The organism is Pacificoceanicola niger, assembly GCF_048553275.1.
Classification (GTDB): domain Bacteria; phylum Pseudomonadota; class Alphaproteobacteria; order Rhodobacterales; family Rhodobacteraceae; genus Pacificoceanicola.
The window spans coordinates 1-55637 of the sequence record NZ_JBLZMW010000016.1 but is presented as its reverse complement, the minus strand read 5'-3'; the positions used below and the strand labels follow the sequence as shown (position 1 = coordinate 55637).

55 protein-coding genes and 1 other RNA gene (1 of these 56 running past the window's edge) are annotated in these 55637 nt (G+C 65.3%); 32 read left to right on the top strand and 24 right to left on the bottom strand.

Annotation, left to right across the window (positions count from 1 at the left end; translation table 11 throughout):
- Both ACN2XU_RS18260 and ACN2XU_RS18255 read right to left on the bottom strand, forming a co-directional pair.
- Positions 1-207, bottom strand: partial view of a DUF6497 family protein gene (locus ACN2XU_RS18260; protein WP_419411901.1) — the beginning only. 321 nt of this gene lie to the left of the window's left edge; the window shows 207 of its 528 coding nt (coding positions 1-207); the start codon lies at positions 205-207; its stop codon lies beyond the left edge, outside the window.
- Positions 208-614: 407 nt separating this feature from the next.
- Entirely contained in the window at positions 615-2147 is a 1533-nt protein-coding gene (locus ACN2XU_RS18255; RefSeq protein ID WP_419411900.1) for an acyl-CoA carboxylase subunit beta, read from the bottom strand.
- Positions 2148-2410: 263 nt separating this feature from the next.
- On the opposite strand from ACN2XU_RS18255, the gene ACN2XU_RS18250 reads away from it, so the two are divergent.
- Together ACN2XU_RS18250 and ACN2XU_RS18245 are read left to right on the top strand one after the other, a co-directional pair.
- The gene (locus ACN2XU_RS18250; RefSeq protein WP_419411899.1) at positions 2411-3637 is read left to right on the top strand and encodes a multidrug effflux MFS transporter; all 1227 of its coding nucleotides are present in this window, start codon (positions 2411-2413) and stop codon (positions 3635-3637) included.
- 50 nt (positions 3638-3687) lie between these two features.
- The gene (locus ACN2XU_RS18245; RefSeq protein ID WP_419411898.1) at positions 3688-5088 is read left to right on the top strand and encodes a helix-turn-helix domain-containing protein; all 1401 of its coding nucleotides are present in this window, start codon (positions 3688-3690) and stop codon (positions 5086-5088) included.
- Positions 5089-5282: 194 nt separating this feature from the next.
- Here ACN2XU_RS18245 and ACN2XU_RS18240 read toward each other — a convergent pair whose 3' ends face one another.
- The 4 genes from ACN2XU_RS18240 to gatC are packed head-to-tail and all read right to left on the bottom strand — an operon-like array spanning position 5283 to position 8442.
- Positions 5283-5957 carry an N-acetylmuramoyl-L-alanine amidase gene (locus ACN2XU_RS18240; RefSeq protein ID WP_419411897.1) on the bottom strand — a complete coding sequence of 225 codons (675 nt, stop codon included), beginning with the start codon at positions 5955-5957 and terminating at the stop codon, positions 5283-5285.
- Positions 5958-5963: 6 nt separating this feature from the next.
- Positions 5964-6638: a hypothetical protein gene (locus ACN2XU_RS18235; protein ID WP_419411896.1), complete on the bottom strand. Its 675-nt coding sequence runs from the start codon at positions 6636-6638 to the stop codon at positions 5964-5966.
- Between the two features lie 29 nt (positions 6639-6667).
- Entirely contained in the window at positions 6668-8155 is a 1488-nt protein-coding gene (gatA, locus tag ACN2XU_RS18230) for an Asp-tRNA(Asn)/Glu-tRNA(Gln) amidotransferase subunit GatA (protein WP_419411895.1), read from the bottom strand.
- A complete protein-coding gene (gene gatC, locus ACN2XU_RS18225) occupies positions 8155-8442 on the bottom strand; it encodes an Asp-tRNA(Asn)/Glu-tRNA(Gln) amidotransferase subunit GatC (RefSeq protein WP_419411894.1) in 288 nt (95 codons plus the stop codon). The genes gatA and gatC overlap by 1 nt, the downstream gene beginning before the upstream one ends.
- Positions 8443-8688: 246 nt before the next feature.
- Between gatC and ACN2XU_RS18220 the strand changes: the two genes are divergently transcribed.
- Entirely contained in the window at positions 8689-9381 is a 693-nt protein-coding gene (locus ACN2XU_RS18220) for a metal-dependent hydrolase (RefSeq protein ID WP_419411893.1), read from the top strand.
- 173 nt (positions 9382-9554) lie between these two features.
- Here ACN2XU_RS18220 and ACN2XU_RS18215 read toward each other — a convergent pair whose 3' ends face one another.
- The gene (locus ACN2XU_RS18215) at positions 9555-10847 is read right to left on the bottom strand and encodes an O-acetylhomoserine aminocarboxypropyltransferase/cysteine synthase family protein (protein ID WP_419411892.1); all 1293 of its coding nucleotides are present in this window, start codon (positions 10845-10847) and stop codon (positions 9555-9557) included.
- 237 nt (positions 10848-11084) lie between these two features.
- Between ACN2XU_RS18215 and ACN2XU_RS18210 the strand changes: the two genes are divergently transcribed.
- On the top strand, positions 11085-11933 hold the full coding sequence (locus ACN2XU_RS18210; protein WP_419411891.1) for a hypothetical protein: 849 nt from the start codon (positions 11085-11087) through the stop codon (positions 11931-11933).
- A 109-nt stretch (positions 11934-12042) separates the two neighbouring features.
- On the opposite strand, the gene ACN2XU_RS18205 is transcribed toward ACN2XU_RS18210, so the two are convergent.
- Positions 12043-13068 carry a GT-B fold glycosyltransferase domain-containing protein gene (locus ACN2XU_RS18205; RefSeq protein ID WP_419411890.1) on the bottom strand — a complete coding sequence of 342 codons (1026 nt, stop codon included), beginning with the start codon at positions 13066-13068 and terminating at the stop codon, positions 12043-12045.
- 77 nt (positions 13069-13145) lie between these two features.
- On the opposite strand from ACN2XU_RS18205, the gene ACN2XU_RS18200 reads away from it, so the two are divergent.
- Complete coding sequence (locus ACN2XU_RS18200) at positions 13146-13697, top strand: hypothetical protein (RefSeq protein WP_419411889.1); 552 nt, start codon at positions 13146-13148, stop codon at positions 13695-13697.
- Positions 13698-13784: 87 nt separating this feature from the next.
- Here ACN2XU_RS18200 and ACN2XU_RS18195 read toward each other — a convergent pair whose 3' ends face one another.
- Complete coding sequence (locus ACN2XU_RS18195; protein WP_419411888.1) at positions 13785-14531, bottom strand: hypothetical protein; 747 nt, start codon at positions 14529-14531, stop codon at positions 13785-13787.
- Between the two features lie 56 nt (positions 14532-14587).
- Between ACN2XU_RS18195 and ACN2XU_RS18190 the strand changes: the two genes are divergently transcribed.
- From ACN2XU_RS18190 to ACN2XU_RS18155, 8 genes are all read left to right on the top strand, one after another.
- Complete coding sequence (locus ACN2XU_RS18190) at positions 14588-14779, top strand: DUF6494 family protein (protein ID WP_419411887.1); 192 nt, start codon at positions 14588-14590, stop codon at positions 14777-14779.
- Between the two features lie 3 nt (positions 14780-14782).
- On the top strand, positions 14783-15838 hold the full coding sequence (locus ACN2XU_RS18185; protein ID WP_419411886.1) for an Mrp/NBP35 family ATP-binding protein: 1056 nt from the start codon (positions 14783-14785) through the stop codon (positions 15836-15838).
- A 26-nt stretch (positions 15839-15864) separates the two neighbouring features.
- Positions 15865-16563: a biotin/lipoate--protein ligase family protein gene (locus tag ACN2XU_RS18180; RefSeq protein WP_419411885.1), complete on the top strand. Its 699-nt coding sequence runs from the start codon at positions 15865-15867 to the stop codon at positions 16561-16563.
- Entirely contained in the window at positions 16560-17078 is a 519-nt protein-coding gene (locus ACN2XU_RS18175; RefSeq protein ID WP_419411884.1) for a DUF6505 family protein, read from the top strand. The genes ACN2XU_RS18180 and ACN2XU_RS18175 overlap by 4 nt, the downstream gene beginning before the upstream one ends.
- A gap of 143 nt (positions 17079-17221) precedes the next feature.
- Entirely contained in the window at positions 17222-18127 is a 906-nt protein-coding gene (yghX, locus tag ACN2XU_RS18170; protein ID WP_419411883.1) for a YghX family hydrolase, read from the top strand.
- A 105-nt stretch (positions 18128-18232) separates the two neighbouring features.
- Complete coding sequence (locus ACN2XU_RS18165) at positions 18233-19048, top strand: ABC transporter substrate-binding protein (protein WP_419411882.1); 816 nt, start codon at positions 18233-18235, stop codon at positions 19046-19048.
- A 105-nt stretch (positions 19049-19153) separates the two neighbouring features.
- Complete coding sequence (locus tag ACN2XU_RS18160; RefSeq protein WP_419411881.1) at positions 19154-19975, top strand: amino acid ABC transporter permease; 822 nt, start codon at positions 19154-19156, stop codon at positions 19973-19975.
- The gene (locus tag ACN2XU_RS18155) at positions 19975-20703 is read left to right on the top strand and encodes an amino acid ABC transporter ATP-binding protein (protein WP_419411880.1); all 729 of its coding nucleotides are present in this window, start codon (positions 19975-19977) and stop codon (positions 20701-20703) included. The genes ACN2XU_RS18160 and ACN2XU_RS18155 overlap by 1 nt, the downstream gene beginning before the upstream one ends.
- Before the next feature lie 16 nt (positions 20704-20719).
- Here ACN2XU_RS18155 and ACN2XU_RS18150 read toward each other — a convergent pair whose 3' ends face one another.
- The 4 genes from ACN2XU_RS18150 to ACN2XU_RS18135 form a co-directional block, all read right to left on the bottom strand.
- A complete protein-coding gene (locus ACN2XU_RS18150; RefSeq protein WP_419411879.1) occupies positions 20720-22381 on the bottom strand; it encodes a Y-family DNA polymerase in 1662 nt (553 codons plus the stop codon).
- 132 nt (positions 22382-22513) lie between these two features.
- The gene (locus tag ACN2XU_RS18145) at positions 22514-22891 is read right to left on the bottom strand and encodes a hypothetical protein (RefSeq protein WP_419411878.1); all 378 of its coding nucleotides are present in this window, start codon (positions 22889-22891) and stop codon (positions 22514-22516) included.
- Between the two features lie 22 nt (positions 22892-22913).
- A complete protein-coding gene (locus tag ACN2XU_RS18140) occupies positions 22914-23687 on the bottom strand; it encodes a DUF6478 family protein (protein WP_419411877.1) in 774 nt (257 codons plus the stop codon).
- Between the two features lie 64 nt (positions 23688-23751).
- Entirely contained in the window at positions 23752-24438 is a 687-nt protein-coding gene (locus ACN2XU_RS18135) for a dihydroxy-acid dehydratase (RefSeq protein WP_419411876.1), read from the bottom strand.
- Positions 24439-24708: 270 nt separating this feature from the next.
- On the opposite strand from ACN2XU_RS18135, the gene ACN2XU_RS18130 reads away from it, so the two are divergent.
- Genes ACN2XU_RS18130 through ACN2XU_RS18120 form a run of 3 tightly spaced genes read left to right on the top strand, consistent with a single transcriptional unit; the run spans position 24709 to position 30060 of the window.
- Complete coding sequence (locus tag ACN2XU_RS18130; RefSeq protein WP_419411875.1) at positions 24709-26919, top strand: SH3 domain-containing protein; 2211 nt, start codon at positions 24709-24711, stop codon at positions 26917-26919.
- 37 nt (positions 26920-26956) lie between these two features.
- Entirely contained in the window at positions 26957-29332 is a 2376-nt protein-coding gene (locus ACN2XU_RS18125) for a DUF4384 domain-containing protein (RefSeq protein ID WP_419411874.1), read from the top strand.
- A gap of 11 nt (positions 29333-29343) precedes the next feature.
- Complete coding sequence (locus ACN2XU_RS18120; RefSeq protein WP_419411873.1) at positions 29344-30060, top strand: OmpA family protein; 717 nt, start codon at positions 29344-29346, stop codon at positions 30058-30060.
- A gap of 236 nt (positions 30061-30296) precedes the next feature.
- Here the strand turns inward: ACN2XU_RS18120 and ACN2XU_RS18115 are convergent, their stop codons facing one another.
- The 4 genes from ACN2XU_RS18115 to nudC all read right to left on the bottom strand — a co-directional run bounded on the left by ACN2XU_RS18115 (position 30297) and on the right by nudC (position 34134).
- The gene (locus ACN2XU_RS18115; protein ID WP_419411872.1) at positions 30297-31694 is read right to left on the bottom strand and encodes an FAD-binding oxidoreductase; all 1398 of its coding nucleotides are present in this window, start codon (positions 31692-31694) and stop codon (positions 30297-30299) included.
- On the bottom strand, positions 31691-32485 hold the full coding sequence (locus ACN2XU_RS18110) for a DUF4198 domain-containing protein (protein ID WP_419411871.1): 795 nt from the start codon (positions 32483-32485) through the stop codon (positions 31691-31693). Before ACN2XU_RS18110 ends, ACN2XU_RS18115 begins: the two co-directional genes overlap by 4 nt.
- 149 nt (positions 32486-32634) lie before the next feature.
- Entirely contained in the window at positions 32635-33102 is a 468-nt protein-coding gene (locus ACN2XU_RS18105) for an SRPBCC family protein (RefSeq protein WP_419411870.1), read from the bottom strand.
- Positions 33103-33165: 63 nt separating this feature from the next.
- Entirely contained in the window at positions 33166-34134 is a 969-nt protein-coding gene (gene nudC / locus ACN2XU_RS18100) for an NAD(+) diphosphatase (protein WP_419411869.1), read from the bottom strand.
- Positions 34135-34326: 192 nt separating this feature from the next.
- On the opposite strand from nudC, the gene ACN2XU_RS18095 reads away from it, so the two are divergent.
- Complete coding sequence (locus tag ACN2XU_RS18095) at positions 34327-36336, top strand: bifunctional 2',3'-cyclic-nucleotide 2'-phosphodiesterase/3'-nucleotidase (protein ID WP_419411868.1); 2010 nt, start codon at positions 34327-34329, stop codon at positions 36334-36336.
- On the opposite strand, the gene ACN2XU_RS18090 is transcribed toward ACN2XU_RS18095, so the two are convergent.
- On the bottom strand, positions 36305-37411 hold the full coding sequence (locus tag ACN2XU_RS18090) for a THUMP domain-containing class I SAM-dependent RNA methyltransferase (protein ID WP_419411867.1): 1107 nt from the start codon (positions 37409-37411) through the stop codon (positions 36305-36307). The two genes, ACN2XU_RS18095 and ACN2XU_RS18090, sit on opposite strands and share 32 nt — an antisense overlap.
- Before the next feature lie 93 nt (positions 37412-37504).
- On the opposite strand from ACN2XU_RS18090, the gene ffs reads away from it, so the two are divergent.
- Positions 37505-37603, top strand: an RNA gene (gene ffs, locus ACN2XU_RS18085) — signal recognition particle sRNA small type.
- A 435-nt stretch (positions 37604-38038) separates the two neighbouring features.
- On the opposite strand, the gene ACN2XU_RS18080 is transcribed toward ffs, so the two are convergent.
- The 4 genes from ACN2XU_RS18080 to ACN2XU_RS18065 all read right to left on the bottom strand — a co-directional run bounded on the left by ACN2XU_RS18080 (position 38039) and on the right by ACN2XU_RS18065 (position 41527).
- Positions 38039-38500: a hypothetical protein gene (locus ACN2XU_RS18080; RefSeq protein ID WP_419411866.1), complete on the bottom strand. Its 462-nt coding sequence runs from the start codon at positions 38498-38500 to the stop codon at positions 38039-38041.
- 16 nt (positions 38501-38516) lie between these two features.
- On the bottom strand, positions 38517-39026 hold the full coding sequence (locus ACN2XU_RS18075) for a protein-tyrosine phosphatase family protein (RefSeq protein ID WP_419411985.1): 510 nt from the start codon (positions 39024-39026) through the stop codon (positions 38517-38519).
- A gap of 4 nt (positions 39027-39030) precedes the next feature.
- Complete coding sequence (gene ypfJ / locus ACN2XU_RS18070; protein ID WP_419411865.1) at positions 39031-39867, bottom strand: KPN_02809 family neutral zinc metallopeptidase; 837 nt, start codon at positions 39865-39867, stop codon at positions 39031-39033.
- A gap of 133 nt (positions 39868-40000) precedes the next feature.
- A complete protein-coding gene (locus tag ACN2XU_RS18065) occupies positions 40001-41527 on the bottom strand; it encodes an ankyrin repeat domain-containing protein (RefSeq protein ID WP_419411864.1) in 1527 nt (508 codons plus the stop codon).
- A gap of 328 nt (positions 41528-41855) precedes the next feature.
- Here ACN2XU_RS18065 and ACN2XU_RS18060 point away from each other — a divergent pair, with 328 nt between their 5' ends.
- The 12 genes from ACN2XU_RS18060 (at position 41856) to ACN2XU_RS18005 (ending at position 51009) form a co-directional block, all read left to right on the top strand.
- Entirely contained in the window at positions 41856-43625 is a 1770-nt protein-coding gene (locus ACN2XU_RS18060; RefSeq protein ID WP_419411863.1) for a DNA polymerase III subunit gamma/tau, read from the top strand.
- Complete coding sequence (locus ACN2XU_RS18055) at positions 43612-44076, top strand: hypothetical protein (protein ID WP_419411862.1); 465 nt, start codon at positions 43612-43614, stop codon at positions 44074-44076. The genes ACN2XU_RS18060 and ACN2XU_RS18055 overlap by 14 nt, the downstream gene beginning before the upstream one ends.
- Positions 44077-44148: 72 nt before the next feature.
- Positions 44149-44508 carry a hypothetical protein gene (locus tag ACN2XU_RS18050; protein WP_419411861.1) on the top strand — a complete coding sequence of 120 codons (360 nt, stop codon included), beginning with the start codon at positions 44149-44151 and terminating at the stop codon, positions 44506-44508.
- A 164-nt stretch (positions 44509-44672) separates the two neighbouring features.
- Positions 44673-45017 (top strand): YbaB/EbfC family nucleoid-associated protein, encoded by a 345-nt coding sequence (locus tag ACN2XU_RS18045; RefSeq protein WP_419411860.1) that lies wholly within the window; start codon positions 44673-44675, stop codon positions 45015-45017.
- Between the two features lie 312 nt (positions 45018-45329).
- Positions 45330-45926: a recombination mediator RecR gene (gene recR, locus ACN2XU_RS18040; protein ID WP_419411859.1), complete on the top strand. Its 597-nt coding sequence runs from the start codon at positions 45330-45332 to the stop codon at positions 45924-45926.
- Positions 45927-46196: 270 nt separating this feature from the next.
- Positions 46197-46808, top strand: coding sequence for a cob(I)yrinic acid a,c-diamide adenosyltransferase (gene cobO / locus ACN2XU_RS18035; protein ID WP_419411858.1), 612 nt, complete (start codon positions 46197-46199; stop codon positions 46806-46808).
- Between the two features lie 99 nt (positions 46809-46907).
- Complete coding sequence (locus tag ACN2XU_RS18030) at positions 46908-47249, top strand: Lin0512 family protein (RefSeq protein ID WP_419411857.1); 342 nt, start codon at positions 46908-46910, stop codon at positions 47247-47249.
- Positions 47249-47587: a Lin0512 family protein gene (locus ACN2XU_RS18025; RefSeq protein WP_419411856.1), complete on the top strand. Its 339-nt coding sequence runs from the start codon at positions 47249-47251 to the stop codon at positions 47585-47587. The genes ACN2XU_RS18030 and ACN2XU_RS18025 overlap by 1 nt, the downstream gene beginning before the upstream one ends.
- 3 nt (positions 47588-47590) lie before the next feature.
- Entirely contained in the window at positions 47591-48202 is a 612-nt protein-coding gene (locus ACN2XU_RS18020) for an HAD family hydrolase (RefSeq protein WP_419411855.1), read from the top strand.
- Positions 48199-49647, top strand: a complete 1449-nt coding sequence (locus ACN2XU_RS18015) for a cobyric acid synthase (protein WP_419411854.1) — start codon at positions 48199-48201, stop codon at positions 49645-49647. The genes ACN2XU_RS18020 and ACN2XU_RS18015 overlap by 4 nt, the downstream gene beginning before the upstream one ends.
- A 55-nt stretch (positions 49648-49702) precedes the next feature.
- Positions 49703-50239, top strand: a complete 537-nt coding sequence (gene cobU, locus ACN2XU_RS18010; protein WP_419411853.1) for a bifunctional adenosylcobinamide kinase/adenosylcobinamide-phosphate guanylyltransferase — start codon at positions 49703-49705, stop codon at positions 50237-50239.
- Positions 50240-50316: 77 nt separating this feature from the next.
- Positions 50317-51009 carry a hypothetical protein gene (locus tag ACN2XU_RS18005; RefSeq protein ID WP_419411852.1) on the top strand — a complete coding sequence of 231 codons (693 nt, stop codon included), beginning with the start codon at positions 50317-50319 and terminating at the stop codon, positions 51007-51009.
- A gap of 54 nt (positions 51010-51063) precedes the next feature.
- Here ACN2XU_RS18005 and ACN2XU_RS18000 read toward each other — a convergent pair whose 3' ends face one another.
- Entirely contained in the window at positions 51064-52689 is a 1626-nt protein-coding gene (locus ACN2XU_RS18000; protein WP_419411851.1) for an AMP-binding protein, read from the bottom strand.
- Positions 52690-52772: 83 nt separating this feature from the next.
- Between ACN2XU_RS18000 and ACN2XU_RS17995 the strand changes: the two genes are divergently transcribed.
- On the top strand, positions 52773-53420 hold the full coding sequence (locus ACN2XU_RS17995) for a Type II secretory pathway, pullulanase PulA (RefSeq protein WP_419411850.1): 648 nt from the start codon (positions 52773-52775) through the stop codon (positions 53418-53420).
- Positions 53421-53546: 126 nt separating this feature from the next.
- Here ACN2XU_RS17995 and ACN2XU_RS17990 read toward each other — a convergent pair whose 3' ends face one another.
- Complete coding sequence (locus ACN2XU_RS17990; RefSeq protein ID WP_419411849.1) at positions 53547-54185, bottom strand: ribonuclease T2 family protein; 639 nt, start codon at positions 54183-54185, stop codon at positions 53547-53549.
- 166 nt (positions 54186-54351) lie between these two features.
- Between ACN2XU_RS17990 and ACN2XU_RS17985 the strand changes: the two genes are divergently transcribed.
- Positions 54352-55110, top strand: a complete 759-nt coding sequence (locus ACN2XU_RS17985) for a DUF1013 domain-containing protein (protein WP_419411848.1) — start codon at positions 54352-54354, stop codon at positions 55108-55110.
- Positions 55111-55637: the final 527 nt, after the last annotated feature.

The following is a 55637-nucleotide window of genomic DNA, read 5'->3' as shown; positions in this document are numbered from 1 at the left end:
CACGAGCGCCTCTTGCGCCGTCCCGGTATCGGCGCAGGCCGCTACGGCGCCGCACAGGCCAAGACCCGCGAACAAACTCGCGGCGACAACGGACAGGGTTTTCTGAAACGATGACGCGCAGCCCCGACCCCACCTTGTGAGTCCTCCCGTCGGGGCCGCGCCTGTCCCGGGCGCACCCGGGTAGGTATTCGATATCGGCGCATTCATCGTGCGCCCTCCGCCGCCCATGTCAGCCACCTTGCGCGATGCGCCGGGCTGTCCAGAAGCGACTGTATGCGGGCCTCGGTATCTCCCGGCGCGCGCGATGGGGTCAGGAACTGGCCACCTGCGGTCAAAGAGATTCCATGTTCCGCCGCGACAAGTTGTATCACCGGAGAAAATCCACGCAAGCGCTTAAATTGACGCCAAAGATCTTGCCGGACCTGCCGCGCGAGCCGCCCCCGTCCCACCTGTGGAAAAAGGCTGGTGGCGGACACATCGAAGCGCGCAGGCCAATGCCGGGCAAGCACATAGCCTTCCGCGCCACGCCACTCATGCCACCCGCCACGCAGCAAACGGGTCGGCGGCGCGTCGGGGCGCGGCAAGGTAAGGGGCTGATTGGCCATCGTCAACACTCAGAGCGGAATGTTGTCGTGCTTCTTCCACGGGTTCTTCAGCTGCTTGTTGCGCAGCATCGCGAAGGCCCGGGACACACGCTTGCGGGTGGATTTCGGCTGGATCACCTCGTCGATGAAACCGCGCTCCGCCGCCACGAAGGGATTGGCAAAGCGGTCTTCATACTCCGCCGTATGGGCCGCGATCTTCTCGACATTGCCAAGATCGGCGCGGTGGATGATCTCCGTCGCCCCCTTGGCCCCCATCACCGCGATCTCCGCCGTCGGCCAGGCATAGTTCAGATCCCCCCGCAGGTGCTTGGAGGCCATCACGTCATAGGCACCGCCGTAGGCCTTGCGCGTGATCACCGTCACCTTCGGCACCGTCGCCTCACCATAGGCAAAGAGCAATTTGGCACCGTGCTTGATGACGCCGCCGTATTCCTGGCTGGTCCCGGGCAGGAAACCCGGCACATCCACGAATGTCAGGATCGGGATCTCGAAGGCATCGCAGAAGCGCACGAAGCGCGCCGCCTTGCGCGACGAATCGATGTCCAGGCATCCGGCCAAAACCATCGGCTGGTTCGCCACCACGCCCACCGTACGTCCTTCGAGACGGATGAACCCGGTGATGATGTTCTTGGCGAAATTTTCCTGGATCTCGTAGAAATCCGCCTCATCCGCGACCTTCAGGATCAGCTCCTTCATGTCGTACGGCGTGTTGGCATTCTCCGGAATGATCGTGTCGAGGCTGGTGTCGATCCGATCCACATCGTCAAAGAATGGCCGCACGGGCGGCTTTTCGCGGTTGTTCAGCGGCAGGAAATCGACAAGGCGCCGTACTTCGGCCAACGCCTCCACATCGTTTTCGAACGCGCCATCCGCAACGGAGGATTTCCGGGTATGAGTCGAGGCCCCGCCAAGCTCTTCTGCCGTCACTTGCTCATTGGTGACCGTCTTGACCACATCGGGGCCGGTGACGAACATATAGGAGCTGTCTTTCACCATAAAGATGAAGTCGGTCATCGCCGGAGAATAGACCGCTCCGCCCGCGCAGGGACCCATGATCACGGAGATCTGCGGCACGACGCCGGACGCCATGATATTGCGCTGGAAAATCTCGGCATAGCCTGCCAGTGCGTCTACGCCTTCCTGAATGCGCGCGCCGCCACTGTCGTTCAGCCCGATGACCGGCGCGCCGTTCTGCACCGCCATGTCCATGATCTTGCAGATCTTCTGCGCATGGGTGGCCGAAACGGAGCCGCCAAGCACGGTGAAGTCCTGTGAAAAGACATAGACCATGCGGCCATTGATCGTACCCCAGCCGGTCACCACCCCGTCACCATAGGGACGGTTGTCCTCCATGCCGAAGTCGTTGCAGCGGTGGGCGACGAACATGTCGTATTCTTCAAAGCTGCCTTCATCTAGCAGCAGCTCGATCCGTTCGCGCGCCGTCAGCTTGCCCTTGGCGTGCTGCGCCTCGATCCGCTTTTGCCCGCCACCGAGCCGTGCGCCCTCGCGCCGCTCATGCAGTTCCGCAAGAATGTCTTTCATCGTCCATCCCTTCCCGTGTCCGGCTTGCCTTCCCCACCAAACGCCTGCTTCGCGGCTGCAGCAAATATGCGACATCGGAACGAGTCAGCATTGGACGGGCACTTTTGCCTTAAAATACGGGTGCGGCCCTGTCACTCAAGCCTTTCTTGGCAAATTTGCAAATTCTGCATATGCACTGGGATGCAAATTGCAAAAATGCAAATTACATGCCAATGTCATGCAATATATGGACAAGCCCGCCAGAGGGGCGTACCGCTTTCCGGATGACCGATCCGAGACCCGTGCGCTTTCTCGACCGCACCACCCCACCGCATATCGTCACGCTCGTGCTGCTATCCGGCATGTCGGCGCTGGTGATGAACATCTTCATCCCGAGCCTGAACGCAATGGCGGACTGGTTCAACACGGAATACGGCGTGATGCAGCTTGCGGTTGCCGGTTACCTGGCAATGAACGCAGTGCTGCAGATCTTCATCGGACCGCTCTCCGACAAATTTGGCCGCAGGCCTGTGATCCTCGCCGGGCTTGCCATTTTCTGCGTCGCGACCGTTGGCTGCATCTTTGCCCAGGACATCGTCACCTTTCTTGTCTTCCGCATGATCCAGTCGGCCATCGTTGTCGCCATGGTGCTCAGCCGCGCGGTGGTGCGCGACCTTTTCCCGCCGAATCAGGCCGCCTCGATGATCGGCTATGTGACCATGGGCATGGCCATCGTGCCGATGATCGCCCCCGCCATCGGCGGCGCACTGTCCGAGTTCTTCGACTGGCACGCCACCTTCTGGCTGATGCTGCTGCTCGGGCTGCTGACCCTCTGGCTGACATGGCGCGACCTCGGAGAGACCGCCACCCGCAGCACGCTCTCCCTTGCCCGGCAATTCGCCGAATACCCCGAACTGCTGCGTTCGCCGCGCTTCTGGGGCTATGCCCTCGCCTGCGCATTCTCCTCCGGCGCGTTCTTCTCCTACGTCGGCGGGGCCTCCTTTGTCGGCACCGAAGTCTTCTCGCTCAGCCAATCGCAGCTCGGCTTCTACTTCGGCGCACCGGCCATCGGCTATGCCTTGGGCAACTTCATCTCCGGGCGGTACTCCATGCGGATCGGCCTGAACCCTATGATGCTTTACGGTGGTGCCATCGTCACCGCCGGGATGCTGGCCTCGGTCCTGACCTTCCTTCTGGGCGGCGGCAGCGCACCAACCTTCTTCGGCTTCATGACGCTCGTCGGCCTCGGCAACGGGCTGACGATCCCCAATGCCACCGCCGGTATGCTCTCGGTGCGGCCTCACCTCGCGGGGACAGCGTCGGGCCTCGGCGGGGCAATCATGATCGGCGGCGGCGCGGCGCTCTCGGCTTTGGCCGGGGCGATGCTGCAACCGGGGTCGGGCGCCATGCCGCTGCTGCTGCTCATGGCCCTCTCCGGCGCGCTTTCCGTCATCGCTTCGCTTTTGGTCATTGCTCGCGCCCGGCGCCTCGGAGGACTGGACGCCGCCTGAGCCTTCTGCAAAGTTGCAACCACGCGGTGGCAAACTTGCAAAGGTGACGTATGGCTCCACAAAAACTCTATGCCGGTGCCAAGCTGCGCGACGTGCGCAGCCGCCTTGGCGTGACGCAAAAGGACTTTGCCGCCAAACTCGGCGTCTCCCTGCCCTACCTGAACCAGATGGAGAACAACAACCGGCCGGTGTCCACGACCGTGGTGCTCGCTCTGGCGCAGGAATTCGGCTTCGACGTGACGGAGCTGGGACAGGGCGACAGTGAACGGCTGGTCTCGGACATGCGCGAAGCCTTGGCCGACCCGATCTTTGCCGAAGCCGCGCCACAGCTGGCCGACCTGCGACTGACCGCCTCCAATGCGCCCGCGCTCGCCCGCGCCTTCCTCTCCCTGCACCGTGCTTACAGGCAAACCCATGAACGCCTTGCCTCCCTCGACGAAGCCCTGGGCCGCGAAGGTGCACAGCTGCAGCCAAGCCCCTGGGAGGAAGTCCGCGACTTCTTCCACTACTGCGACAATTACATCGACCCAGTGGATCGCGCCGCCGAACACTTCGCCCAGCTAAAGAGCGGCGAGCATGACATCGCACAGGCCGCGGCACAGCGCCTGTCGCTTGCCGGGATTACCGTGCGCAAGGCCCGCACGTCGCCCCTGCGCGCCTTCGATGCCGAGCGTCAGGAGCTGACCCTCTCCTCGCTTGCCCCGCCCGAAACCCAAACCTTCCAGCTGCTGGTGCAAGTGGCATTGTTGCGCCAAAATCAGCTGCTCGACGCAACCCTCGACCTTGCCCGGTTCCAGTCGGAGGAGGCCCGCGCCATCGCCAAACTCGGCCTGGCCAACTACTTCGCGGGGGCTGCGATGATGCCGTACCAAGCCTTCCATGCCGCCGCACAGGAAACCCGCCACGACTTGGAATTGCTCGCCGCGCGCTTCGGCGCTTCGGTCGAACAGGTCGCGCACCGTCTCTCGACCCTGCAACGACCGGGCGCAAAGGGCGTGCCCTTCTTCTTCGTCCGCGTCGATCAGGCGGGTACAATCACCAAGCGCCACTCCGCCACACGACTGCAATTCGCCCGCTTCGGCGGTGCTTGCCCACTGTGGAACGTGCATCGCGCCTTCGAAACGCCCGGCCGCTTTCTGCGCCAGCTGGCCGAAACCCCGGACGGCGTGCGCTACATCTCGCTGGCCATCGACGTCTCGAAGACCGGCGGTCATTTTGGCGCGCCCCGCCGCCGCTACGCCATCGCGCTGGGGTGCGAGGTGCGCCACGGCGCGGGGCTGGTCTATGCGGACGACCTCGACTTCACCCGCGCCTCCGCCTTCGAACCCATCGGCATCTCCTGCCGCATCTGCGAGCGCGAGAACTGCCACCAACGCTCGGTGCCGCCGCTGGAAAAACGGCTGTCCATCGACCCGGCCCGGCGCGACACCCTGCCCTACCGGCTGGATTGACTGGCTTCGAAAGCCGGGAGATTTCCCAAGGGCTGGTCTCCTCTCGGCTCTGCCGCCGTTCGTCGGACACGACCGGAGCACCAGGACAGAAAGAAAGACAGGGGCGGCGCGTCAGGCTTCGTATCTTTGAGAGCCCTCCGGGGATGAGGGATGAGGCTTCAAAGCCTAAGGGCAACGCCCCTGATCCGCCCCTCTCAGATCGGCGCGGGCCACCGCATGGCGAGATCCGCCATCAGCCCGCGATCCACGTCATCAAGCGGGCCAGTCGCCCAAGGTCGGAAGCGCATACGGACCGCCTCCAGCAGCGCCTGCTCTTGCCCGGCCTCCCAGCCATAGCCGAACCTGCGCGCATCCGCCTCGAAATCGCCCGGGCGCGCGACTTCGGGCCAGAGCGCGAGTCCCTGCCGCGCGAGCCGTTTCCAATCGAACCGGCGCCCCGGGTCGATCTTGCGTCCGATGGCCATGTCGGAATGTCCCAGCACCGCCTCCGGCCCGAGCGACCAGCGCGCGAATATCCCGCGCAGCAGGCGTTCCACCCGCGCCATCTGCGGCTCGGAGAAAGGCTGCGTGCCAGTGTTGGCGATCTCAATGCCGATGGACCCTGAATTGACATCGGTGATGGCGCCCCAGCGCCCCGCCCCGGCATGCCATGCCCGTTGCCCCTCGCAGACCAGCTGCCAGAGGCGCCCGTCGCCGGCCACCACGTAGTGCGCGGAGACCTCGGCCTCCGGGTTGCACAGCCAGTCGCGCGCCGCCTCGGCGCTCTGCATCGCGGTGTAGTGCAAGACGACAAGCGCGGGGCGCTCGACACCCCGGCGCGCGCCGCAGTTCAGCGAAGGCCAGACCTCTGCCCCGGCCTCACCGATCACGTCAGATCAACCGTTCCGGGCTGCGCGGAAGGGCGCCGGATCCCAGGTACAGGCAAAGCCGTCCCCGTCCGGGTCCATGCCCTTGCGGTCCTTCTCCGGACCACCTAGCGCGAGGAAATCCTCCTGCGCCAGATCATCGGAGGTATAGGCACCACAGGCCCGCTCATACTTGGCCTCGGCCCGGAAACTCGACCGACTGTAAAGAGGCGTGCCGCGCGGGTTGTTCGTCCGCAGGGCGAATTCGACGATGTTCGGGCGGTTGCTGCCCGGCCGCGTCGGCAGGTCCGTCGGCGCGATGAGCTGAAACTGCGCACGGTTCTGAGCGATCATTGCCGCGTCATCCTCGATATCGCGCTCGGCGGAGACCGCACCGAAGTCGTTTTCGTCCGAGATCCCGACCGCATTGGTGACAGCCTGCGGCGCAGGCTCGCCTGCTGTTGCCATCGGGTCTGCGGCAGCGCCATCCAGAGAGGTCGCCTGCACGTCAACCGGGCCTGGCACGGTTGACGGGCGCGTGCCGCCGGAGAGCGACGCTTCCCGCTGTTGCTGGTATTCGGTGTAATCGCCGAATCCCACACCGCGCCCGCTGTCCACGACGCCCGCGCCGCTGTCGGGCACCAAGGGTGCACAACCTGCCACAGCCGCCAGCGCCGCAAGTCCGAGAAAAACGTTCCGCATCATCGCTCTGCCTCTTCGAAGGTTAACGCGCTTTACCACCATTTCCCCGGCTTGGCCACAAACCCGGCGGCCTGCTCCAGCGCATAGGCGGTATTCAGCAAATCGCCTTCTTCCCACGGGCGGCCAATCAGTTGCAGTCCGAGCGGCAGTCCCTGCGCGTTCACACCCGCAGGCACCGAAATCCCCGGCAGACCAGCGAGGTTCACGGTCACCGTGAACACGTCGTTGAGGTACATCTGCACCGGATCGGCCTCTGTCATCTCACCCAGACCAAAGGCGGCGGAGGGGGTCGCGGGCGTCAGGATCGCATCGACCCCGGCGTCAAAGACCTGCTCGAAGTCGCGTTTGATCAGCGTCCGGACCTTGCGCGCGCGGTTGTAATAGGCGTCATAGAAGCCAGCGGAAAGCACGTAGGTGCCGACCATCACGCGGCGCTGCACCTCGTGGCCGAAGCCCTCTGCGCGGGTTTTCTCGTACATCTCGGTGATGCCGTCGCCCTGTGCCAGCGTGGCGCGGTGGCCATAGCGCACACCGTCATAGCGGGCGAGGTTGGATGACGCTTCGGCGGGCGCGATCACATAATAGGCGGGCAAGGCGTACTTGGTATGCGGCAACGAGATATCGACAATCTTCGCGCCCGCATCCTGCAACATCCTGCGGCCTTCGGCCCACAGCGCCTCGATCTCGTCCGGCATGCCATCCATATGATATTCCTTGGGAATACCGATGGTCTTGCCGCGAATATCGCCGGTCAGCATGGCCTCGAAATCCGGCACGGCGAGGTCCGCAGACGTCGAATCCTTCGGGTCGTGGCCGCACATGCTTTGCAGCATGATCGCCGCGTCGCGCACATCCTTGGTCATCGGACCGGCCTGATCGAGCGAGGAGGCAAAGGCGATGATACCCCACCGCGAACACCGGCCATAGGTCGGCTTGATGCCGGTGATGCCGGTGAAGGCGGCAGGCTGGCGGATGGAGCCGCCGGTGTCCGTGCCCGTCGCACCAAGGCAGAGGTCCGCCGCGACAGCCGAAGCCGAGCCACCGGACGAGCCGCCAGGGGTCAGGGCCGCATCGTCGTTGCCGCGCCGCCACGGGTTCACCGCGTTGCCATAGGCGGAGGTCTCGTTCGACGAGCCCATGGCGAATTCGTCCATGTTCAGCTTGCCGAGCATCACCGCACCGGCGTCAAACAGCTGCGTGGTGACGGTCGATTCATATTCGGGACGGAACCCCCCAAGGATGTTGGAGGCCGCCTGCGACGGAACACCCTTGGTACAGAACAGGTCCTTGATCCCCAGCGGAATACCACACATTGCCGGGGCATCGCCCGCCGTAATGCGCGCATCGGCCGCCTCGGCCTGCGCCAGTGCGATTTCCGGCGTATGGTGCACAAAGGCGTTGAGCGCCCCGGCCCCCTCGATGGCCGACAAACAGGCCTCGGTCAGGGCAACGCTGGTGACTTCGCCCTTGCGCAGCGCATCGCGCGCCTCGGCGATCTTCATGCTTGTAAGCTCAGTCATTATTCGACCACCTTCGGAACCGCGAAAAAGCCCTCGCGCGCGTCGGGCGCATTCTTCAGAACCTTGTCCTGCTGATTACCATCCGTCACGCCGTCCTCACGGCGTTTGAGCCGCATCGGCGTGACCGAGGTCATCGGCTCCACACCGTCCACGTCGACCTCGTTCAGCTGTTCGATGAACCCGAGGATCGTGTTGAATTCCTCGGCCAGCGCCGGCAGCGCATCGTCTTCGACCTTGATCCGCGCCAGCTTGGCCACGCGGGCGGCGGTCTCCTTGTCAATCGACATGGGGCGTCCCTCTTCGCTTGGGTTTGCCCTGCGCTTTACCGCCCCGCGCCGCCGCTCGCAAGCATATGCCGCGCATGCGGCCGCCCCGCACCACGGCTTGCGCTCTTTTTCCTGCCCGGGCAGGCCGAACTCCCGCCAGGACGCCCCGTGAGCACGCCCGGCGCTCAACGGCAACGATCCGCCATTTCCCTAGCCCCCGCCCCTGCGCTAGGCTCTGCGCAAAATCCAACTCGGGAGAGACGACTCATGAACATCCTCTGGCTCGGCCACGGCTCGTTCCGCATCGAAATCGGCGATCAGATCCTGCTGATCGACCCGTGGATCAACGGCAACCCCATGATGGAAGGGCAGGACAGCGAAGCCGCGCTGGCCGGGGCGACGCAAATCCTCGTCACGCACGGCCATTTTGACCACACCCAAGACATCGTCGAAGTGTCCGAACGCACCGGAGCCCCCGTCACCGCCATTTACGAACTGGCGCATTACCTGTTTTCAAAGGGAGCAAAGGAAGGCCACGCCTTCAACAAGGGCGGCACGCTGACCTTCGGCGATGTTTCTGTCAACATGGTCCCGGCCTCGCACTCCTCCTCGATCAAGGTCGGAGACAGGGCGGTCTACATGGGCGCGGAAATCGGCTTCATCATCCGCGGCGAAGGCAAAACGCTTTACTTTTCCGGCGATACCACCGTCATGGCGGACATGGGCTGGATCGGGGACTACTACAAACCCGACATCGGTATCCTGTCGGCGGGCGGCTATTACACCATGGACATGACGCTCGCCGCCTATGCCGCGAAAACCTACTTCGATTTCAAAACCGTGATCCCGTGCCACTACCGCACGTTCCCGGCGCTCGAACAGTCGGCGGAAAAGCTGGCCTCAGGTCTGCCCGGCGTCGACGTGATCGAACCACAGGTTCTGCAGCCGATCACGCTTTGAAGACAAATTCCCTCGGGGAGAAATCTTGACGGAGGCCATGCCCCCGGTCTTCGGCCGTCCCCGGTGTATTCAGCAAAGAGACGATGCACGGGACAGCGCGTCGGGCGTCTTCTCTTGTCAAATACGCCGTGGGTCCGGCTGAACGAGCCGAGGGGGCAGCGCCCCCTCCCTGCTCAGACCGACGAGGCGTTCAGCGCCTGATCGAGATCCGCGATCAGATCATCCGCATCCTCGATCCCGATGGAAATCCGTACCACGTTCGGCGCCGCGCCCGCCGCGATCTGCTGCTCTTCTGTCAGCTGACGGTGGGTGGTGGAGGCCGAGTGGATCACCAGGCTGCGGGTGTCCCCGAGGTTTGCAACGTGGCTGAAAATCTCCAACGAATCGACAAACTTGATGCAGGCCTCATAGCCGCCCTTCAACGCCACGGTAAACAGGCCCCCGGCGCCGTTGGGGCAAATCCGCGACACGCGGTCGTTGTAAGGCGAGGACGGCAGGCCCGCATAGGTCACCTGCTCCACAGCCGGATGGTTTTCCAGCCAGCTCGCCACGCGCATTGCGTTCTCCACATGGCGCTGCATGCGCAAGCTCAACGTCTCGATGCCCATCAGCGTGTAATGCGCCGCCTGCGGATTCAACGTCATGCCAAGGTCGCGCAGGCCAATGGCGATGCCGTGGAAAGTGAAAGCCAGCGGGCCGAAGGTCTCGTGGAATTTCAGACCATGATACGCCGGCTCCGGCGCGCTCAGGGACGGGAACTTGTCCGAAGCGGACCAGTCGAACTTGCCCGAATCGACCACCACGCCGCCGGTCACCGTGCCGTTGCCTGTCAGGTACTTTGTCATCGAATGCACCACCAGCGTGGCGCCGTGTTCGATCGGGCGGCAGAGGTATGGCGTGGCGGAGGTGTTGTCGACGATCAGCGGCAGCCCCGCCGCGTCGGCCACTTTCGCCGCCGCGTCGAGATCGGTGATATAGCCGCCGGGGTTGGCGATACTCTCGCAGAAGACCGCGCGGGTATCATCGTCAATCGCCGCGGCCACCGCGTCCACATCGTCGAAATCGACGAATTTGGCGGACCAGCCGAAGCGTTTGATCGTCTGGCTGAACTGGGTGATCGAGCCGCCGTAAAGCCGGGTCGACACCACCACGTTGCGGCCCGGCTCCATCAGCGGGAACAGCGCCATGATCTGTGCGGCATGGCCGGACGAGCAGCAGACCGCGCCTGCGCCCCCCTCCAGCGTGGCAACCCGCTCCTGCAACGCGGCCACGGTCGGATTGGTCAGCCGCGAGTAGATATAGCCGACCTCCTGCAGGTTGAAGAGCGCTGCGGCGTGTTCAGCATCGCGAAACACATAGGCCGTCGTCTGGTAAATCGGCACCTGCCGGGCACCGGTGGCCGGGTCCGGGCGTGCGCCCGCATGGATCTGCAAAGTGTCGAAGCCGTAGCTGGGGCCGTCTGTCATGGAATCCTCCCTTAACGATTTGTCCCTAGGGGTATGCCATTGCGCACCGCCGGGCAATCGGCAGCTGACCCCCTGCCTCAAGAAAGCCGCGCGCGGCGCCGTCCAGGCGCTGGCAGAGCCCTCCATCGCCGCATTTCGCCCGTCCCACGCCCCGAAGTTATGCCAATACCGTCATGCAGTTGCCGGATTCGCCCGGCACACCTTGGTCACCTGCCAGCAATAGCCAGATCGAGCGCCATGTACCCGTACCACAGGTCCCCCCGTCCCGGCTTTCCCACCGTCGAAGCCCTGCGCACCCGCGTCATCACAGGCCTGCAGGAAGCCCTGCGCGAGGCCGAGATCACCGCAGCGCAGGACGACCCGAACCAGCTTCTGATCCAAAGCGAAAGCACGGGAGCCAAGGTCGTGCACCTTGGCAATCTCGCCACCGAACTCGTGGGCCAGCTGCCCCCCGCCGAAGCCGAAGCCCGCGTGCGCAGCTTCATCGACATGGTCCAAAGCCTCACCCGCGGCGGTAGGGCCCTCACGCCTGATCGGCTCTACCCGGCTCTGCGCCACCGCGATTTCCCCCTGCAAAGCGGTGCCGAGCCGCTCACCCGCCCTGCGCCCGGCGATTGCCTCGCGGTGCTGATGTCCGACGAAGGGACGCATACGGCCATGGTCACGCAGGCCTGCCTGGCCAAAAGCAATCTCATGCCGGAGGCCGCCTGGGAAGCCGCCGAGGAAAACTTCGCCCGCGCCCTGACCGACCTTGCGCTCTATGCCGAAGACGGCGGCCTGCTGTCGCTGGAAATCGAACATTTCGAGTGGCTGGGCAGCAGCCTCCTTCTGGCTCCCGCCGTCATCAGCCACATGCTGGCCGCGCAAGACATCGGCGCGGTCTACCTAGCCGCCCCGTCGCGGCAATCGGTCGATATGATCCCGGTTGAGGCCCCTGGCGCGCTTGGCCAGATGCGCGACTGGATGGCGGAGCGACTCGCCGAACCGCATCCGCAGTCGGACATGCTCTATCGCCTCGCGCCCGGAGACGTCGCGCCGCGCCCGACCCACGTCTTCGAACAGGGCAGCCTGCACGCGCTCACCTGAGCCGGGCAGCCCCGTTCCTGCGCATGACAGCAAAAGTCAGCGCGCCGACGCGTAGGGCGGGGTTATTACCCCGCACCCCAGGCAGTCCACATTCCGAAACGTTACGCTCCTAACGCAGCCAGAAGCCCTCGCGCTTGATGCGGTTGCGAATCGCCTTCTCCCGCACCGGCAGATCATCCTGATCGAAAAGCGCCCGCACCTTGTGGCCCCGACCCTGATAGATCATCCGCTTGAACGGATCGTATTGCTTGAGCACCTTTTTCACCCGGTTCGGCGCAGCAACAGCCTCCAGCCGCTCAACCACCGCCTGCCTCTCCCGCGCGTAAAGCAGCGGCAAAGTCCGGTAGTGACAGCTCACCGTCCCATCGAGCAGTCCTTCCGGCACCGTCCACCGCCCGCCGCCGAGCGCGTGGATCACCAGGGGCAGCGCCACCTGATCCAGCCACGGATCGAGCGATTGCAGCACCAAGGCCTCCGGCGGGTCATCCCGGATTTCCAGCGCATAGTCCAAATACCGCCGTCCGAACACGCGCGGGCACCGATAGAAAAAGAACCCGGCGTTGAAATACAGATACCGTTGCCAGTACTCATCCGGCTGATCCAGATCGAGCGAATTGTCGAAATCCAGCCCGAAGCGGTCATAGAGCGATTTCCAGATCGCCGTGTAGCCTGGGCCGTAAATCTCCACCTCCGGCCAGGTGCCCTCTCGCTTCATCGACGCGGTCGGGCGGTCGAAATCGAACGGCACCCCGGACAGATCGTCAAGGATCAGCGTATCCGTATCGAAGAACACGAACGGCTCTCCCTCCGGCAGCGCAAACAGCGCCTCGATCTTGTTTCCATAGGGATAGGCGCCGCCGAAATGACGGCTCTCGAACGGCAGCATCCGTGCGCCCAGCTGGTCCAGAAGCGCACGCACCTCAGGGTCCTTGATCCGTGGATCGCGCTCCCAGAGAGGCCCCGGCTGTGGCTCGGCGACAAACAGGCGGAACCGCTCCGGCGTGCCGCTCCGCACCAGCGACGCCGCAAAAAGCACCGCCTCGTAAGACAGCCGCCCGGCCTGACCGACAATCAGCACGTTCACCCTTTGAGATTGAGAGGCGGCCCGGTTCTGTGGCATCGTAAAGAGGCTCATTTTCTTTTCGGGCACTATAGGCGCGAACTGCCCCCGTCAAAAGCGCCTTGTGCCACGCTATTTCAAGGACCCGTTGCATGATTGATCTGTTTCTCCTGCTCACCGCCATCGCCAACGGCAGCAACGACGCCGGACAGGCGCAGGCCGGGGCCGCCCCCCGCCCCACCGCGAGCGCCAGCAGCAGCACCCACCAGCCCGCGCCAGCGACGGCCCCGGCCCTGACAGCCGCGCCCGACGCGACACCGCAATACCGCGCCGAAAGCCAGGTGCCCACAGGCCGGTTCACCACCGCTACGGAGGTCCGCCCGATCCTCGACGCCACGCGCGCCAATTGGGTTGCCGTACGCGAATACGACGGCAAGGACCTGGTCTACCTCACCCACCTTCTGTCCTGGCGCTGCGGGCTGGTGGCGATCCACGTCAGCCTAAACGGCGGTCCGCTGGAGGCCTGGCCAATGGAGGCCTGCCACGAGGATACCAACGCCCCCAACGCGCTGACCGGCGATGCCACGGCGATCTATCGCGGCTATCCGCTCGGATCGGTCGAAACCATCACGGTCGGGATCACTTATGACGACCTCACCGCTGACACAGCGACCTTCGATCGCAAGGGGGCGATGATCCGCTGACGCCTGCCCTTTGCGTGCACGGTTTCACCGCATTGACGCGCGGCAGGGTCTGGGGTTCGCCGCGGACGCGCGACGCCGCTCCGAGGGTCAACGCGCCTCTATCGGCGCGCCGAGGTCCGCTGGCTGCAGGTCCTGCACATAGGCCAGGATAGCCTCGACCTCGTCCAACGTCATGAAAACCGGCGCAATCGGCGAGGGCCTGTCTTCGGCGAAGGGCTCGGACAGCCCGTCGATCTGGGTAAAGGACGGGTGCGGGTTGAGCGCGTAAAAGGCCGCGAAGCGCTGCGACCAATCCGGCATGGCGCGCAGGATCATGAAGCTCGGGGTCGATCCGATGGAGCCGAACCGCTCCTCTGGCCGCACAACGTGGCACCGCTTGCAATGCCGCTCGGAGGCGGTCAGGCCGGCCACCGCATCGCCTTCGAAAGCCACGTCCAGCGCTGCTGCCGTCTTCTGCTCCGGCAGTGAAAACAAGGTGCCGCCCTCCGGGGCATAGCCAGTCACCGTATTCTTGCCGACCTCGGACGTCAGCCAATCGACAAAGCGTTCGGAGGCCGGATGCCCGTCTGACAATACCGCCACATGCCAGACCTGCCCCGCCCCTTCAAAGACCGGACGCCCGGCATCGCCAAATGCCACATCCGCCGCCGCACCTGGCGCGACGGGACGGACCCTGATTTGTGTCTTGAGAGAAAAGCGCGGAAGGATATGTTGCAACAAACCCGACTGCTCCAACGCCTCGGGCGCGGCAAGACGCACCACGCGTGCCTCTTGCGCCTGCGCCACAAAAGGCACAAGCAGGAGGACAACGAACAGGATCGCGTGGAACGCCATGCCCCATGCTAGGGCGCTGCACCCCCCGGGATCAAGAAAAACAGGAAGGACGCGCGATGAGCGACGATTTCAACATGTCCATGCGGAAGTTTCTCAAGCAGGTCGGCGTGACCTCGCAACAGGCCATCGAAGCGGCCATGCGCGAGGCGGATACCAGCGGAAAAACATTTGCCGTTAAAGCGGTTATCACGATCGAAACGCTGGATCTCACACATGAGGTCACCGGCGAAATCAAAGGGCAGGAGTGAACCTTGAGCCTTTCTCGTGATGCCGTCCTGACCGTTCTGAAGACCGTTCAGGACCCCGCCGGTGGCGACATCGTCAGCTCCGGCCTGATGCGCGCGCTCAACGTCGGTGACGACGGTGCGGTGCGCTTTGTGATGGAAATTCCTCAACCGAGCCCGGCCTATGACGCGGTCAAGGGCGAGGCCGAACGCCAGCTCAAGGAAGCGGGCGCGTCGGCGGTGACCATCGTCATGACCGCCCATCAGGACAAGGCCCCGCCCCAGCTCAAGCCCGCCGCGCCCAAACCTCAGGGGCCGCAAGGCATCCCCGGCGTTGACCGCATTCTGGCCATCGCCTCCGGCAAGGGCGGCGTCGGCAAGAGCACCGTCTCCGCCAACCTCGCCTGCGCGCTGGCGCAGCAGGGCCGCCGCGTCGGCCTGCTGGATGCGGATGTCTACGGCCCGTCGCAGCCCCGGATGCTCGGCGTCTCCGGTCGCCCGGCCTCGCCCGACGGCAAGACCATTCTGCCCTTGCGAAATCATGGGGTTACCATGATGTCCATCGGCCTGATGACCAATGAAGGTCAGGCCGTGGTCTGGCGCGGGCCGATGCTTATGGGCGCGCTGCAGCAAATGATGATGCAGGTGCAATGGGGCGCGCTCGACGTGCTGATCGTCGACCTGCCGCCGGGCACCGGCGACGTGCAGATGACGCTTGCGCAGAAGGCCGAAATCACTGGCGCGATCGTGGTCAGCACCCCGCAGGACGTGGCGCTTCTCGATGCGCGCAAGGGCATCGACATGTTCCAGCAGCTCAAGGTTCCGATCGTCGGCATGATCGAGAACATGAGCACGCATATCTGCTCGCAATGCGGCCATGAAGAGCACGTCTTCGGCCATGGCGGCGTCGCAGCGGAGGCGCAGAAACTCGGCGTGCCGCTGCTTGCGGAAATTCCCCTGCATCTCGACATCCGACTGGCCTCCGATGGCGGCGCGCCCATCGTGGTCAGCGCCCCGGATTCCAGCCAGGCCAAAGCCTTCCAGGATGTCGCGGCAAAACTGGTCGAGGCCGGGGTCGCCTGAGCATGAATGATCTGGAACGTGTTGAGATGCCTGTCTTTCCTCCGCTGATGGCGGGGGAAGAGGTGACCGGACGGCAAGACCCGGCCGAGATCGCCTGTCTGCGCGCGGCCCAAGGCTGTGATGCCGGTCTGGTGGTGTATCGGCTCGACGATATGGCGCTGGAGGCGGCGCTGATCTTCGCCCCCGAAGTGCCGCTGCGGCAGGCCATGGTGATGCTTCCCCTCTGCGGCGTCGGCTTTCAGAACGCGCTCGGGGCGCTGGCCCCGCCGGAGGTTGCCGTGCATCTCGCATGGGACGGCGCGATCCGGGTCAATGGCGCCCGGTGCGGGCGGCTCAGGGCCATGAGCTCGGACAGCGATCCCGCCGCCGTTCCCGACTGGCTCGTCGTTGCGCTGAGCGTGCCGATCCTGCCCGCGGACAGCGAGGGCGGGCTCACCCCAGACCAGACCGCGCTTTATGCCGAGGGCTGCACCGAAGTCGCCGCACCACACCTGCTGGAGGCTTGGGCCCGGCATACGCTGGGCTGGATAAGCCGTTGGGAAACCGGCGGAAACGCGGCTCTGCACAGCGAATGGCAAGGGCTCGCCCATGGCATTGGCGAGGATGCGCGCCAAAACGGCCTGAGCGGCACCGCGCTTGGCGTGGACGAGGATTTCGGCCTGCTGCTGCGCGATGGCGAGACCACCCACCTGATCCCCCTGACGACACTTCTGGAGACGCCATGAAACTCGCGCGCGCGATCCATTTCGACGAATCAGACACCTTTGTCTTTGCGCAGCCTGCGCGCACCGGCGAATGGTGCATCCCCGGCGGGTTCGAATTCTCCGATTGGACAGAGGGCGACCTGACCGGCAAGGCCCGGCAGGCCTTTGCCAATGGCTGGCTGGGGCTGGAGACCGGAGGGCGCGTGACTTTCGTTGCGGTGACGCAGGTCGAGCCTGCCGAGGCCGAGGCGCTGACGGCTACGCTCGCGCAGCATTTCGTCACCTACTACGGCGCGCCGTCTCCCGAGGCCGCGCGGCCCGTGGCCGAAGGCGAGATTGCCCATATGGCCGAGCTGTGCGAGGAGCACGACCCCAACACACTGCTGACCGTCGCGCGCGAATTGACCGAAGCCGGCGTGCGTGAAGCCTTTCGCGTGATCGAAGCCTCCGATGCCGGGCTGGAGCAATTCGCCATTCACGGCTCTCTGGACGAGGACGACCACGACCATTCCCATTCCCACACTCACGATCATTGAACAGCGGTCCACCCGGACTACACTACTGTCAAAGACGTGATCGCTCCTGGCGTCTTTGAATTGATCCAAACGCAAGGATTCGGCGTAGGCTTCGTGTTGCGAGGGCAGAACAGCCTTCCGCTCGCTTCAGGGAGATTCCAACGATGAACGACCAGACGCCCCAACGCCGCATGACCGCAGCGGATTTCGATCAGGAACTGCTCAACCTCTACGACTTCTATGCCCACGGCAAGATCACCAAGCGCGAATTCCTCGATCGCGCGGGCAAATTCGCCGTTGGCGCAGTGACCGCGTCGGCCCTGCTGGGCATGCTTTCGCCGAATTATGCTCTGGCCGAGCAGGTCAGCTTCAATGATCCCGACATCGAACCCGAATACATCACCTATCCCTCGCCCAACGGCCATGGCGAGGTGCGTGCCTACATGGTGCGCCCCGCCGGGTTGAACGGGCCAGCCCCCGCCGTCGTCGTCGTGCACGAGAATCGCGGGCTGAATCCCTACATCGAAGACGTGGCGCGGCGTGTTGCCAAGGCCGGCTTCATCGCCCTGGCCCCGGACGGGCTGACATCGGTTGGCGGCTATCCCGGCAACGACGCCGAGGGCCGCGAGCTGCAGCGCACCGTCGATGGCGAAAAGCTGATGAACGACTTCTTTGCGGCCTATGAGTTCCTCGCCGCGCATGAGGACACCACCGGCAAGGTCGGCTGCGTCGGCTTCTGCTATGGCGGCGGCGTGTGCAATGCGCTGGCAGTGGCCTACCCGGAACTCAGCGCCTCCGTGCCCTTCTATGGCCGTCAGGCGGCGGCAGAGGACGTGCCGCGCATTCAGGCCCCGCTGCTTTTGCAGTATGCCGAGCTGGATGAGCGCATCAATGAAGGCTGGCCTGCCTATGAGGCCGCCCTGAAAGAGCACGGCAAGACCTTCACGGCGCATATCTACGAAGGCGTGAACCACGGCTTCCACAACGATTCGACCCCGCGCTATGACGAGGCCGCCGCCGAGTTGGCATGGGATCGCACCATCGCCTTCTTCAGGGAACACCTGAGCTGAAAACCTGCCCGCCGCGACACGCTGCGGCGGGCCATCCGCCTGAATCCGCTGGACAAGCCCGCCCGCCAGCGCAACTCTGGGGCAAACATATACGGGAGCCCCGACATGAAACTCTGGATCACCACGGCCCTCGCCGCATGCCTCGCCACCGTCGCGACCGCGCAGAATGAGTGCGCCGCGGGCAAGACACTGACCGAGGGCACCCTGACCATCGCCACCGGAAACCCGGCCTATTACCCATGGGTGATGGACAATGCGCCCGAAAGCGGAGAGGGCTTCGAGGCCGCCGTGGCCTATGCCGTGGCCGCCGAGATGGGCTTTCCCGCCGACAAGGTCACCTGGACCCGCACGTCCTTCGATCAGGCGATCCAGCCCGGGGCGAAGGACTTCGACCTCAACATGCAGCAGTTTTCCATCACCGAGGACCGCGAGAAAATGGTCGATTTCTCCGATCCCTACTACAGTTCCGCCATGGCCGTGCTGACCACGCAAACAGTTGTCGACGCGGGGGCCACCGCCACCCCAGACAGTCTGAAATCCCTGCTCTGGGGGGCCGATGCCAACACCACCGCCGTACCGATGCTCGGCGCGCTGATCCAGCCGGAGAAAGATCCGTTGCTCTATGGCGACAATGCCGATGTCACCGCCGCCCTCCAGGCCGGCCAGATCGACGCGGCGCTGTTCGACCTGCCCACGGCGCTCTACCTCGCCGGTGTGGTGGTGAATGGTGGCACGCTGCTCGGCCAGTTTCCCGCCGAACGCACCGACAATCCCGATCAGTTCGGCATTCTCATGGAAGAAGGCAGCGCCCTGAAGGACTGCGTCAACGCCGCCCTCGCCCGCCTGAAGGACAGTGGCAAACTGGCGGACATCGAGGCAAAATGGCTGCAAGACGCCACCGCGATCCCGGTCATCCAGTAATCCGCCACCTTCACTGGTCCAAAAATATCCCGGGGGAGTCCGAAGGACAGGGGCAGCGCCCCCACATAATTTTGTTCCGGCAAAATTTCCCCCGCCCGAAAGCTCATGACTGCGCAACGCACCCGCCGACAGACCTTCGAAGCCAAGCAGCGCCGCCGCGCGACGCTGATCGCCGCCGCCTCCACCGGGGCGGTGATCCTTGCGCTGATCCTATTCCTCCCGCTCGCCCCCGGCTGGGACGCGGTGAAACGCAGCTTCTTCAACGGCGAGGTCTTTGTCAGAACCTTCCCGGGTCTGCTGCAGGCATTCCTAATGGACATCGCCATTTTCGCATGGTGCGCGCCGCTTATTGCCGCGCTCGGGCTGATCGTGGCGCTCATGCGCGACATCCGCAGCCCCGCTCTCTACCCGCTCAGGCTTGTCGCAATTCTCTACACCGATATTTTCCGCGGCCTGCCGGTGATCCTCGTGATCTACCTCATCGGCTTCGGCATTCCCGGCCTCGGTCTGCCGCGTCCGTGGAATTCCCCCTATCTCTGGGGCAGCCTTGCGCTGATCCTGGTCTATGCCGCCTATGTCGCCGAAGTCATCCGCTCCGGCATCGAATCGATCCACGCCAGCCAGCGCGCCGCCGCTTTGTCGCTTGGCCTGTCGCAAGCGGACTCCATGCGCTTCGTGATCCTGCCTCAGGCGTTGCGCCGCGTGGTGCCCGCAAACATGAACCTCTTCGTTGCGCTGCAAAAAGACGTGGCTCTGCTCAGCTTTATCGGCCCCGTCGAGATTTTCCGGCAGGCCGGCGTCTATAAATCCCTCATGGCCAATTTCACGCCCTACGTCGGTGCCGCGCTGATTTTCCTGGCCATCACCATCCCCGCGACGCGCTATGCCGATCATCTCATGAACAAACAACAAAAGGCCCGCTCCTGATGGCGCGGCTCGAATTGCAGGATATCCGCAAGAGCTTTGGCGGCAACCCGGTGCTGCAGGGCATCGACCTGACCATCGAGCCGGGGCAGATGGTCTGCCTTATTGGCGCGTCGGGTTCCGGCAAGTCCACGCTTCTACGCTGCATGAACCTTCTGGAGCCGGTCGATGACGGTGTGATCCTTCTGGGCGGCGAGGATATTTCAGAGCCGGGCCGCGATCCCCAGCCAGTGCGCCAACGCATCGGCATCGTCTTTCAGTCCTATAATCTCTTTCCGCATATGAGCGCGGAAGAAAACGTCATGCTCGCCCCGCGCCGGATCAAGGGCCTGTCGCGCGAGGCCCTGCGTCCGGAAGTGACGGCACTGTTTCAGCGCTTTGGCCTCGCCGACCGCATGGCGCATTACCCCGATCAACTCTCCGGCGGGCAGCAGCAGCGCGTGGCGATCATCCGGGCGCTGGCGATGCGCCCGGAGATCATGCTCTTTGACGAGATCACCTCCGCGCTGGACCCCGAACTGGTCGCCGAGGTTCTGGACGTTCTGCGCAGCCTTCGGGACGATGGCATGACCATGGTTCTGGCCACCCATGAAATGGGGTTCGCGCGCGAGCTTGCCGATGTGGTCTGCTTCCTCGATCAGGGACGGATCTGCGAAAGCGGGCCGCCGGATCAGGTGTTCGGCGCCCCGAAGGAAGCGCGCACAAAGGCGTTCCTGTCGCGCGTGCTGTAGGCCCGGTTTCGGCTTTTCACGCAAACTCACCCTGACAGAACCACCCGGACGACTGCGCCCCGCCATGAGCGTAGAACAGCCAGAGCCGCTCACCCTTGTCCGTCTCCACCCGCCAGTAATCGCGCGGACCCGAACGCCATTCGGGGTCCTCCAGCCACCATTCCGGCAAGATCCGCTCCGGCCCCGTCGCGGCCAGCACACCGAACGTGCGCCCGCGCCAGCGAAACTCGGCGCCCAGCCGTGGGCGGTCCGGCGCCATCACCGGCTCCGGCCGCCACAGTTGCAGGGGGCGACGCACCGGCAGGGCGGGCCAATCCTGCGCAGGCTCGGACCACGCGGCCGCCACAACCTGCGCGCCCTTCTCCGGGATGTGGCTGTCGCCGGGATGACGGCGGGTAATCGCCTCCATGCCGATCCGCGCTGACAGCCGGTTGAGCAGATCCTCCGTCGCCGGGCCGACCCCGCCTTCCTGCCGCGCCCGCCCCCGCGCCGCTGCGACCTCATGGCCCGCGATGGTGCGCTCGTGAATCATCTCGTGCTGCACCGCCTCCAGCCGCAGCATGTCGATGCCGGACCCGGCGTCGATCTCTTCGATCTTCATACGCAGCAGGGGCAGGATGCGCTCCGGATCGTGCCCCGCCACCGCCAGCTTCAGCGTCAGCCATTGCATGGTGTGATCGGCCCGGTGCGCCTCCAGGCGCAGCACCCGCACCCCGCGCCCCGCCGCGCGCAGCCTGTCGCACAAGGCCCGCGCCAGGCGCTCCAGCGCCGCCTCCACATCCTCCGCCAGCCCGATGGGGTCAGGCAACGACAGCCGCGTGGAAAACCGCTCCGGCGGGGTGGCCGGGCTGACCGGTTCGGGGGCGCTGCCCACGGCCTTGTCCAGCTGATCGACCAGCCCCCGGCCAAAGCGGCGCGCCAGCCCGGCACGCGGCATGCCGATGAGGTCGCCCACCGTGCGCAGCCCCAGCCGGTGCAGCTGTTCCTGCGTATAGGCATCGAGTCGCAGCGCCGCGACGGGCAGCGGGGATATGGCGCTCCAGCTTTTGCCGACCTCGGCGATATGGCCTTCCGGCAGCGCCCGCGCCGGGGCGCCGGGCGGCAGACCGCCGCGCTCCCAATGCCGCCGTTTGCCCGCGCGCGCGCGGGTGGCCCGCGCCTCTTGATCAATCGCATCGCCGGAGCGGTGGCTGCCCACGTCCTGCGCCGTATACCGCGCCAGCGCCCAGGCCGCGCCCAGCGTATCGGCCAGCCCGAGCCGCACCGACAGGCCAAGGTTGGCACAGTCCTGATGCACCTGCGCCGCCAGCGCCTCCTCTCCGCCAAAGAGATGCGCACAGCCCGTCAGATCAATCACCAGCGCATCCGGCGGCTCCGAGCGGACCCAGGGCGAATACCGCCCGGCCCAGCGGTGCAGCACGCCGAGAAAGGCCGCCTCGCGGTGCGCAATGGCCGCGCGAGTGACCAGATCGGCGCACATGGCGTGGGCATCGCGCAGCGGCTGGCCCCGGTAAAGCCCCGCCTCCGTCGCCTTCTGCGACAGCGAAGAGACCACCTGTGCCGGCCCCTCCTCTGCGACCGTGACAAAGGGCATATCGGCAAGCCAAGGCTCCGCCCGGATCAGGCGTTCAGCGCCAAGGCGCGGGAACCAGAGCGAGAGGATACGGCGGTGGGGCATGAGCGAATGGCAGTTTGTTCGCTTTTTGTTCTAAAGCGGGGAACACGAAGAGTCGAGTCCCGGAGCAGCGTTCCCTGATCTCGGTCCAAAGGTATCTTGATTGCCGGTTTCAGGCTGTCCCCGGCTTGCCGCTTACATCGTCTCCAGGCAATGCCGCCGGAAGGCGCGTTTGAGCATATCCAGCTCGGCGCGCAGCAAGTCCATTTCGGCCCGGATATCATCCCCCAGCACCTCCCCCGCAATCAGGGTGAAACTGTCCAGCAAGGTGTCTGTATTGGCGTCAAGGATCAGGAAGGTCTGCACCCCGTCACCCACCGCCTCCAGCGGCACCGGGATCTCCAGCGCCCAGCGACCGCCGCCGCTGACCTCGGTCACCATCACGCCATGAAGCGGTTTGTCATGCAGGGTTACGGCGATCTCCGGCGCACCCGCATCCTTGACCGATGAGGTCAGCAACCCCTCCCACACGCCTTCGCAAAAGCGGGTCTTGGTCAGTTCAAAGTCACTCATGCCCGAGGGCTCCCTTCACGCGTCACAGTTCCGCCCGCTTGCGGCGGCTGAAGGTCAAATCACGCAGCACCACCTGGTTCATCTGCGGCCCTTCAAAGATCAGGTCCAGCCACATGCGTTCGATGCGCTTTTCATTCAGCTTGGTATAGGCGAGGTCGAACTCCACCCGGATCTCGTCCTGATGCAGGGGCAGCTCGCGCACGATCTGCTCCGTGTTCGGCCCGTGCTTGATGTTCAGCCGGGCAAAGATCTCCAGCCGCTTTTCCATCTCCACGATGGTATCCACCCGGATCAGGTGTTTGCGGGTCAGCCCCCGGTGCGCCGTTTCCGGCAGGTCGATGGCCAGCGACAGGTAAGAGCCGTCAAACCGGAAGACATCCATGCGCAGACCATAGGCCGCGAGGTCCGCCGCGCGCGTGTTGCGCAGCTGGCGCAGGGTGAGTTCCGATTTGGCACAGTCGTGAAACAGCGTCGCCTCGCGGCCCAGCATGCTCTGTGACTTGACAGAAGACATGCCCGGCTGCGCGAGCGGCCCGCACCAAAGATCGGGCCGCCACGCCCAATCCGCATCCTCCGGGCGCGGGAAGGTCTGATTGCCGATCACCGGAAGGGCCAGCCGCCCATCGGCCACATGGATCAACGCGTCGAGCTGCGCCTTGACCCGGCGGGCCAGGGCGCGCTGGCGGCGCAGTTCCGGCAAATCGGTCACGGGGGCCGCCTTGGCCGCCTGTGTCCAGCGCCGCAACGCCCCGAGGTGCAGGGCGCGTGTCAGAATTCCACGCTTCTCGCTTGTCATCGAATGCCCCATGGTCTGCCTCTGCCCCGGGTCCGGCCCACCGGGTTTCAGGATTGCCGCAGTATTATGGCAAATCCTTCGGATTGAATAAACGACCAAACAAACCGCCCGGCTTTTTCGGCGGCTGTGTTGCCGCCGCCGCAGGGGCTTGCGGAACGACCGGATCGGTGCGCGCAGCGCTCAGTGCGGTGATCTGATCCTTGACCTGGCTCAGCATCCGTCCACCACGCGCGGCGGCATACTCGCTGCCCTGCGGTGCGTAGAGTGCCAGCATCACCAGACGGCCATTGAGCACGAAGGCCCCGCGCCAGTGCCGTGGATCACCACCATCAAGCCTGTCTTCGCCGCCACGATCAAGATTGGCCGTCAGAAGCCCGCCTGTGGTGCCGCTGGCCAGCAGCCGCGCGCCCTCGGTCTGGGCAAAGCCCTCGGCACTGGGCAAGTCGCTCCCGGCCCCCGCGCGGCCCACCGTCACGGTGACCAGAACCGGCTCGACCCAAAAGCCGCTGGCCCCCTCCGAAAGCGCCTGGCACGAGGCGATCAGCGCAAAATTGCGTGCCGCACCACGCGACAGCGTTCGCGGGTCGATGCAGTAGCCCTCCGGTCCGCTGACCGTTACGGTGCCATCGGCCAGAACCGCGCGAGTCAGTGGCGCCGGAGCGCTGCCACCGCCAAGCCCCCCTGCCTCGCAGCCGGCCAAAGCCAGAAGCATCGCACCAGCCGCCGCCAAGGCCCGCCGCCGACCAGCCATCACACCGCGCCCGCGCACGGTTCGGCCCAACGGTCCGTTCCGATCTTTGTCATCACGCCGCGCGGGCCTCCTACCAGGTTAACGGTGACTTGTGGAATAGCGAACGCGCGGGGATGGGGCAAGTGTCAGGTGTGATTGAAGAAAAGCCGATCCGCACCCCCATCTGCCGGAACGCAACAGCTTCACCAGGTCGGGTTTTCCCACGTTGACAGAGCGGCCCCCGCCCACTGATCATGCCCCGACTGCCGAAATCGGACTGCGAGGGACACCGTGAGACATCTGATCAGCCTTGCGCTTGCCGCCATTGCGGCCCTGCCCCTCGCCGCGCCCGTGGTGGCACAGGACTTCGTCGGGTTCGATCGCGGCAGCTTTGGCCGGGTGGTGCTCAACCGGCAACAAAGCGCTGGCGTGGCCGACATGGAGTACGAAATGTCGGTCGGTCAGTACAACAATGAATCCATCCAGAACTATTCTCCACAGAGCGTCTTTGCCCGCATGGGACACGCCGTGGGTCGGCTCGATATCCTGACCGACAGCGGCATCTTTCCCTGCACCGCCTTCATCGTGTCGGACAAATACATCCTGACCAATTACCATTGCGTCCCCGGCATCCTTGACAACGCCCAGGCCAAGGCCACCCGCATCGACGCCGTGCAATTCGTAGCCGGGTACACGCAGCAGGGCGTGGAGGAAGGAACGCGAACCTATGTCGTCTCGCCAACGCCGGTCGAGGCGCACAAGGATCTCGACTATGCCGTGCTGGAGGTGATGGGAAATCCGAGCGCCGATTACGGAACGCTGATGCTCTCCGACCGGGTGCCGGAGGATGGCGATCCCTATTGGGTGATCGGCCATCCCATGGGCGAGGCCCAGCGCATCAGCCGCGAGAAATGCAAGGCCAACCGACCCGCGCTTTCCGGCCATCAGCTATTGCACACCTGCGATACCCTGCCGGGCAATTCCGGCTCGCCGGTGATCGACGCCTCGCTGCAGCAGGTCATCGGCCTGCACCACGCAGGCAGCAAGCGCGACGCGGTGAATTTCGCCATCCCGATGAAGGACATACTTGGTCGCTCCGAGGTGCTTGTCGCGGCGCTTTCGACGGGCTCCGGAACCATCTCCGACGCGCCCTCAGGCCCCGCCCCGACCCTGCCCGGCATGGATGAAACCGCCAGCGCCGGCACGCCGGACACCGCCATGTGCGACGGCCTTTACAAGGAGGCCAAGGATCTCGGCCAGTGCTTTGGCTTTGAGGCCTACCTCAGCCTCTGCGAAGGCCATCCCTACGCGGTCTTTGCCAAAGGTTTCGTGAGCAGCCAATGCGGCGATACCGGTACGGATACCGCCTCCAACGACACCGCAGCCCCGACCTATACGCCGCCGGAGCCGGCATACACCCCGCCGCCCGCGCCGACCCACCTGCGGCCATGGTGCAGCAGTTCCAACCTGAACGGCACCGAACGCACGATCTGCAACGATGCCTATCTCGCCGGGCTGGACGAGGAAATGACCCGCGCCTATGGCGCACAGAACCACACCTCTGCCAGTGCCCAGAGCGGCTGGCGCACCGGCACCCGAGACGCCTGCGGCAGCGATGGTGCCTGCATCGGACGCGTGACGCTGGAGCGGATCGCCTGGCTCAGGGGGTCCGGCGCGTCCCAGTCCGGCGGCGGCAGCGGGTACAGCATCCGCCGGGGCAACTACACCCTGTCGTCCACGCAATGCTACATCATCACCGCCTCGCGCACCTCCGTTTCCGACGCGCAGGCTTTCATCCGCCAATGGTTCCCGTCCAACGGCAATGCGCGCATCTTTCAGGCCACCAACGGATACTATGCCGTGGCCTATGAAACCGTCGCGCGCAGCCGCTCCGATGCGCGCCTCGCCCAGCTGAAGTCCCAGGGCGCTATTCCCGGCGACAGCTATTGCTCGCTTGGCAACCGCTACACGGCGGAGGTCGTGCGCAGCGGCGCCAGCGCCCCGGCCCCGTCGGGGCGCACCATGTATGTCGACAACAACTCCGACATGTCCCTCAACGTGCGCAGCGGTCCGGGCACCAACAACAGCATCCTGACCGAAGTGCCCTCCGGAGCGGCGGTCCAGGTCGTCGGCACGTCGGGGCAATGGTCCCACATCACCACACCCTCCGGCACGCTCGGTTGGGTGTATTCCCCGCTGCTGACCTCGAACCGCCCGGCGGCCCGCAAGACCTGCTCCGGATGGGTTGTCGGCCTGAGCCCGATTTCGCAATACAACCGCAGCACCGGCGCGGGCTATCTCTCCATCCGCAGCGAGCCGAGCACCCGGTCCGGCAAGAAGCTGTCCGAGCTCTACCTCGGCGACCGCGTCACCGTGCTTGCGCAGAATGGCAACTGGGCGCAGGTGCGCTGCGCCTCGGGCCAGTGCAGCAACCCCTATCAGGGCATCGGCGGTGCAACTGGCTGGGCCGCGAAAAAATACCTCAACATTCAATGCAATTGATCAAGGCAGGCCCCGCGCCGCCCGCAGGAGACATTTGATGAAGACCCGCCTTTTCGCATCCGCCCTTGCCCTTCTCGCTGCCCCGGCCCTGGCCAATGACGCCATGCCCCTGCCCGCCGACGCCACCGCGCTCGAACAGCAGGTCTATGCCACCCTCGACAAGCATTGCGCCCGCTGCCATCAGGAGGGCGCGCTGAAGGAGGGATTGACCAAGGCAAAGTCCGGGTTCAGCCACGTGCTCGATCTGCGCCGCCTGGCGCAGGACACCAAGTTCGTGGTGCAGGGTCAGCCCATCGGCTCCAAGCTCTATGACGTGATCGGCGAATACAGCTTCCCTGCCATGCCGGATGACTGCACCACCTCCGACTGTTTTCCCACGGATGCGGAAATGAAAGCCGTTTCCGACTGGATCACCGAGCTGGCCAATCAGGCGCCACCCCCTCGCGACTTCGTGCCGATGGCGGATCTCTTCGCGCTGGCGCAGGCGGACCTCGCCGCGCAACCCACGAACAGGCGCGGGCAGATCCGATACCTGTCGCTGCGGCCGCTGCACAATGACACCGATGTGACCACAGAAAACCTCGAAGGCTATACCGCCGCGACGGTCAAGTTGATCAATGCGCTGTCCTGGAACCCCACACCCTACACCTTCGAGCCGGTGGACCCCCATGGCGTGCTGATGCGCGTCTACCTGCCACAGATCAACTGGACCCCCGAAACCTGGACCCTGCTCGCGTCGAAATACCCCTACGCGATGACGAGCAAGACGGACCCGAACCTGACCCAACTGCAGCAGATGGCCGGGACACCGGTGCCGATCATCCGCGCCGATTGGTTCGCGGCCACGGCCTCCGTCTCGCCGCTCTATTATGACCTGCTCGGCCTGCCCGACACGGTCGCCGGACTTGAAGACCGGCTCACCCTCGACATGCAAGCGAACATCCGCAACGGCCAGGTGGTGCGCGCGGGGTTCCAGAATTCCGGCGTCTCCAGCCACAACCGCCTGATCGAGCGCCACGCCATCGGGACCGGCTTTTTCTGGACCTCCTACGATTTTGCCGGATCGAAAGGGCGCCAGAGCTTCTTTGAAAATCCCCTCGGCCCGGTCGGCGCGTTCGAGCACACCGGCTATGGCAACAATCACGCTTTCGTGCACGACGGTGGCGAGTCGATCTTCACCCTGCCGAACGGCTTTCACGCCTACTATCTCAACACCGCCGAAGGGGTGCGGCTTGATGTTGGTCCGATCTCCATCGTGCGCGACGACGATTATTCCGACGGCACCGGAGAGGTGGTCAACGGCATCTCCTGCATGTCCTGCCACTCCAAGGGCATCCGCCTGAACGAGGACAAGGTGCGCGATGTCGCCATGGCCGATTTCTCGCTGCCGCCGGAGGCGCGGCAGGTGATTGATCAGATCTACCCCGGCCAGGATGAGGTGGCGAGATATCTCGCTGCCGACACCCAGCAGTTCTTTGCCGCCATGCGCAGTGCGGGCCTCGACCCGGAGATCACCGCAGGCGGGCTTGAGCCAGTCCGGGGCCTCTTTGTCTACCACGTCGACCGCTTTATCAATTTCGCGCAGGCCGCCAATGAGCTGGGTCTGAGCGAGGAGACCCTGCGTCAGCGCGCCGCCTTTGTCGGCACAGACATGGCGAGCCTGATCATGCGGCTCGACCAATCGCCCATCGCCCGGGATGAATGGACGGCGGCCTATCCCGCGCTGCTCGAAAAGGTGACCGAATACCGGCCCATTCTGCCCGCTGAGCGCGCGCCGACGGCGCTGTCCGCCTCCGTCTCGAAGGTGCTCTCGGGCACCAGCTACACCCCCCCGGCCCCGGCGCAAAAAACCGCCGCCACCCCGACCAGCTACGCCGATGCGGCGCAGGCCACACCCTATGCCCCCGGCCAGCACAGCGCCCCGGCACAAAGCCACCTGACGGTCTACACCGACAAACCCGCCTACAAGGTGGGAGAGGGGCTCAAGATCATCGTCGAGCCGAAACAGGACTGCCGCCTGACCCTGATCAACATCGACGATCAGCGCCGCTCCTGCGTGCTCTACCCCCATCCCGCCCTGCCCGATGCAGTTATCCCGGGCGGCAGCCAGTATGTTTTCCCGCCGCGCGGCTCGCTCAAGACGCAATATGTCGGGGTCGAGACCATTCTCGCCATCTGCAACGGCGGGGTGCAGGCCATTCAGGCCGAAACCCGCGACACCTCGCAGGTATCCTGTGACGTCTCGCAGAACGCCTCCGGCGTGGGCCGCTATGAAACCGTGGTCAACGAAGTGCTGGCGCTCGACCTTGGCGATGAACAGCAGACCCTGAGCGGCGCGAGCTTCAAGGCCGTATCCACCCACAACCCCGACGTGGCCAAGGCGCAAATCTCTGCGCCGGTCACCGCGCACTGACGGAGGCCGCGATGCGATCCCTGCTTGCCCTCGCCCTGATCGTGCCGCTGTCTGCACAGGCGCAGACCGGCGAGATTTTCATCCCCGGCACCACAGAGGCATTTCAGCCCCCCGCCGCGCCGCAAAGCGCGCTCGCCGCCTGCCTGTCCGAACCCACCGCCGCCAATTGCGCCGCCGTGTCGGACAGCGCCGAAGGGCTGGCCTTCGAATCCGCGACTGGCTCCGCGATCCAGTTCGAAACGCTGGTGCTCGACCTCGATGATGGCGCGGTGACGGCCCAGCCCGCGCCACCCGCGCAAACGCCGGATTACACCGCGCCCCCGCCAAGCAGCGGCAAGGTCGCCCTGCCTGCGGTCGCCGTCACCATCGAATTCGACTATGACAGCAGCGCCGTGCGCGGTGATCAGATCGGCAAACTTGCCAGCCTGATCAACGCCTTTCAGGATCCGGCGCTCGGGGGAGCGGCCTTTGCCATCATCGGTCACACCGACGCGGTTGGCTCCGATGCCTACAACTGTGATCTCTCGCGTCGCCGCGCCGCATCCGTGACGGCTGCTCTGACCGGCGGCTATGTTACCCTGCCGCTCTATCCGGTCGGTTTTGGCGAGCATGTTCTCAAGAACGCCTACGATCCCCGCGCCGCCGAAAACCGCAGGGTCACCTTCATGCGCCTGCCCGCCTATCCCGAACAGGTTCTGGCCACTGCCGGGGCGGTCTGCGGCTACTGAGGGCTGGCAGGGGCCACTGCGCGCCTGACCGCTCAGATTGCCATCAGCCTCTGACAGGATTTGCGCAGGCCATCGCCTGCCGCCTCACCGTCAACGACACCGCTCGCGAGGCCGGGACAGCGTGGCGAGGGTGGCCCAGCTCCGTCGTTGCCCGGACCGGCGCGGTATGACCCGCGCCGCACGGACCTCCGGGCGCATCTCACGCATGGAGCCGCAAGCGGGACCTCGGTCTGCTCTCAGGGTATGACCTTGCCGGGGTTCAGGATGCCTTTCGGATCGAACGCGGCCTTGATGCCGCGCATCGCCTCCAGCGCGACGGGGTCCTTGAAGCGCGCCATGGCGGGCCGCTTTGCAATGCCGATGCCATGCTCTGCCGAAAAGCTGCCGCCCAGCGCCAGCGCCTCTTCTTCGACCGCTTCCATGATAGCGTTTCGCGCCTCTCCCGTGGCCTCGGTCCAGACCGAGTAGTGCACATTGCCATCACCGAGATGGGCAACCACGATTCCCGCCGCATCCGGGTCCATGGACGCGAGGCGCACATCCGCCCGGCCGAGAAAGTCGACCACCTTGTCGAGCGGCACCGCCACATCGCAGATGATTGCCGGGCGCGAGGTACAGACCTCCGCCGCCGCCTCGCGCATCGCCCAGAAGGCCCGGCGCTGGCTTTCGGTCTGCGCCACCACGGCGTCGGCCAGCGTTTCCTCTTCAAGCATCTCGCCGAGCACCTCTTCGAGATAGGCGGCAATCGGCGGCTGCCCGTCCGGCCCCGGCGCCGCATCACGCGGCGCGGTGGCGCCCAGTTCGATCAGCAGCGTAACCTCCTGCGGCGCCTCAAAGGGCAGCCGCGCCTCCGGATGAAGCCGCGCATATTCCTCGACATAGCGGCGCGGCATGAATTCGAAGGCCTCCACCTGCCCCGCGGTCACCGCCTGCAATCGGTTCAGAAGCCCGAGCGCATCATCAAGATCCGCCATCCCGACCAGTGCAGTGGCATAGGCTTTGGGCTTGGGCACCAGCTTCAGCACCGCCGCCGTGATGACGCCCAACACCCCCTCGGAGCCAATCATCAGGTTGCGCAGATTGAGCCCGGTGTTGTCCTTGTGCAGCTCGCTCATCAGGTCCATGACCCGTCCATCGGCCAGCACCACCTCCAGCCCCAGCACCAGATCGCGGGTATTGCCATAGCGCAGCACGTTGGAGCCGCCCGCATTCGTCGCCAGAATACCGCCAAGCGTGCAGGACCCCTGTGCACCGAAGGTCATCGGAAAGCTCAGATCCTGCGCCTCCGCCGCGTCATGCAGGGTGCTCAGGATCACGCCCGCCTCGACCACGGCCAGACGCGCTTCCGGGCGGATCTCGCGGATCGCGTTCATCCGGTCGAGCGACAGCATCACCGCGCCCTGCGCTTCGGTGCCTCCCGAAAGCCCGGTATTGCCGCCGACCGGCACCACGGCCAGGCCTGCCTGATGGGCCACACGCAGCACCGCCGCAACACCGTCGCGGTCCGCAGGGCGCACCACACAAAGCGGCGTCCAGCGGTAATTTCCGGTCCAGTCCCGGCACCAGGGCGCCATGTCATCGCCAGTCAGGACATGGGCGTCGCCCAATGCGTTGCGCAGGTCTTCTATGCTCATTCAGGCACCTCGAAAGTCAGTGACGCCCAGAGGCTTTCCCAAACCGGGCCATCCTCTTCGGCGGGTTCGATCTCGCGCATGACAACGTGATCGACAAGGTAAAAATACCCCGGTTTGAGATCGAGCACCGTGCGCCCGGCATCATCGGTGCGGTACTTGCGGATCGACACGTCACCATCGGGGGCCTGCTCGAACAGCTCGACCTGAACATCCGCGCGCGGCGCCCCGTTGTAGAGCGCCCGCACCGGAAAACCGCCGGACAGATCATCGGTATACGGGTTGGCCTCTGCCACGATTTCCACAGCCAGCCCCACCTCCCGGTCCGCACCCGCGCCGTCACCCACGGCGATCAGGCTCTTGGCATGGCGGGAATACAATTCGCGCACCCGCTCCTTGGTATAGCCGCGCTCCAGGTGGCGCTCCAAAGCCCAGCGGAAATCCTTGTGGGTGCAGAAGGTTTCGAACTTTTCCCAGCTGTCATAGGTCAGCTTGTACTCGCGGGTGACATGCACGATCACCGCCAGCCCGTCATCCGGGGCGGCCATGTTCAGCGCCGGTTTGTCACCGCCGCGCCCCGTCACCTCGGTGACCGTGTCGCCCATCACCACCTCGAAGCGGGTGAAATTCGGCGGTACAAAGGAATAGGCCGGTCCCTTCAGGTCGGAGCCGACCCGAATGTCCGCCTGCAACGTGCCGCCGCTTGGTATCTCCGGCGCAACCGGATCGATCCAGAATTCATGGGCGGACAGGGGCGTCGCCAGAAGCGTGGCGGCCAGGAACAGAAATCTCATCGGCGTCTCCTTTGACGGGAACCTACTGCGGCTTTGATCCCGATGGTAGCCTGCACAGGCAGCGCGTCATCCGCCGCCAAGGTCACGATGCTGTAGGCACGGCCGCCGCCGCGCGCCGGCCCCAAATACTCTGTTCTGATATGGATCGTTCAGCCGTGGCTTTTGAGCTTGAGTTCGAGATCACGCGCAAAGCCCGCCATCTTCGCACGAAACCGCTTGTCGATACCGCCCTTGGCCAGCTTCATCGACTGCACCATCAGACGCGCCGAGAGCGTCTTGGGCTGCAATTCCGTGGCAAATGTGATCCGCGTCCGCGAGCGCGACAGTGCGACCGTCTCGATCCGCGTTTCCGCCTCCAGCCCGCCAGAGACAGAGTGAAACACCATCTGCTCCGGTGCGGCGAAATCGGTCAGTGTGATCTCCGCATCCCGCGCCTTGCCGCGAAAGGAGAATCCGGCCACCCATGTCATGCCCGGCTCCGGCGTCGCGGCATCGCCCTTGCGCTGCACATCGACGCCGCGCCGCATGGCCTGCCGTTCGACGGCCTCGAAATCCGACAATTCCGCGAACACCCGGTCGATCGGAGCTTCGATATCTTCGCTTGCTTTCAGTTGCATGTGCCTGTGCCCTCTTGTCCTGCCGTTATGGCTTTATACCCGAATTTTGGCCAGATGTTGGCCTCAGTCCAGACGATCCGCAAGCCAGTTGCGCAGCAGGAAATGCGCAATCGCTCCGGGCCGAGCCGGAAGCATGTCGGTGCGCAGTCCGGCAAACACGTCCGCCAGCTCTTCCCGCGTGACCCATCGCGCATCGTCAAGCTCCACCGGATCGACGCGGATCTCCTCGCTCACGGCTTCGCCATGGCAGCCGAACATCAGCGAGGACGGAAATGCCCAGGGCTGGCTCGCCAGATAGCGCACCGCCCCGACCCGCACCGCCGCCTCTTCATAGACCTCACGGCGCACCGCCGCTTCGATCGGCTCGCCCGGTTCGACAAACCCGGCCAGACAGGAAAACATCCCCTCCGGCCACCCGTGCGAGCGCCCGAGCAGACAGCGGTTGCCGTGGGTGATCAGCATGATCACTACTGGATCGGTGCGCGGGAAATGATGCGCGCCGCACTCGGGGCAGATGCGCTGCCACCCCGCCTGATGAATGACGCTGGCCGCGCCGCAGCGCGCGCAAAATCCATGCGATCCGTGCCAGTTCAGCATCGCCTTGGCGGTCGTGGCCAGTTCCGCATCGCGGGCGTTCAGCCGCGTCAGCATGGTGCGCAGCTCGCGAAACCGCTGGCCCGCGTCCAGCGCCGGATGCACCTGTTCGGAGGTGTCCGAAAAGCTGTTGCCAAGCGCCTCGTCCAACACCTCCGGCTCCCAGCCCGAAATATCGTGGGCAAAGACCGCCGCGCCCGCCTCGCGGCCCAGCAGCATCGGTGCCTCACGGGCTTCGGCCAGCACCGGATGATCCATGGGCAAGCGCAGGAGATCGAACATCGTCTCGCCCGCGATCAACGGCTTGCCGCGCCAGAGCACGATGCAGCGCGTCGCCGGTTCCTGCATGGCCGCCGCCAGCGCCGGAATATCGCTCCGAAGCTCTGCCGCCCGGTCAAGCCCGGAGCCGCCAAAGGTCACCTGCTCGGCAATTTTCATACCATATCCCCCGGAATTTTCGGCACCATGCCCGGCGCTTGCATGATTGGCAATTCACTGGCGAGAAAGAAAGTGATCGCCTGATGCGAACGGACAGTTGCGAGCCGGCACAAAGCGGGCCAAACTCGTATGGAGCGAACACGCAGCGACCGGCCGCAGAGCTGGCTAGACAGGGAAATTGGTCACGGACACTTGGTTACCGACCCGACCTCCAAGCCGATGAACGGCCCCGCCCCCATCACATCAATCCGCAGGAGCCCGCCTGCCGGACGGGATTCTTTCATCCTGCGCATCCTCGCGACCACGGACCTGCACGCGCATCTGACGGGCTATGATTACGATCACGACCGCATGGTGCCCGCCCGCGGCCTGAGCGTCGCCGCCAGCATGATCCGCCGGGCGCGGGCCGAAGCCGACGCCTGCGTGCTGTTGGACAATGGCGATCTGCTTCAGGGCAATGCGCTTGGCGATCTCATCGGAGAGGCTGCACAGGCTGACCGCCCTCGCCCTCACCCAGTGATCGCCGCAATGAATGCGCTCGGCTACGATGCGGCAACGCCGGGCAATCACGACTTCAACTTCGGAACGGATTTTCTCCGGCAGGCCATCGCCGATGCGGATTTTCCCTTTGTTCTTGGCAATATCGCAGTGTCGGGCCGCGCCGAGGACGCTCTGTGCCCGCGCTTTGTCATCCTCGACCGGAGCCTGACGGACAGCACCGGAGCACACCATGCCCTGCGCGTCGGGGTGATCGGTCTGACCCCGCCGCAATCCGTTATCTGGGACCACGCTTTGCTGAACGGAGGGCTGACCGCCACCGGCTTTGTCGAAGCCGCCACCGCGTTGATCCCGGCGGTCCGGGCGGCAGGCGCCGACATCGTGGTGCTACTGGCCCATACCGGGCTGGCGACGCAATGCTGTGATCATCCCGAAGAGAACGCCGGCGATGCGCTGAGCCGTCTGGACGGCGTCGATGCACTGGTGATCGGGCATCAGCACCGGGTCTTTCCCGCGCCCGACTATGCCGATCATCCCGGTGCGGACGTGGCGCGCGGGCTTCTCAACGGCTGCCCTGCGGTGATGCCCGGCGCCTACGGCGAGCACCTCGGCGTGATTGACCTCCAACTCGAAAAGGACTCGCAGGGCTGGCACGTCGTGTCGGGCAAAGCCGAAGCGCGCCCCGCCTCCCGGCGCGGCCAGGACGGCAGCATCACGCCACTGGCGCCGGAGGATCCGGCCATCGCGGCGCTCGCCGCGCCGACCCATCTGGCCACGCTTGACCGGACCCGCCAGCCGATTGGGCACAGCGCCGTGCCCCTCCATAGCCACTTTGCGCTGATCGGAGGCCCGAGCTGCCTGAACCTGATCGCTGAAGCCAAGCGCGCCTTTGTCGCCCGCCACCTTGCCGGGACCGAAGCGCAGTCCATACCGGTACTCAGCACCGCCAGACCGGTCAAATGGGGCGGTCAGGGTGATCCGGATTTCTTTACCGACATTCCCGCCGGTCCACTGAGCCTGCGCAATGTCACGGATATGTACCCCTACCAAAACGAGATCCGCGCAGTGATGATGACCGGTGCCGGAATCCGGGAATGGCTGGAACGAACCGCGGGCCAGTTCAACCAGATCACCCCCGGCCAGACCGACACCGCCCTGATCGACGCCAGCGTGCCCAGCTATCAATTCGACCTGATCTTCGGGATCAGCTACCGTTTCGACATCACGCAGCCCAAACGCTATGACGCCGCCGGACGCCTGATCCGTCCCGGCGCGTCCAGGGTCCGCGACCTGCGATACAAGGGCACCCCGGTTGCCCCCGATCAGCGCTTTGTCGTTGCAACCAACAGTTTCCGCAGCGATGGCGGCGGCAATGTCGAGGTGGTGGCCCGCTCACAACCGGTTCTGAAAGACCGCAAGCTCATCCGTGGTGTGCTGTCCGATCATATCCGAGCCGCCGGCGTGGTCGCCCCGGAGCCGGCTGTACCATGGAGCTTCTATCCGATCCCCGGAACCACGGCGCACTTCCGCACCGGGCGCAACGCCCGGCCCGAGGACCTGCCCGCCTCGCTGCACACGCGGATTCAGGACATCGGCCGCGATGCCGACGGGTTTCGCCGTTTCCGCCTGAGCCTTGACGCGCCGCAAGCGGTCAACGACGCCGCGCCGATCCTCAGCCAATCGGCCCGGTCTGGTAGAGCCTGATTTTCAATCCGCCGTGCGGGATCGGCTGCGACACGGTCGAAAACGTCAGCCCGGTTGACTTGGCCAGCCCCGGATCGCTGGTCACCATGCCAAGCCGCCAGCCCGCAAAGCGCTCGCGCGCGACCTGCCCCAGCGCGCCATAGAGCGCAAACAGCAGCTTGCGGTTTCCGATGCGCGCGCCATAGGGCGGATTGACCATGATCAGCCCCGGCGGGCCGTCCGGCCGCTGTACCTCGCTGACCGGGCAGCGGGTGAACTGGCACACATCCTGCACCCCGGCGCGTTGCGCATTGGCCTGGCTCATGCGGATCGCGCCATCGTCGCGGTCCGAGCCATAGAAGGTAGGCGCGGCCCCGCGCGGGGCCGCCGCCTCCTTCATCGCGGCCCAAGCCTGCGCGTCGAAACTGGCGAAATCCTCGAAGGCGAACTGCCTCGAGCGTCCCGGTGCGAGGCCCAGAGCGATTTCCGCCGCCTCCAGCACGAAGGTGCCGGAGCCACACATGGGATCGAGCACCGGCCGCGTGCCGTCAAATCCGCACGCGCGCAGGAACAGCGCCGCCAGCGTCTCGCGCAGGGGGGCCTTGTTCACCGCCTCCTTGTGGCCGCGCCGATGCAGGGGCGCGCCGCTGGTGTCGAGGCTGAAGGTGACAAGATTGTCGTCGATCCGCGCCATGATCCGTATCGGCGCATCCTCCGCCAGCGGAACCCCGAGCGTTTCGGTGATTGCCGTCTCGATCCGCTGTTTCGCGGCGCGGTCGTGGTAGATCTTCGACGCCTTGCAGCTCACCTCCACCCGCACCGGGATGTCGGGGCGCAAATGCGCCGCCCAATCGAATTTACGCGCCCGCTTGTCGAGCTGCGCCAGGTGAAAGGCGCGGAATTCCCCGATCCGCGCCAGAACCCGGCTGGCCCCGCGCAAATGCAGGTTGGCCTGCCAGACCGTGCGCCAGTCCCCGCGAAGCGTCACGCCGCCGGGCACGGCCACCGGGGACGGCAGACCGATGGCCTCGGCCTCCGCCTTGAGGACAGGCTCAAGCCCCGGCAGGGCGGCGAGAAAGATTTCAAATGGCTCCATCCGCCCCGATTAGCGCAGCGCAGAGGCGGGTGCGAGGGATTTCGCATCACTTCGACGGTTGAAACCGGCGCGCCGCTGCCTTACATGGCGAGTCGAGGGGTTGGCGCGGGCAAGCGCCTCGCCAACCTGGTCAGGTCCGGAAGGAAGCAGCCACAACGAGCCCCGCTTGGGTCGATGTCCAGCCTCTCACCTTTGCGCCCTGATGGGTCGCTCTCAAAGCCGCGCCTTCGGGTGCGGCTTTGTCCGTTTCGCGGGCCAGCGCACGGTGCCCCAAGGCTTGATTAACCCCTTGGGCGCATCCTCGCCTGCGGTTGACCACACAAAGACAGGATCATTCTCCCGAAGCCTTTCGGGATCGCGATTCCAACGGTGACGCGGGCCATGCCCGCAACAGGAGGCAGGGATTGGCACCCCTGACGTTCGATCCGCATCTGGCGGCCGCCCTTTTTTGAAATGCCCAGAACGACAAGAGCATGACGCGAACAGTCGACACCGGTTTTTCGCGAACCACAATGCCGCAACCAGCGAGAGCAGCGCATCCCCGCCCGGCCGCAAGGCCGCTGGCGGGCAGCCGCCTGTGCAAAGGCCTTTGGTGTTGAGCGGCCATTCAGCGCATCCCCGCCCCCCTCACGGGCAGATGATCGTTGTCCCGCGCCCGCAGTTTTCCATGATCAACGGGTTGGTGCGCACCGCCTGTACCTTCTGATCCTGCGCCGCCGCCGCCGCCTTCTGCGTCTCTTCCTGCCGCGCCGCTTCGGCTTCCGCCTCGGAGCGCGCGCGTGCCTCGCTGATCCTTGCGAGGGAGGCGTCCAACTCTTCCAAGTCGCGGTCGATGTTTTGATCGAAGACCAGCCGGAATCCCTTGTGGCGCACCTGCTGAAGCCGATTTAGATCCGCCTGCTTTTCCTCGAAACTCATGGTCTCACTGACCATGATCGACAGCCGCATCTGGTCCAGCGCCATAAAATACTCATTCTCGGCAGTGGTCGCCTGCTTTTGCGCATAGAAAGTGCCGCCCGCCCCGATCGCGACGCCGATCAGCCCGGACAGGCCGATGCTCCAGAAGGACGCTCCGCCGGTCTCGCTCATCGCCGCTCTCCCAAGGTCAGTCGTTGTGCCGCACGAAAACCGCCGGTTGCCGCTGTGCCTTCAGCGCCCAGCGCATCTGTTCGTCCGTCTCGATGGCGCAGGGCCGCACGCCGCGCAGGCGCTCCAGCGCCTCGTCCGGAGCCTCGCCCGCCTCGATCATCAGCCGCAGCGCCACCATCCCGGACCGGCCACAGCCGCCCCGGCAATGGATCAGAACCCGGCCACCGCCGAGCAAGGCCCGCCGCGCCCGCTCGGACACCTCGGGCCAGTCGTTCTCGAAATTGGCATTCGGCACGTCATAATCGCGCACCGGCAGATGCACCCAGCGGGTGCCGTGATCGACGATATCCGCGCCGAGCTTCTGCGCCCCGGCCTCGAACAATTCGACATTGGTCACCAGCGAGATCACGAAAGCCGGAGTCCAGCTTGAAATGTGTGCAAGATCCCCGGCGTAATCGCCCCCGGCCCCCGGCAAAGGCGAGAGCGCAAGGATGCCTCCGCCAACCGGCAGGGCGTGGATCACGATATTCTCAGAGATTGCGCGCTCCGAAGGTGTCACAGTCGCGAACCTGCCCGCTCTTGTACCCGGTCGCGAACCAGCGTTCGCGCTGATCGGATGTGCCATGGGTAAAGGTGTGCGGCTGCGGCACACGGCCCGCCCGGCGCTGCAGATAATCGTCGCCGATCCTGCGTGCCGCGTTCAGCGCCTCCTTGAGATCGCCGGGCTCCAGCAAGCCATCGACCTTGGAGGCCCAGACCCCGGACAGGCAATCGGCCTGCAACTCCAACCGGACCGTCAGCGCGTTTGCCTCGGTCTGCCCGGCCGCCTGCCGCGCCTGATTGACCTCGCCAAGAATACCAAGTTCGTTCTGTACATGATGCGCCACCTCGTGGGCGATCACATAGGCCGCGGCGAAATCGCCCCCCGCGCCAAGCTGCTCCGAGAGAGTCGCGAAGAATTCCGTATCGAGATAGGCCTTTTCGTCCGCCGGACAGTAGAACGGCCCCGTCGCGCCGGAGGCATTGCCGCAGGGTGACGCCGTCTGACCGGCAAACAGCACCAGAACCGGCGGATTGTACTCCATATTCAGTTGATTGGGAAAAACCTCGCTCCACACCGCTTCGGTCGTGCCCAGCACCCCGGCAGAGAAATCCGCCGCGAGCTCTTCGGCGGCGGTCAGATCACGCGGGCCGCTCTGCTCCTGTGGCAGCCCCTGCAGCAGCGGCGTCACATCAATCCCCGCAAAATAGCCAATCGCCAGGACCACAAGCAGCCCGACACCGCCAATCCCGGCGGTGCCCCCACGCACGCCGGAGCGGCGCCGGTCTTCGATGTTCCGGCTTCTGCGGACACCCTTCAGTCTCATGACACCCCCTTTACGCATCACTCAGGCGCTTCAAATGATACACAAACCGGCGTCACTGCCCATAGGGATAAAAGACCCCATCCTAAAGAATTCCCCCGCCGGACCGGACCGACGCGGCGGGGGGGGGCTGCGTTCAGACAACCTGCCCTGGATGCGCCTTGGCCCAGTCCTGCAAAAAGGCCGAGACATCGGCCCGCCCGGCGCCGCGCAGCGCCGCCTCCGGAAGCGCGACCCCGGCCTCCAGCACCAGCCGCAGACAGGCGATGTAATCCCCTTCCTTGCGTCCGGGGTTGTTCTCCGAGCCATGCAGGATCGTCGACAGCAGCGTGCCGCCATAGGCGTTCACATGGCTCAGATCCGGTTTGAGCGAGAGCAGCCACGCCAGCACGTCCGGCAGGCCGCTCCACCCTGCCGCCTGCACCGGGGTGATCCGCTCCGGTCCGGCCGGCTGATCATAAGGCAGACCACGCGCCACCAACGCCCGCATCTGCGACAGGCGGTCCGCCATATGCACCATCTCGCGCAGCAGGTTGGCGAAGGCCTCCGGCAGCTTCGCCGGGTCGATGAACGGCCCGTCCCGGCCCTCGACGGCGGCAACCAGCGGCTCTGTCTCCGGCGAGATCGAGGTCGCGCCGCCCGCGTCCCGGATCGCCTGCGCCACCGCATCGCTGCCGAAGACCACCGCCATCTCGTAGGCCGTCACGCCCTTCCAGCGCAGGGCCGGGTCCGCCCCGGCTTCCAGCACCAACCGCGCCATTGCCCCGTCACAGCCACGCCGCGCCACCTGATGCAGCGCCGGAATGACCACCGGCGCCTCACCCCCCACCGGGGCGGCGTTGTAATCGTCCACCCGCGCGCCATGATCCAGCAAGAGCCGCACCGCGCCGTGGTCATTGAAGTCCATCGCCCGGAACAGCGCATTGGTGCCCTTCGGGTCCGCGCCCGCCGCCAGCAGCATCCGCAGGCCATCGTGATGACCCAGCTCCGTCGCATGATACAGCGATTCGCCATCGTTGGGGTCCGCGCCGTGATCCAGCAGCCAGCGCCCGAGAACCATGTTGTTCGCATGGCCGATCGCGCCATAGAGCGCCGACAACAGGTGATCGTCGCCAGGCTGGTGCGGGTAGCCGTCGTTCACGTCGGCGCCATGGTCCAGAAGCAGTTCCGCCACCGCCAGCATGTCCGCTTCCAGATCCGGCCGCGCATGTATCCACTTCGAAAAGCAAAGATGCAGGATCGCAGAGCGTGGCCCCAGTCGCGCCACCGCCAGTTCGGGCTTTCGCGCCAGCGCCGCCGCCACCGCCTCACGCTGGTACAGGGCGCATTGCAGGCCGAAGAGCCCGTCCGCAAGGTCCGGAAACCGTTCGAGCAGCGCTTCGGTGCGGGCATTCTGACCGTGGAACAGCGCGATCTTAAGCTGTTGCTGCGCCGTCGCCCGGTCGAGGCCGAGCGTTTCAGCCGCCAGTTTCAGCTTCGGCCAGCTGGCAAAGCCGTGCTCCTGCGCGATCACATGCAGGAAATCCGCCCGCCCCAGCGCCTCAGGTGGTTTGCCCGGCGGATGCTGCCTCAGCCGCTCCACGGCCCAAGGCTCGCGCGCCTGATAGCCGCGGTGCAATCGCTTGGCCGCAAAACGCAGCCCATCAAGGGAAAGATCAGTCATGATCCGGGTTCCTCTCATCCATGGCCCGCGATCCGCTGCATCGGGCAAGAGAAAACCGAATATGTGTCGGTCGTAGACAACTTGCAGGTGCGGGCGCTTTCCGCGGATCAGGAGGCCCCCTGCGCCGGGCCATGCGTCACATGATACCCCATCCCTGCGTCCGCCGCCACAAAAAGCACAGCGCAGGGCGTCTGCCTGGCAAAAAAATTCTCCGCCGGACCGCATGATACCTGTCGCGGGGCCGGAATGTCCCGCGCATGACGGTCGCGGCGGTGGACGCGGTGCGCAACACACCCTACCTTGCCCCAGACTCCAGAGCAGGACCCCCATGACCGAGACCGACAAGCCCGCAGAATACCAGGTGCTCGCCCGCAAGTACCGCCCCGAGACCTTTGCCGATCTCGTCGGGCAGGACGCCATGGTCCGCACGCTGCGCAACGCCTTCAAGGCCGACCGCATCGCCCAGGCCTTCATCATGACCGGCATCCGGGGCACCGGCAAAACCACCACCGCGCGGATCATCGCCAAGGGCATGAACTGTATCGGCCCGGACGGAAACGGCACCCCGACCACCGACCCCTGCGGCCAGTGCGAACATTGCGTCGCCATCATGGAAGGCCGCCACGTCGACGTGATGGAAATGGACGCCGCCAGCCGCACCGGCGTCGGCGACATCCGCGAAATCATCGACAGCGTCCACTACCGAGCCGCCTCCGCGCGCTACAAGATCTACATCATCGACGAGGTGCACATGCTCAGCACCTCCGCCTTCAACGCCCTGCTCAAGACCCTGGAAGAGCCGCCCGCGCATGTGAAGTTCATCTTTGCCACCACCGAAATCCGCAAGGTTCCGGTCACGGTCCTCTCCCGCTGCCAGCGCTTCGATCTGCGCCGCATCGAACCCGAGGTGATGATCGCCCTGTTGCAAAGGATCGCCACCAGCGAACAGGCCGAGATCACCGACGAGGCGCTCGCGCTCATCACCCGCGCCGCCGAAGGCTCCGCCCGCGATGCGACCTCGCTGCTGGATCAGGCGATCTCTCATGGCGCGGGCGAGACCAACGCCGACCAGGTGCGCGCCATGCTCGGCCTTGCGGACCGGGGCCGCACCATGGACCTGTTCGAGCGCATCATGCGCGGCGATGCCGCCGGGGCGCTGACCGAACTGTCTTCCCAGTACAGCGACGGCGCTGACCCGCTGGCCGTGCTGCGCGATCTGGCGGAGCTGACGCATTGGGTCAGCGTGGTCAAGATCACCCCCGACGCCGCCGAAGATCCGACGATTTCACCCGACGAGCGCCAGCGCGGTCTCGCCTTTGCCGATGGTCTTGGGATGCGCCCGCTGTCGCGCGCCTGGCAGATGCTGCTCAAGGCGATCGAGGAAGTCTCCAACGCGCCCAATGCCATGATGGCCGCCGAAATGGCGCTGATCCGGCTGACCCATGTCGCCGAACTGCCCTCGCCCGAAGAGCTGATGCGCAAGCTGCAGGACAGCCCCCCGCCCCCCGGGCCGGGCCCCTCCGGCGGCGGTCTTGCCCCGCAGGGCGGCGGGCAGCAGACCCATGCCCAGGGCATGCCAGCCGCCACGCATTCCGGCCCCTCTGGCCCATCTGCGGCGCGCTCTGGCGGGGCGGCGGTGGCTGTGGCCGCCAATCAGGCGCTGGCGCATTATCCCACGTGGGAGCACGTGATCGAGCTGATCCGCTCGAACCGCGATGTGAAGCTGCTGGTCGAGATCGAAACCTCCGTGCGCCTTGCCGCCTACCAGCCCGGACGCATCGAATTCACCCCGACGGACACCGCGCCCGCCGACCTTGCCCAGCGTCTCGGCACCGCGCTGCAGCGTTTCAGCGGCAACCGCTGGGCCGTGACCGTGGTCAATGGCTCCGAGGCGGAGACCATCGCGGAGAAACGCGATGCCGCCCGCCGCGCCCTTCACGCCGAGGCCGCAGGGCACCCGCTGGTGCAAGCCGCCCTCGCCGCCTTCCCGACGGCGGAAATCACCGAGGTGCGAAGCGCGCAGGACGCCGCGAACAAGGCGCTCGAAGAGGCCTTGCCGGAGGTCGAGGATGAATGGGATCCGTTTGAGGAAGACTGAGCTTTCGGTCCCGCGCGCCGTTCTCTTCGTGCTGCTGAGCGGGATGCTCAACCCCGGCGGTCTGGTTCTCCTTCTCGGCTCCAGCCTGCCGATCCGGGGCCATCAGGACATCACCGCAGTGCTGATCCTCTACACCTTGCCCTGCCTTGTCGCCTCTGTTCTGACCCTGCGCTATCACCGACAGGGAGCGAGCCCGGTCAACGCGATCCTTGGCGGCTTTCTGATGACAACGCTGCTCGCCATGGCACTTATGATCGTCGGCGCGATCGGAACGGCGCTGCTGGACGGCGAGAGCCTTCTGGATGTCGAATGGTTGGGCATTGCCCCCCTCATCGGGTTCTCCGCAATGGGTGCCGTCCTCATTGGCCTGCCCCCGGCCCTGTTTGGCCTGACGCTTCTCACGCTCCTGCTCCGAAACCAGAAAACCAACCCGCCTCTACTGCAGGATTGATCCATCGCCGCCGCGCCGGGAACCACAGTCACTCCTAACGGGTTCACTCCCAAACAGGAGAGGTAGCCCCGAATGACCCACGTTCCCAGCAAAGACGATCTGCCAAGCGTATCCGACATCCGTCGCAAGGTCCTGCCCACAAGCAACCGCGACCGCATCGTGCCGATCGTGGTCGGCGGCGGACTTGTCGCCCTGGGAGCCCTGCTTCTCAAAGCCCGCCCGCTTGTGGGGGAAATGCCCCCCGCCCGGCAATTCGGCGATGCTCCCGAAGGTGCGCGCTGGCGCAGGGCCGCGGCCCTCGCCCGCGACAGGGTCGAGCCCTTCGCCCCGGCGAGCATTACCGATCAGATCGGAAAATCGCTGATGATGGGCGGTGCCGCTCTTCTGATGACGCGACTGCTCGACGAAGCAGCCGGACAAGGCGACGATTGACGGGCCCAAACCCCGGTTGCGAAGCGCGCGCCACGGGACGGCGGGAGGGGCGATCTGCGCCAGCAGGAGCGGCCTCCCCCGTTCCGCACCCAACACAGACTTGCGGTGCGGGGCCGCGCGCCATATCTGGGTAGAAACCCAAGTGACGCGAAGGGACAGAAGACATGCTCAAGGGACTCGGCAATCTGGGCGATATGGCCAAGATGATGAAGCAGGCGCAGGAAATGCAGGGCAAGGTCCAGCAGCTGCAGGAAGACCTGAACGCCATGACCGTGGTGGGAGAGAGCGGCGCCGGTCTGGTCAAGGCCACCGCCACCGCCAAGGGCGAGCTCAAGGCGCTCGACATCGACCCGTCGATCTTCGATCCGAACGAGAAGGAAGTCGTCGAGGACCTGATCCTCGCCGCGATCAAGGACGCACAAGCCAAGGCGCAGGACCGCTCCCAGCGCGAAATGAGCCGCCTGACCGAGGAAATGGGCCTGCCTGCGGACATGAAACTGCCGTTCTGAAGCGGGCGGCCCGCGCGGACGCAAGGGGCTGGACCTGGCCCCAAGCGGGCGGTCTCTCCATATCCCGATACGCGAAAGGCGGCGGGGCGCGTTGCGCGCGCGTCCCCAGCAGGCGCGGCGCACGTCTCCGACAGGGCCGCCCCTCCACAGAAGGTGCCCGACAATACTGCGGCACGCCTTGGACGCGGCGCTCCGGCAATGGAGCGTTTCATGTCCAATGGCCGCTCCAGGCAAGGCCACACGCCCTTGCCTTCCCCGCGCCACCGCCTATCCTGACGCGAACATTCCGCAAACATTCGACGCGAGCCCCCAATGACCCGCCGCAATGATCCCATCGAGGCGCTGATCGACCTCATGGCCCGCCTGCCCGGCCTCGGGCCGCGCTCGGCGCGGCGTGCGGTGCTCTATCTCATCCGCAAACGTGCTCAGCTCCTGCAGCCCCTGGCCGAGGCGATGATGGCCGTCGCCCAGAGCGCCCGGGAATGTCTGAACTGTGGCAATGTCGGCACCACGGAAATCTGCGATATCTGCGAGGATACGCGGCGCGCCAACGGGCTGCTCTGTGTGGTCGAGGATGTCTCCGACCTTTGGGCGATGGAACGCTCCGGCGTCTTCAAGGGCCGATACCACGTGCTTGGCGGCACGCTCTCGGCGCTGGAGGGCGTCGGGCCGGAGGACCTGCGCATCCCCGGTCTGATCCACCGTCTGGAGGCCGAAGAGATCACCGAGGTGATCCTTGCCCTCAATGCCACCATCGACGGCCAGACGACCGCGCATTACATCGCCGATCAGCTCGAAGGCCGCGTCCTGCTCTCGACTCTGGCGCAGGGCGTGCCCATCGGCGGCGAGCTGGACTATCTCGACGACGGCACGATCTCCGCCGCGCTGAACGCGCGAAAGGCGTTTTGACCGGGCGCAGGCGGGCCTGACGGCCCCCTGAGCGCAAGGGCGGCGCACCTAACCTGCGACGGCAAGATCACGGCACACCCTTGACGTGACGTCCGGCAGATCGTTTGGCGAGCGCGTAGCATGTCACCATGGCCACCTTCACAGCCAAGGTCCCACACTCTCCATTCTGTGCACCGGATCGGCATCGCTCGATCCCACCGCCTTTTCACGGTTTACACCGCCCCGCCCCTGAGGCCACATGCGCCCAGCGCGATCAGCCAAGGAGCCCCCATGAGCGACGACATCAACGCCCGCCACACCGCCAAGATGCAAAAGGTCAAGGCCGCCCGCGACAAGATGATGGCGAAAAAGACCGAGAAGAAGGGCCTCATCCTCGTGCACACGGGCGATGGCAAGGGCAAGTCCTCCTCCGGGTTCGGCATGATCCTGCGCTGCATCGGGCACGGCATGCCCTGCGCCGTGGTGCAGTTCATCAAGGGCGGCTGGGAGACCGGCGAGAAGACCATCCTGCGCGAGCGCTTTGCCGATGAATGCCGCTTTTTCGTCGCGGGCGAAGGCTTCACCTGGGAGACGCAGGACCGCACGCGTGACATCGCGGCGGCAGAGCGCGGCTGGGCGCTGGCCAAGGAGCAGATCCTCGATCCCGAGATCCAGTTTGTCCTGCTCGACGAGATCAACATCGCCCTGCGCTATGATTATCTCGACGTGCAGGAGGTCGCCGCCTTCCTGCGCGATCACAAACCGGAAATGACCCATGTCTGCCTGACCGGGCGCAACGCCAAACCCGAGCTTCTGGAGATCGCCGACCTGGTGACGGAAATGAGCCTGCTCAAACATCCGTTCAACAAGGGCATCGCGGCGCAGAAGGGCGTGGAATTCTGATCCGGCGGATCACTGACCGCAGGGCGCGTTTCATTCTGGAAGTCCCGCTGGCGCGCCTTTACGTTCGGATCAAAGCCCTCTGACCTTTTGGAAAGACCAATGCCCAAACGCCTCCTCACCGAATTCGGCATGGGAACCTCCCTGCGCCGTCAGGACTATACCCAGGCCGCCTGCCGCGCGGTGGAAAACGCGTTGTGGCACAATTCCATCAACCTCGCCGAGCTGTTCGGCAAGGACAAGACCGACATGCGCATCACCGTTGATGTCGGTGTGCAAGAGCCGGACAAGGTGGACGTGGCGGCGGTTTCGGCGGTCTTCCCCTACGGGCAGGTGAGCGTTCATGTGGCCAAAGGCGGGCTGGACGTGCCGCGCCCGGATGGCGACGGCAATCCGACGGTCATGGCAAACGTGGCGATTTCCGTCGCTTTGGAGGGGATCTGATGCAGCGGTTTATCATCGAGATGGGCATGGGCAACGATCTGCACGGCATGGATTATCAGAAGGCCGCCGGGCGCGCGATCGAAGACGCGCTGCGGCATTCGTCGATCCCGCTGTTCGGCGCGCTGGACATGGCCCATGACGCCATGGAAGTTCGGGTGACCGTCGGGGTGCAACAGCCCGATGCGCTGGATTGCGCGGCGCTGGCACGGCGGCTCCCGCGCGGGCGCGCCACCGTGACGGCGGTCCACGGCGGGCTGAACATCACCAATCCGGACAGCGGCGAGGTGACCGTGATCGCGCAGGCCGCCGTCGAGGCCTTCCTGCCGAAACAGGGGTGAGCCATGCCGGGGCAACCTGACCTGATCGTCTGGGATTTCGATGGCGTGCTGAACGCCAACATGCGCGGCGGGCGGTCCTTCTGGGCCGACACCATGAAGACCGACCTGGGCATCGACCCGAAGCGCATCTCCGGCGACATGTTCGCCGATGGGCAGAGCTGGTCGATCATCCGGGGCGAGGTGGACCTCTTGGCCCATGTCTCCGACTGGCTCGCCCGGAACGATTACACAATCCGCGGAGAGGATTTCCTGCGCTACTGGTTCGAGAAGGATGCGCATCCCGATGCCGAGCTTCTGGACTGGATCGCAGCGCATCCGGCGCGACATGTGATCGGCACCAACAACGAACATCACCGCTGCTGCTATATCGAGACCGAAATGGGCTATGCCGCCCACGTGGAGACCGTGTTTTCCTCCGGACGCATGGGCGCGGCCAAGCCCGACGCGGGCTTTTTCGCCCAGATCGAACGCTGGGCCGGGCTGCCGCCCGCGCGCATCCTGCTGGTCGATGACGTGGCGGCGAACATCTCCGCCGCGAAGGCCCGCGGCTGGCAGGGGTTCCACTTCACCGATGCAACCCGCACTGCCCTGCCCGCACGTCTGGGACTGGCATGAGCCGGGCCTTGATGATCCAGGGGACCGGCTCCAACGTCGGCAAATCCATGCTGGTCGCGGGGCTGTGCCGCGCTGCAAGGCGCCGGGGGCTTTCGGTGGCGCCCTTCAAGCCGCAGAACATGTCCAACAATGCCGCGGTAACGGCGGATGGCGGCGAGATCGGTCGGGCGCAGGCGTTGCAGGCGCTCGCCGCCGGGGTGCCGCTGCATACGGACATGAACCCGGTCCTGCTCAAACCGGAGACGGACGTCGGCGCGCAGTTGATCGTGCAGGGCAAGCGCCTGACCTCCACCAGCGCCCGCGACTACTATGATCTGAAACCGACGCTCATCACCCGTGTGATGGAAAGCTTCGACCGGCTCAAGGCGCGGCATGATCTGGTGATCGTCGAAGGCGCGGGCAGCCCCGCCGAGATCAACCTGCGGCAATGGGACATCGCCAACATGGGCTTTGCCGTGCCCGCACGGGTGCCGGTCGTGCTGGCCGGAGACATTGACCGGGGCGGCGTGATCGCGCAGATCGTCGGCACGCAGGCGGTGCTGGAGCCTCTGGACGCTGCGCAGGTGAGAGGCTTTCTGGTCAACAAGTTCCGGGGCGATCCGCGCCTCTTCGACGATGGCTATTCGGCGATCGAGGCGCGCACCGGCTGGCGCGGCTTTGGCGTCGCGCCGTGGTTCCGGGACGCGTGGAAGCTGCCTGCGGAGGATGCGCTGGACGTGGACGCGCCGCACCGCGCGGTCGGGTTGCATGTGGTCTGCCTGTGCCTGAGCCGCATCGCGAATTTCGACGATCTCGACCCGCTGGCGCAGGAACCGGGGGTGCGTCTGAACATGCTCGGCCCCGGTCGGGCGCTGCCCGGCGATGCGGACGTGGTGATCGTGCCGGGCACCAAGTCCACGCGCGGCGATCTGGCCTTCCTGCGCGCCATGGGGTGGGATGTGGATCTCGCGGCGCATGTGCGGCGCGGCGGTCATGTTTTGGGGATTTGCGGGGGGTATCAGATGCTTGGCACTTCCGTGGCGGACCCCGACGGGATCGAAGGTGCGCCGGGCTCGGATGCCGGCCTTGGTCTTTTGCAGATTGACACGGTGATGACAGCGGACAAGCGGCTGACCAACGTCTCCGCCATCCATGCCGCCAGCAATCAGAGCTTTCATGGCTATGAAATTCACATCGGCCGCAGCGAAGGCGCGGACCGCGCGCGGCCCTTTGCCCATGTCGGCGGGGAGGCGGAAGGCGCGGTGTCGGCGACGGGCCGCGTCAGCGGCAGCTACCTGCACGGCATGTTCCGCGACGATCGCTTTCGCGCCGCATGGCTGGCGGGCTTTGGCGTGGCTTCCTCCGGCGCGGGCTATGACGAGACGGTGGAGCAGACACTCGATGCGCTCGCCGATCATCTGGAGACCCATCTGGACGTGGCGGGTCTGCTTGATCTGGCGGAGTAAAGCCCCCTGCCCGCCCAACGCGCAGCCCGGGATGGAACCGAAAAGGAGCGGCAGCATGCACAAGAAAATCCTCGTCACCGGCGGCGTGCGCTCCGGCAAGAGCCGGTTTGCCGAACGGCAGACCCTGCTGCTCGGCAGACCCGCACTCTACATCGCGACCGCCGAGGCGCATGACAAAGAGATGGCCGAGCGGATCGCACGCCACCAGGCTCAGCGCGGCACCGAATGGCAGACCGTCGCCGAGCCGCTCGACCTGCCCGGCGCCCTGCAGCGCACCGACGACACCGCGCCCCGGCTGGTTGATTGCCTGACGCTTTGGCTCAGCAACCTGATGCTCGGCGGGCACGACTGGGAGGCCGCGACGGACCGGCTGATCGCAACGCTGCAGGCACAATCGGCGCCGGTGGTCTTCGTGACCAACGAAGTCGGCGCCGGGATCGTGCCGGAAAACGCGTTGGCGCGGGCGTTCCGCGACAATGCCGGCCTGATGAACCAGCGCGTGGCCGAGGCCTGCGACGCGCTCTGGCTCTGCGTGGCGGGGCATCCGCTGCGGCTCAAACCACACCCCGGGGACCCCGACCCAACGGGGTGATTGACCTTCCTCCCCATAAGGCTCCAGACTTGGCCCCAGATGCCGCACGTCAGAACGACTGCCAAGGACAGACCGATTTGCCCAGATACGCCAGAAGTTTCGCTGTTTTCCTCCTCTGCCTGCTCGGCCTGGCCAGTGCGCCCCGCTCCGCCGCCGCAGGCTGCATCGACTTTACCGAGACCGGCGGCGCGCCGAAGGCCCGCATCTGCCTGGACGAGACCTGCGAAGACACCACGCAGGCCTACCTGTGCTCGAACGCGACCCAAGCCTCGGCAGGGTATGCCAATGGAATCCACGTGCAGGAGGACGTCACGAGCAATGGCAGCACCATCACCATTCTGGTGAACGAGGTGCCCCTGCCGCGCGAACAATACGCGCGGATCACCTGCAACACCCTGCCGGACGGGCAGCCCTGCGATTTCTTTCCGACGTCCAACATGAACGCGGTCAACCTCAACTGGCTGTCGAGTTCCAGCCCGCTCGACGGGATGTGTGTCCAGCGCGAGATCGCCGGATGCGACGACGCCATCGCGCCGTTTCAGGGCGGGCGGCTGGCGATCTGCGGCTCCACCTGCCGCCTGAGCAACCCGGTCAATGTGCGCAACATGGACGCGACGCTCTATGATCTGGCCTGCAGCACGTCGCAAAGCGCCGCCCCGGTGCTGACCTCCGATCGTGTCATGGTCATCAAGCAGACCGGACAGACCGGCGCGCCCAAACTGTCCTTCGTCACCGAAAACTGGTCCGCCCCGATCGTGCCCTGCCCCTGACGGCGTGGGCCGGACACCCCGCAGTGTCCGGGCAGACTGCCTTGCATGACCGCGTCACAGCCCCTTGGCAATGGCGCGCAGATCGAACTTCTGGATCTTCCCGGTGGAGGTCTTGGGCAGCTCCATGAAGACGACCTTTTTCGGCGTCTTGAACCCGGCCAGCCGCTCGCGCGCAAAGGCGATCAGATCCGCCTCGCTGACTTCGTGATTGTCTTTCAGCTCGACAAAGGCACAGGGCACCTCGCCCCATTTGTCATCCGGCTTGGCCACCACCGCGCAGAGCAGCACGGCATCATGGCCCATCAGGCACCCCTCCACCTCGACCGACGAGATGTTCTCGCCGCCGGAAATGATGATGTCCTTGGCCCGGTCCGCGATCTGCACATAGCTGTCGGGATGTTGCACCGCGATGTCGCCCGAATGGAAATATCCCCCCGCAAAGGCCTCCTGGGTGGCTTTGGGGTTCTTCAGATAGCCCTTCATCACACCGTTGCCGCGGAACATGATCTCACCCTTGGCCTCCCCGTCGCGCGCGATCGGGGCCATGGCATCGTCGGTGACGATCACCTCTTCCATGAAGGGCATCGCCACGCCCTGACGCGCCTTGATCGCCGCCCGCTCCGCGCCCTCCAGCGGCTCCCACTCCGCCTTCCATGTGCATTCCGTCGCCGGGCCATACACCTCGGTCAGCCCGTAGACCTGCGTGACGTTGAACCCCATCGGCTCGATCTTGGCCAGCGTGGCCGGCGCGGGCGGGGCCCCGGCGGTGAACACCTCCACGATATGATCAAAGTCCCGCCGCTGATCCGCAGGGGCATTGACCAACGCGTTCAGCACAATCGGCGCGCCGCCGAAATGCGTCGCCCCTTCGTCGGCAATCGCATCGAAAATCGCCTTCGCCGTGATATCACGACAGCACACGACCGTGCCGCCGAGCGCAGGCATCATCCACGTGTGGCACCAGCCGTTGCAATGAAACTGCGGCACAATGGTCAGGTACTTCGGATGCAGTGTCATACGCCAGCTCAGCACCTGGCCCATGGCATTCAGATAGGCCCCCCGGTGGTGATAGACCACGCCCTTGGGCCGCCCCGTGGTGCCGGAGGTGTAATTGAGCGCAAGGCTCTCCCACTCGTCCTCCGGCATGTGCCAGGAAAACGCCGGGTCCCCTGTGGCCAGCAGCGCTTCGTACTCCGTGTAGTGGCCCTGCGCGTGCACCCCGGCATGATCGTCCGCGACCTCGATGATCTGCGGCGCGGGGCCGTCCATACGCTCAAGGGCCTCCGCCAACGTCGGCAGGAACTGCGGATCGCAGAACACCACCTTCGCCTCGCCATGATCCAGGATATACGCAACCGTATCGGGATCGAGCCGCGTGTTGATGGCATTGAGCACCGCCCCGCAGGCGGGCACACCGAAATGCGCCTCCGCCTGCGCCGGGATGTTCGGCAAAATGGTGGCGACCACATCGCCCGGCACAATCCCCAGCCCTGTCAGCGCACTGGCCAGCCTCGAAACCCGCTCTGCGTACTCGGCATAGGTCTTGCGATGCGGGCCATAGACAACGGCCAGATGATCGGGCCAGATCCCGACCGCCCGCTTGAGGAAAGAGAGCGGCGTCAGCGGTACGTAATTCGCCGCCGTACGCTCAAGCCCGGTCTCGTCCCGCATCCAACCCATGGTCCATCTCCCTCGCCAGTGTCTTGGCGATAATGGCGAGGCTTGGGGCTGGTGAAAAGCGGGTTTTGCAGTAGAACTGTTCCATGATCCTCTCCCCCGGACGCCGCTTCATCTTCGTACACATCCCCAAGACCGGTGGCACCTCGCTGGCGATGGCGCTGGAGGCGCGCGCGCACAAGGACGACATCCTGATCGGCGACACGCCGAAGGCGGTCAAACGCCGGGGACGGCTGCGCAAGCTCACCCCGAAAGGGCGGCTCTGGAAACACTCCACACTGGCGGACATCGACGGCATCCTGAGCCCGGAGGAGATCGCCGGGATGCAATGCGTGACGCTGGTGCGCAACCCTTGGGACCGGATGGTGAGCTACTACCACTGGCTGGGCGGGCAGACCTTCGCGCACCCCGCCGTAACACTGGCCAAGACGCTGGGCTTTGCCGATTTCCTGCATCACGAGGACAGCGTGCGCACCCTAAAGGCCTGGCCCACCCGCCGCTACCTGACCGACGCGCAGGGCACGGAGCATCCGGCCATCCACATCCGTCTCGAACACCTCGACACGGACGCCGGAGCGCTGTGGGATCACCTCGGCTTCCGCCTCGCCATCCCGCATGAAAACCGCTCGCTGCGCCGCGCTTACCAGGACTACTACGACCCCGCCCTCGCGGCCCATGTGGCCACCCTCTGCGCCGAGGACATCGCCCGCTTTGGCTACCGCTTCGACAGCTGAACCGCCGCCAGGCCGCTCTTTGGTCCCAAAATACCTCGGGGTTCGGGGCAGAGCCCCGAGCGGGGGTCTGGGGGCTCGGCCCCCAGAGGACCCTGCGCGCCGCAAGGCGCCCCTTGTACCAGCGCCCTAGGGGATCGGGGCGAAGAGCGCGTCCTTCAACGTGCAATCTTTCACCACATCCCGCCCGCAGGGCACCGGCTTGAGATCTTTGGACAGGCACAGCCGCGCCTCCTGGATCCGGCCCGCCTTGCAGGTGATGGTCAGCATATCCTGCTCAAGGTCCGGATTGGCCTTCAGGAACGCTTCCTCGACCAGCGACGCCGGCAACGTCACCGCCTTCTCCAGCTGGCGGAACACCGCCGGACGGGTGACGCCTTCGTAGGCCTGCCGCGCCAGCGCGAAGTAGGCGTCCCCATCCAGCCCCGAGCAAATGCCATGCTTATTCCACTGATACCACGCCAGCCCCGGCGTGCCCATGATATCCGCCATGGAAGCCGTCAGCGCCCGCGAGGGTTGCCGTGCATCGCTGCGGCAATAGGACGGCCAGCCGCGATGGTTCTGCGGCCAAAGCCCGTGCATCACCCAGCCAAAATCCGCCTCGGCGTCACACTGCGGCGAGCCGCGCTCCTCCCCCTCCAGCGCGCACCAGGTCGGCGACCACGACAGCGACAGCACGTAATAGTCGAATGCGCCCGCCTGCTCCCCCTCCGCCGATGCCATTCCTGCGCTGAAAACCATGAACAGCCAGATCACCAAACCACGCATTTTCTCTTCCCTCTTTGCCTCGGACCGACTATAGAGCGCGCAGGTTTCCCTACAACGGCAACTTGTCCCGGAATAGCGGGGCCGCCCTGATCCGGCGCACCGGGTCTTGGCGAGACCGAAAACTATTGCCGTTCGGAACAGTCGAGATTTCGCAAGGAGGCACATGATGGCCAAACTTCTGCACCCCAAGGCGACCGCCGTCTGGCTTGTCGATAACACCACGTTGAGCTTCAAGCAGATCGCCGATTTTACCGGCTTTCACGAGCTGGAAATCCAGGGCATTGCCGATGGCGACGTGGCCACGGGCGTCAAGGGCTTTGACCCGGTCGCCAACAACCAGCTTCTTCAGTCCGAGATCGATCAGGCCGAAAAGAACCCGATCTACAAGATGAAGCTGAAATATAACGCCGCCGCCCATGACGAGGAAAAGCGGCGCGGGCCGCGTTATACCCCGCTGTCCAAACGGCAGGACCGCCCGAACGCGATCCTCTGGCTGGTCAAGTTCCACCCCGAGCTGGCCGACAGCCAGATTGCCAAGCTGGTCGGAACCACCAAACCGACGATCCAGACCATTCGCGAGCGCACGCACTGGAACATCCAGAACATGCAGCCGATCGACCCGGTCGCGCTTGGCCTGTGCCGCCAGTCCGAGCTTGACGCGGCTGTCGCCAAGGCCGCCAAGAAGATGGACAAGGTGATGACCGACGACGAGCGCCGCAAGCTGGTCTCGACCGAGCAGAGCCTCGAAATGGACAACGAACCGCGGCTGCCCTCCGCCATCGACGGGTTGGAGAACTTCAGCCTCTCCGATCCGCGCGGCGACGACGACGAAGAAGACAACCGCAAGGACAGCGACTTCGCCGACGCCGACAGCTTCTTCAACCTGCCCTCCGGCGAGGATGACGACGACGAGGACGACAAGTAAACCTTGCCTGTTCCGCGCGGGGCCTGCGGGCCTCGCGCACACCCGGAACCACAGGCCCGGCGTCAGCCCGAAATACAAAGCGCGCCCCGCGCGGTTCCAAATCGAACATCGCACCGCTTCGAGCTGATCCCGCCTTCACCGCCGGGACGCGTCAGCAACGCAGACGAAGTTTCCGTTCGCTGCGACTGTACGGATTCCGATGACCTACTGAACCCGCCGAACCCGAAGGGCGGTTGCCGGAAGCTCGCCGCAGGTGCGAACGTACCATGGCCTCGAAACGGAAGCGAACATTCCGCTAAGCTCACCCTGCCGGACCTGAGTGATACTTACCAAAGGGCATATTTCGTTGAACAACTCCCCCTTGATCGAAGTGCTCTCGGCTGATTCACTTTCAGCATAGGGTTGGAGGATCGGCGGTGATGGGACCGCGGCGGGAGGCGCAATCGGCGTTGTTTTAATAGTTCTCGCGCGCGGATCACGTGCCCCGGAGCCACCTGCTGCGCTCCATCGACCGGTTCGTTGATTTG

Coding starts and splice junctions, on each gene's coding strand:
- ACN2XU_RS18205 (WP_419411890.1), bottom strand. CDS start 13,068: ATGAGCCTCTTTACGATGCCACAGAACCGGGCCGCCTCTCAATCTCAA.
- ACN2XU_RS18215 (WP_419411892.1), bottom strand. CDS start 10,847: ATGACAGACGGCCCCAGCTACGGCTTCGACACTTTGCAGATCCATGCG.
- ACN2XU_RS18195 (WP_419411888.1), bottom strand. CDS start 14,531: ATGGCGTTCCACGCGATCCTGTTCGTTGTCCTCCTGCTTGTGCCTTTT.
- ACN2XU_RS18080 (WP_419411866.1), bottom strand. CDS start 38,500: ATGAGCGAGACCGGCGGAGCGTCCTTCTGGAGCATCGGCCTGTCCGGG.
- ACN2XU_RS18250 (WP_419411899.1), top strand. CDS start 2,411: ATGACCGATCCGAGACCCGTGCGCTTTCTCGACCGCACCACCCCACCG.
- ACN2XU_RS18145 (WP_419411878.1), bottom strand. CDS start 22,891: ATGAGTGACTTTGAACTGACCAAGACCCGCTTTTGCGAAGGCGTGTGG.
- ACN2XU_RS17985 (WP_419411848.1), top strand. CDS start 54,352: ATGGCCAAACTTCTGCACCCCAAGGCGACCGCCGTCTGGCTTGTCGAT.
- ACN2XU_RS18000 (WP_419411851.1), bottom strand. CDS start 52,689: ATGGGTTGGATGCGGGACGAGACCGGGCTTGAGCGTACGGCGGCGAAT.
- ACN2XU_RS18165 (WP_419411882.1), top strand. CDS start 18,233: ATGAAACTCTGGATCACCACGGCCCTCGCCGCATGCCTCGCCACCGTC.
- ACN2XU_RS18155 (WP_419411880.1), top strand. CDS start 19,975: ATGGCGCGGCTCGAATTGCAGGATATCCGCAAGAGCTTTGGCGGCAAC.
- ACN2XU_RS18180 (WP_419411885.1), top strand. CDS start 15,865: ATGCCTGTCTTTCCTCCGCTGATGGCGGGGGAAGAGGTGACCGGACGG.
- ACN2XU_RS18150 (WP_419411879.1), bottom strand. CDS start 22,381: ATGCCCCACCGCCGTATCCTCTCGCTCTGGTTCCCGCGCCTTGGCGCT.
- ACN2XU_RS18135 (WP_419411876.1), bottom strand. CDS start 24,438: ATGGCTGGTCGGCGGCGGGCCTTGGCGGCGGCTGGTGCGATGCTTCTG.
- ACN2XU_RS18235 (WP_419411896.1), bottom strand. CDS start 6,638: ATGATGCGGAACGTTTTTCTCGGACTTGCGGCGCTGGCGGCTGTGGCA.
- ACN2XU_RS18220 (WP_419411893.1), top strand. CDS start 8,689: ATGAACATCCTCTGGCTCGGCCACGGCTCGTTCCGCATCGAAATCGGC.
- ACN2XU_RS18015 (WP_419411854.1), top strand. CDS start 48,199: ATGAGCCGGGCCTTGATGATCCAGGGGACCGGCTCCAACGTCGGCAAA.
- ACN2XU_RS18110 (WP_419411871.1), bottom strand. CDS start 32,485: ATGAGATTTCTGTTCCTGGCCGCCACGCTTCTGGCGACGCCCCTGTCC.
- cobO (WP_419411858.1), top strand. CDS start 46,197: ATGAGCGACGACATCAACGCCCGCCACACCGCCAAGATGCAAAAGGTC.
- ACN2XU_RS18120 (WP_419411873.1), top strand. CDS start 29,344: ATGCGATCCCTGCTTGCCCTCGCCCTGATCGTGCCGCTGTCTGCACAG.
- ACN2XU_RS18210 (WP_419411891.1), top strand. CDS start 11,085: ATGTACCCGTACCACAGGTCCCCCCGTCCCGGCTTTCCCACCGTCGAA.
- ACN2XU_RS18030 (WP_419411857.1), top strand. CDS start 46,908: ATGCCCAAACGCCTCCTCACCGAATTCGGCATGGGAACCTCCCTGCGC.
- ACN2XU_RS18060 (WP_419411863.1), top strand. CDS start 41,856: ATGACCGAGACCGACAAGCCCGCAGAATACCAGGTGCTCGCCCGCAAG.
- ACN2XU_RS18245 (WP_419411898.1), top strand. CDS start 3,688: ATGGCTCCACAAAAACTCTATGCCGGTGCCAAGCTGCGCGACGTGCGC.
- ACN2XU_RS18020 (WP_419411855.1), top strand. CDS start 47,591: ATGCCGGGGCAACCTGACCTGATCGTCTGGGATTTCGATGGCGTGCTG.
- ACN2XU_RS18025 (WP_419411856.1), top strand. CDS start 47,249: ATGCAGCGGTTTATCATCGAGATGGGCATGGGCAACGATCTGCACGGC.
- cobU (WP_419411853.1), top strand. CDS start 49,703: ATGCACAAGAAAATCCTCGTCACCGGCGGCGTGCGCTCCGGCAAGAGC.
- ACN2XU_RS18125 (WP_419411874.1), top strand. CDS start 26,957: ATGAAGACCCGCCTTTTCGCATCCGCCCTTGCCCTTCTCGCTGCCCCG.
- ACN2XU_RS18200 (WP_419411889.1), top strand. CDS start 13,146: ATGATTGATCTGTTTCTCCTGCTCACCGCCATCGCCAACGGCAGCAAC.
- nudC (WP_419411869.1), bottom strand. CDS start 34,134: ATGAAAATTGCCGAGCAGGTGACCTTTGGCGGCTCCGGGCTTGACCGG.
- ACN2XU_RS17990 (WP_419411849.1), bottom strand. CDS start 54,185: ATGCGTGGTTTGGTGATCTGGCTGTTCATGGTTTTCAGCGCAGGAATG.
- yghX (WP_419411883.1), top strand. CDS start 17,222: ATGAACGACCAGACGCCCCAACGCCGCATGACCGCAGCGGATTTCGAT.
- gatA (WP_419411895.1), bottom strand. CDS start 8,155: ATGACTGAGCTTACAAGCATGAAGATCGCCGAGGCGCGCGATGCGCTG.
- ACN2XU_RS17995 (WP_419411850.1), top strand. CDS start 52,773: ATGATCCTCTCCCCCGGACGCCGCTTCATCTTCGTACACATCCCCAAG.
- ACN2XU_RS18160 (WP_419411881.1), top strand. CDS start 19,154: ATGACTGCGCAACGCACCCGCCGACAGACCTTCGAAGCCAAGCAGCGC.
- ACN2XU_RS18045 (WP_419411860.1), top strand. CDS start 44,673: ATGCTCAAGGGACTCGGCAATCTGGGCGATATGGCCAAGATGATGAAG.
- ACN2XU_RS18175 (WP_419411884.1), top strand. CDS start 16,560: ATGAAACTCGCGCGCGCGATCCATTTCGACGAATCAGACACCTTTGTC.
- ACN2XU_RS18090 (WP_419411867.1), bottom strand. CDS start 37,411: ATGGAGCCATTTGAAATCTTTCTCGCCGCCCTGCCGGGGCTTGAGCCT.
- ACN2XU_RS18115 (WP_419411872.1), bottom strand. CDS start 31,694: ATGAGCATAGAAGACCTGCGCAACGCATTGGGCGACGCCCATGTCCTG.
- gatC (WP_419411894.1), bottom strand. CDS start 8,442: ATGTCGATTGACAAGGAGACCGCCGCCCGCGTGGCCAAGCTGGCGCGG.
- ACN2XU_RS18105 (WP_419411870.1), bottom strand. CDS start 33,102: ATGCAACTGAAAGCAAGCGAAGATATCGAAGCTCCGATCGACCGGGTG.
- ACN2XU_RS18050 (WP_419411861.1), top strand. CDS start 44,149: ATGACCCACGTTCCCAGCAAAGACGATCTGCCAAGCGTATCCGACATC.
- ypfJ (WP_419411865.1), bottom strand. CDS start 39,867: ATGAGACTGAAGGGTGTCCGCAGAAGCCGGAACATCGAAGACCGGCGC.
- ACN2XU_RS18190 (WP_419411887.1), top strand. CDS start 14,588: ATGAGCGACGATTTCAACATGTCCATGCGGAAGTTTCTCAAGCAGGTC.
- ACN2XU_RS18065 (WP_419411864.1), bottom strand. CDS start 41,527: ATGACTGATCTTTCCCTTGATGGGCTGCGTTTTGCGGCCAAGCGATTG.
- recR (WP_419411859.1), top strand. CDS start 45,330: ATGACCCGCCGCAATGATCCCATCGAGGCGCTGATCGACCTCATGGCC.
- ACN2XU_RS18255 (WP_419411900.1), bottom strand. CDS start 2,147: ATGAAAGACATTCTTGCGGAACTGCATGAGCGGCGCGAGGGCGCACGG.
- ACN2XU_RS18140 (WP_419411877.1), bottom strand. CDS start 23,687: ATGACAAGCGAGAAGCGTGGAATTCTGACACGCGCCCTGCACCTCGGG.